This window comes from Psychrobacter coccoides, assembly GCF_017498085.1.
Taxonomy (GTDB): domain Bacteria; phylum Pseudomonadota; class Gammaproteobacteria; order Pseudomonadales; family Moraxellaceae; genus Psychrobacter; species Psychrobacter coccoides.
In genome coordinates, this window is record NZ_JAGBKM010000003.1 from 24,033 (window position 1) to 81,703 (window position 57,671).

Annotated in this window: 41 protein-coding genes; 12 read left to right on the forward strand and 29 right to left on the reverse strand. The window is 46.4% G+C overall.

Annotated features, from left to right (window positions below; genetic code table 11):
- From J3492_RS02600 to J3492_RS02615, 4 genes are all read right to left on the reverse strand, one after another.
- On the reverse strand, positions 1–2,820 hold a 2,820-nt coding region (locus J3492_RS02600), incomplete at its 3' end, for an Ig-like domain-containing protein (RefSeq protein WP_207989538.1).
- A 77-nt stretch (positions 2,821–2,897) separates the two neighbouring features.
- The gene (locus J3492_RS02605) at positions 2,898–3,872 is read right to left on the reverse strand and encodes an OmpA family protein (RefSeq protein WP_207989540.1); all 975 of its coding nucleotides are present in this window, start codon (positions 3,870–3,872) and stop codon (positions 2,898–2,900) included.
- Between the two features lie 433 nt (positions 3,873–4,305).
- Positions 4,306–5,406, reverse strand: a complete 1,101-nt coding sequence (locus tag J3492_RS02610; protein ID WP_207989543.1) for a helix-turn-helix transcriptional regulator — start codon at positions 5,404–5,406, stop codon at positions 4,306–4,308.
- Positions 5,407–5,540: 134 nt separating this feature from the next.
- Complete coding sequence (locus J3492_RS02615) at positions 5,541–6,140, reverse strand: class I SAM-dependent methyltransferase (RefSeq protein ID WP_207989545.1); 600 nt, start codon at positions 6,138–6,140, stop codon at positions 5,541–5,543.
- A gap of 407 nt (positions 6,141–6,547) precedes the next feature.
- Between J3492_RS02615 and J3492_RS02620 the strand changes: the two genes are divergently transcribed.
- The gene (locus tag J3492_RS02620; protein WP_207989547.1) at positions 6,548–6,877 is read left to right on the forward strand and encodes a hypothetical protein; all 330 of its coding nucleotides are present in this window, start codon (positions 6,548–6,550) and stop codon (positions 6,875–6,877) included.
- Positions 6,878–6,909: 32 nt separating this feature from the next.
- On the opposite strand, the gene J3492_RS02625 is transcribed toward J3492_RS02620, so the two are convergent.
- Positions 6,910–7,509, reverse strand: a complete 600-nt coding sequence (locus J3492_RS02625; protein ID WP_207989550.1) for a class I SAM-dependent methyltransferase — start codon at positions 7,507–7,509, stop codon at positions 6,910–6,912.
- A gap of 224 nt (positions 7,510–7,733) precedes the next feature.
- Between J3492_RS02625 and J3492_RS02630 the strand changes: the two genes are divergently transcribed.
- Positions 7,734–9,146, forward strand: coding sequence for an aspartate ammonia-lyase (locus J3492_RS02630; protein ID WP_207989552.1), 1,413 nt, complete (start codon positions 7,734–7,736; stop codon positions 9,144–9,146).
- Positions 9,147–9,247: 101 nt separating this feature from the next.
- Here J3492_RS02630 and J3492_RS02635 read toward each other — a convergent pair whose 3' ends face one another.
- The 5 genes from J3492_RS02635 to J3492_RS02655 all read right to left on the reverse strand — a co-directional run bounded on the left by J3492_RS02635 (position 9,248) and on the right by J3492_RS02655 (position 20,293).
- Complete coding sequence (locus tag J3492_RS02635; RefSeq protein WP_207989554.1) at positions 9,248–9,718, reverse strand: methyltransferase family protein; 471 nt, start codon at positions 9,716–9,718, stop codon at positions 9,248–9,250.
- Between the two features lie 56 nt (positions 9,719–9,774).
- The gene (hrpA, locus tag J3492_RS02640; RefSeq protein ID WP_243453062.1) at positions 9,775–13,995 is read right to left on the reverse strand and encodes an ATP-dependent RNA helicase HrpA; all 4,221 of its coding nucleotides are present in this window, start codon (positions 13,993–13,995) and stop codon (positions 9,775–9,777) included.
- Between the two features lie 246 nt (positions 13,996–14,241).
- Entirely contained in the window at positions 14,242–14,934 is a 693-nt protein-coding gene (locus J3492_RS02645) for a 1-pyrroline-5-carboxylate dehydrogenase (RefSeq protein ID WP_207989556.1), read from the reverse strand.
- 11 nt (positions 14,935–14,945) lie between these two features.
- Positions 14,946–18,203, reverse strand: a complete 3,258-nt coding sequence (gene putA, locus J3492_RS02650) for a bifunctional proline dehydrogenase/L-glutamate gamma-semialdehyde dehydrogenase PutA (RefSeq protein WP_207989558.1) — start codon at positions 18,201–18,203, stop codon at positions 14,946–14,948.
- Between the two features lie 794 nt (positions 18,204–18,997).
- Positions 18,998–20,293 (reverse strand): NCS2 family permease, encoded by a 1,296-nt coding sequence (locus tag J3492_RS02655; RefSeq protein WP_207989560.1) that lies wholly within the window; start codon positions 20,291–20,293, stop codon positions 18,998–19,000.
- A gap of 473 nt (positions 20,294–20,766) precedes the next feature.
- Between J3492_RS02655 and tolQ the strand changes: the two genes are divergently transcribed.
- The 4 genes from tolQ (at position 20,767) to J3492_RS02675 (ending at position 24,479) form a co-directional block, all read left to right on the forward strand.
- Complete coding sequence (tolQ, locus tag J3492_RS02660) at positions 20,767–21,510, forward strand: protein TolQ (RefSeq protein ID WP_243453063.1); 744 nt, start codon at positions 20,767–20,769, stop codon at positions 21,508–21,510.
- Entirely contained in the window at positions 21,507–21,968 is a 462-nt protein-coding gene (tolR, locus tag J3492_RS02665) for a protein TolR (protein ID WP_207989562.1), read from the forward strand. Before tolQ ends, tolR begins: the two co-directional genes overlap by 4 nt.
- Before the next feature lie 11 nt (positions 21,969–21,979).
- Positions 21,980–23,023, forward strand: a complete 1,044-nt coding sequence (tolA, locus tag J3492_RS02670) for a cell envelope integrity protein TolA (protein WP_207989564.1) — start codon at positions 21,980–21,982, stop codon at positions 23,021–23,023.
- Between the two features lie 163 nt (positions 23,024–23,186).
- Positions 23,187–24,479 (forward strand): PD40 domain-containing protein, encoded by a 1,293-nt coding sequence (locus J3492_RS02675; RefSeq protein ID WP_207989566.1) that lies wholly within the window; start codon positions 23,187–23,189, stop codon positions 24,477–24,479.
- A gap of 96 nt (positions 24,480–24,575) precedes the next feature.
- Here J3492_RS02675 and J3492_RS02680 read toward each other — a convergent pair whose 3' ends face one another.
- From J3492_RS02680 to J3492_RS02695, 4 genes are all read right to left on the reverse strand, one after another.
- Positions 24,576–25,634, reverse strand: coding sequence for a CaiB/BaiF CoA transferase family protein (locus tag J3492_RS02680; RefSeq protein ID WP_207989568.1), 1,059 nt, complete (start codon positions 25,632–25,634; stop codon positions 24,576–24,578).
- Complete coding sequence (locus J3492_RS02685; protein WP_207989570.1) at positions 25,627–27,798, reverse strand: 3-hydroxyacyl-CoA dehydrogenase NAD-binding domain-containing protein; 2,172 nt, start codon at positions 27,796–27,798, stop codon at positions 25,627–25,629. Before J3492_RS02685 ends, J3492_RS02680 begins: the two co-directional genes overlap by 8 nt.
- Positions 27,799–27,885: 87 nt before the next feature.
- Positions 27,886–29,094, reverse strand: coding sequence for an acetyl-CoA C-acetyltransferase (locus J3492_RS02690; RefSeq protein ID WP_207989572.1), 1,209 nt, complete (start codon positions 29,092–29,094; stop codon positions 27,886–27,888).
- A gap of 75 nt (positions 29,095–29,169) precedes the next feature.
- The gene (locus J3492_RS02695; RefSeq protein ID WP_207989574.1) at positions 29,170–30,321 is read right to left on the reverse strand and encodes an acyl-CoA dehydrogenase family protein; all 1,152 of its coding nucleotides are present in this window, start codon (positions 30,319–30,321) and stop codon (positions 29,170–29,172) included.
- A 134-nt stretch (positions 30,322–30,455) separates the two neighbouring features.
- Here J3492_RS02695 and J3492_RS02700 point away from each other — a divergent pair, with 134 nt between their 5' ends.
- Positions 30,456–31,121 carry a DUF924 family protein gene (locus J3492_RS02700; RefSeq protein ID WP_207989576.1) on the forward strand — a complete coding sequence of 222 codons (666 nt, stop codon included), beginning with the start codon at positions 30,456–30,458 and terminating at the stop codon, positions 31,119–31,121.
- Between the two features lie 283 nt (positions 31,122–31,404).
- Here the strand turns inward: J3492_RS02700 and J3492_RS02705 are convergent, their stop codons facing one another.
- The 3 genes from J3492_RS02705 to lpxB all read right to left on the reverse strand — a co-directional run bounded on the left by J3492_RS02705 (position 31,405) and on the right by lpxB (position 35,131).
- Entirely contained in the window at positions 31,405–32,616 is a 1,212-nt protein-coding gene (locus J3492_RS02705; protein WP_207989578.1) for a spore germination YkwD domain-containing protein, read from the reverse strand.
- Between the two features lie 265 nt (positions 32,617–32,881).
- Positions 32,882–33,805: a ribonuclease HII gene (locus J3492_RS02710; RefSeq protein ID WP_243453064.1), complete on the reverse strand. Its 924-nt coding sequence runs from the start codon at positions 33,803–33,805 to the stop codon at positions 32,882–32,884.
- A gap of 51 nt (positions 33,806–33,856) precedes the next feature.
- The gene (gene lpxB, locus J3492_RS02715) at positions 33,857–35,131 is read right to left on the reverse strand and encodes a lipid-A-disaccharide synthase (protein WP_207989580.1); all 1,275 of its coding nucleotides are present in this window, start codon (positions 35,129–35,131) and stop codon (positions 33,857–33,859) included.
- Between the two features lie 180 nt (positions 35,132–35,311).
- Between lpxB and J3492_RS02720 the strand changes: the two genes are divergently transcribed.
- Positions 35,312–36,394, forward strand: coding sequence for a 3-deoxy-7-phosphoheptulonate synthase (locus tag J3492_RS02720; protein ID WP_207989582.1), 1,083 nt, complete (start codon positions 35,312–35,314; stop codon positions 36,392–36,394).
- Positions 36,395–36,490: 96 nt separating this feature from the next.
- Here J3492_RS02720 and pepN read toward each other — a convergent pair whose 3' ends face one another.
- The gene (gene pepN, locus J3492_RS02725; protein ID WP_243453074.1) at positions 36,491–39,088 is read right to left on the reverse strand and encodes an aminopeptidase N; all 2,598 of its coding nucleotides are present in this window, start codon (positions 39,086–39,088) and stop codon (positions 36,491–36,493) included.
- Positions 39,089–39,341: 253 nt separating this feature from the next.
- Here pepN and J3492_RS02730 point away from each other — a divergent pair, with 253 nt between their 5' ends.
- The 3 genes from J3492_RS02730 to J3492_RS02740 all read left to right on the forward strand — a co-directional run bounded on the left by J3492_RS02730 (position 39,342) and on the right by J3492_RS02740 (position 41,501).
- Entirely contained in the window at positions 39,342–39,890 is a 549-nt protein-coding gene (locus J3492_RS02730) for a DUF6231 family protein (RefSeq protein WP_207989586.1), read from the forward strand.
- Positions 39,891–40,044: 154 nt separating this feature from the next.
- A complete protein-coding gene (gene pal, locus J3492_RS02735; RefSeq protein WP_207989588.1) occupies positions 40,045–40,599 on the forward strand; it encodes a peptidoglycan-associated lipoprotein Pal in 555 nt (184 codons plus the stop codon).
- Between the two features lie 125 nt (positions 40,600–40,724).
- Positions 40,725–41,501 carry a 4'-phosphopantetheinyl transferase family protein gene (locus J3492_RS02740; RefSeq protein WP_207989591.1) on the forward strand — a complete coding sequence of 259 codons (777 nt, stop codon included), beginning with the start codon at positions 40,725–40,727 and terminating at the stop codon, positions 41,499–41,501.
- 140 nt (positions 41,502–41,641) lie between these two features.
- Here the strand turns inward: J3492_RS02740 and J3492_RS02745 are convergent, their stop codons facing one another.
- Positions 41,642–41,848 carry a hypothetical protein gene (locus J3492_RS02745; protein ID WP_207989593.1) on the reverse strand — a complete coding sequence of 69 codons (207 nt, stop codon included), beginning with the start codon at positions 41,846–41,848 and terminating at the stop codon, positions 41,642–41,644.
- Positions 41,849–42,021: 173 nt separating this feature from the next.
- Positions 42,022–42,879: a hypothetical protein gene (locus J3492_RS02750; RefSeq protein WP_207989595.1), complete on the reverse strand. Its 858-nt coding sequence runs from the start codon at positions 42,877–42,879 to the stop codon at positions 42,022–42,024.
- Positions 42,880–43,519: 640 nt separating this feature from the next.
- On the opposite strand from J3492_RS02750, the gene J3492_RS02755 reads away from it, so the two are divergent.
- The gene (locus tag J3492_RS02755) at positions 43,520–44,278 is read left to right on the forward strand and encodes an IclR family transcriptional regulator (RefSeq protein ID WP_207989597.1); all 759 of its coding nucleotides are present in this window, start codon (positions 43,520–43,522) and stop codon (positions 44,276–44,278) included.
- Between the two features lie 102 nt (positions 44,279–44,380).
- On the opposite strand, the gene mmsB is transcribed toward J3492_RS02755, so the two are convergent.
- The 9 genes from mmsB to J3492_RS02800 all read right to left on the reverse strand — a co-directional run bounded on the left by mmsB (position 44,381) and on the right by J3492_RS02800 (position 57,420).
- Positions 44,381–45,337: a 3-hydroxyisobutyrate dehydrogenase gene (mmsB, locus tag J3492_RS02760; protein WP_207989599.1), complete on the reverse strand. Its 957-nt coding sequence runs from the start codon at positions 45,335–45,337 to the stop codon at positions 44,381–44,383.
- A gap of 86 nt (positions 45,338–45,423) precedes the next feature.
- The gene (locus J3492_RS02765; RefSeq protein ID WP_207989602.1) at positions 45,424–46,680 is read right to left on the reverse strand and encodes an enoyl-CoA hydratase/isomerase family protein; all 1,257 of its coding nucleotides are present in this window, start codon (positions 46,678–46,680) and stop codon (positions 45,424–45,426) included.
- A gap of 61 nt (positions 46,681–46,741) precedes the next feature.
- Complete coding sequence (locus J3492_RS02770) at positions 46,742–47,524, reverse strand: enoyl-CoA hydratase (protein ID WP_207989604.1); 783 nt, start codon at positions 47,522–47,524, stop codon at positions 46,742–46,744.
- A 65-nt stretch (positions 47,525–47,589) separates the two neighbouring features.
- On the reverse strand, positions 47,590–48,750 hold the full coding sequence (locus tag J3492_RS02775; RefSeq protein ID WP_207989606.1) for an acyl-CoA dehydrogenase family protein: 1,161 nt from the start codon (positions 48,748–48,750) through the stop codon (positions 47,590–47,592).
- Between the two features lie 39 nt (positions 48,751–48,789).
- Positions 48,790–50,277 (reverse strand): CoA-acylating methylmalonate-semialdehyde dehydrogenase, encoded by a 1,488-nt coding sequence (locus J3492_RS02780; protein WP_207989608.1) that lies wholly within the window; start codon positions 50,275–50,277, stop codon positions 48,790–48,792.
- 308 nt (positions 50,278–50,585) lie between these two features.
- Complete coding sequence (locus tag J3492_RS02785) at positions 50,586–52,619, reverse strand: propionate--CoA ligase (protein WP_207989615.1); 2,034 nt, start codon at positions 52,617–52,619, stop codon at positions 50,586–50,588.
- A gap of 192 nt (positions 52,620–52,811) precedes the next feature.
- Positions 52,812–54,482, reverse strand: a complete 1,671-nt coding sequence (locus J3492_RS02790) for a fatty acid--CoA ligase (RefSeq protein ID WP_207989618.1) — start codon at positions 54,480–54,482, stop codon at positions 52,812–52,814.
- Between the two features lie 174 nt (positions 54,483–54,656).
- The gene (locus J3492_RS02795) at positions 54,657–55,856 is read right to left on the reverse strand and encodes an MFS transporter (protein WP_207989620.1); all 1,200 of its coding nucleotides are present in this window, start codon (positions 55,854–55,856) and stop codon (positions 54,657–54,659) included.
- Positions 55,857–55,998: 142 nt separating this feature from the next.
- Positions 55,999–57,420, reverse strand: a complete 1,422-nt coding sequence (locus tag J3492_RS02800) for an SLC13 family permease (RefSeq protein WP_207989622.1) — start codon at positions 57,418–57,420, stop codon at positions 55,999–56,001.
- Positions 57,421–57,671: the final 251 nt, after the last annotated feature.

Below are 57,671 nucleotides of genomic sequence, written 5' to 3' on the forward strand. Positions count from 1 at the left end.
AAAGCTCAGCTGCTCGCTGTCCTCATAGATGTCATCATCTTTGACGATAACCGTAATTTTAGGCGCAGCTGTGCTACCTGCAGGTACTTTGACTTGCAAGGTGGTGGTGCCATTTAGTAACGCTTGGATGGCGGCGCTGTCGGTAATGGTCACAGGACTGCCTGTGGCATCAATGTAGCCAATAGAAGCAATGTCCGCCGCTTCAACCTCGCTGCTGCCCGTCGCCACTTTAACAGTGACTGTGGTGGCAAGGTTGCTCTCGTTATCCTGCTCAACGGTGTACTCTAAGGTGTTGTCCACCCCTTCTATGGCGGTGGCTTTGCTCGCAGTAATGCCAACGGTCGGACGGTCGCCTTCTTGTGGGGTGCCATCTTGTGCCGCTTCATCCTCAATCACCCCGCTATCAGTAGCGGTGGTAATGGTGACGCCATTAGGGTTAACAGCATTGGAGATGATCAGACCTAAGTCTTCAGTTTGCTCATAAACGCTGTCATCAGCAACGCTGATAGTGATGAGGCTCTCTTTACTGCCCGCAGCGATTAAGACGTCGTCGCCAGTGGCTAAGAAGGCGCTGATCTCACCCTGATCAGTAGTATCAACCACGCTGCCATCGGCTTTGGTGTACTGCAAACGCGCAATGTCACCGGCGGTAATATCAGGACTGTTTGCTGCATCTAGGCGCACGTTAACAACGGTATCTTGGTCACTGGCCACATTTTGGCGGAGGGTGAACTCAAGAGTGTCATCACTTGTGCCTTCAGTGGCTGTGCCTATTGTGGCTTCAATCTCAATGGTAACTGGCCCTGGAAGAACGGTGAGGTCTAAGACAGAATCGTCAAGGACGTTGCCACTACCATCAACCACGTCATAGCCAATCACAGGGACATCACCGGTAAAGTCAGCATCTGGGGTAAAGGTGTAGTCACCATTAGCATTAACGGTGATGCTGCCAATCGGGTCGCCATTGACATCGGTGACGGCGGTTGGGGTGCCATCTGTTGGGATGGTGTCTAGTACGCCATCACCATCGGTATCCACTTGCACGTTCGAGACACTCAGGCTGATGCTCGGATCGGTCTCTGAGGTGTTATCCAGTAAGTTGCCACTCACAGGCGTGCCTTGATCGGTGCTCTGCGCTTCATCACCATCATTAAAGTCGCCTAAGCGATCTTCACTACCAGCTACTCGGTCTTCATCATAAATGGTGCCAGTGGCACTGTCTGTGCCTATAGTGGCGTTCTGTGCATTGCTGATATCCAGCACTAAGTCTTCTGATTGTTCATAAACATCATCATCCGCCACCGTAATGGTGATGACTGGGGCTTTGGTACTACCCGCTGCAATCTTGACGCTTGCGCCATTGGTGAGGAAGTCTTGGATCTCAGCTTGGGTGCCTAATGTCACTACAATGCCGTCTGAATTAGTGTAACTTATAGAAGCAACGTCCGCCGCTTCGATAGTGCTATTTACTGTATTCAGCTTAACGTCAACAATAGTGTCAAAGTTACTCAGATTATCTTGCGAGACATCAAAGATAAGCAAGTTATCGACACCTTCAGTGGCAGTATCTTTAGTGGCAGTAATAGATACTACTGGCGTATCATCGCCTACTGATGGATCTGCAGGATCAACAGGTGTTTCACCATCTGTGGTGCCATCATCATAGATGGTGGTGTTGACGCTGTCATCAGGGCCAATCGTTGCCGTACCTGAAGTGATATCAGTAACGGTAACGGTAAAGTCCTCGGGTCCTTCAAATAGGTTGTCATCTACAATCGGTACGCTGATGTCAACCGTAGTTTGACCTGCTGGAATGGTGACTTCTTGGGTGACAGGTGCGGTATAGTCAGCGGAACCTTCGGTGCTGCCATCACTAATGGTGACTTCAATCACCGTATCTTCCGTACTTGGGTTGCTAATACTTACGGTATAAGTCGCTTCATTGGCACTGCCATCAGCAGCGGTTTCATTCAAGCTGGTCGTGCCTGTGATGCTTACTACGCCTGGATAATCAACGGTAATGGTCGCTTGATTGGACTTTAATCCAGCATTGTCAGAAACAACATATTCAATAGGTGTCGGATCATTGCTAAAACCTGACTCTGGTGTAAAAGTGACTTTGCCAGTCGTAGGATCAACTACCCACTCACCTTCATCAGGCACAGTGATGCTAGTGACTTCATCGCCTGTAACAGGATCGATCAGCTTGACACTGGTAGGGTCTAAGTCGTTTTCAGGATCAATATCATTTGCCACTACGTCGATAGTGACAGGCTGACCTGTTTCACCTTTTACGACATCGTCTTCAGCAACAGGCGCCTGATTAACAGGAGGAGTGACACCACCACTATCGTTTGAGCTGCTACTACTAGCAGCGACTATACCAACCAATCCAACGCCAGCAGCCGCTGGTATCCACCAAGGTACAACTGCAACATACTCCGTGCCGCCGAGCGCCTGACCCTCGACATCACCGACTTCCAGTTGAGTCACATAATCATAGGTCTCACCAGTATCTGGAATATAATAATAGTATTCTCCATCTTCAGCGATACCAAGTAGCGCACTGTCTGGGTTATCGTAAAAACCTTCTATAATAAGGTCGCTTTCTTCACCTTCTTCTTCAAATGAAACATGTAAGTCGTTTTTTAGACGTTTAGTGATGATATGGTTAGGCGCACGACCGATAGCAGTATCATGAAACTCATAATTCACCTTATCCATAGCTTTAATAATGGTAGGCTTACCGTCCTTGGTCACGACTTGTACTTGATCTATGGTTTGAGTCGCATCATTTGTCTTCACAATAATCGTATTCATTTTCATCTCTTATTTCTTCAATCAAAATTTTAGAACTTTACAGTCTTATGTATTAGGATGTCTAAATCGCTAAAAACTCATGGCTTGGCTAGGTTTTCTTCGACAACAGCAACCACTCGGCGATTGAGCTGTCTACCCTCTACTGTATCGTTACTTGCTCTTGGCTGCGACTCGCCATAACCTATGGCAGTTAAACGATCTTCTGCGACTCCAAACTGCGAGATCAACACTTCTTTTACCGCATTTACACGACGTTGGGATAAAGCTTGGTTATAACTATCCTTTCCACGGCTATCAGTATGTCCTTCTATGATGGCGGCAGTATTTGGATACTGGGTCATAAATTCAGCCAGCTCAGCTACTTTGGCATAATACTCTGGACGTACGACCGCCTTATCTGTCTCAAATAACACCTCAAGATCAATCGTCACTTTTTCAGTTAGCACGGGTGTTTCTTTTTCTGCTGTCAAAGGTGGTGTCACAGCGGGCATAGCAGCGACAGGTGCTGGACAATTCGGTACGACACGACTGATTTGATGAGACTGATAAGATTTATTTGCTAATAGCGGTGATGCACTGTCAGGCGTTATCTGCGTCAGTGTGCTCTCGCCTGTTCCGTCCATTTCGACATAAAAAAAGTACGTTTGACCACCTTGTAACTGATAATCTTGCTTATCTGCCAATAAGTTATTATTTTTAAAACCAGTCGCCTGAACACTCAACTGATTAGTCCCAGCACACGACTCTACCATCGTGTAGTTGTTCGCATGCAAGCTGACCTGAAACCGATCATTGACAGAGATGTTGGCACTGGTTTGAATAGAGTGATCGTCGTTTTTTCGAATAAATACCAAGCGCACCTTGTCAGCGGCCACCTCTTGGTTGAGCACTTCTTCAAAGTCGATGTTTGTTTTATTATTCCATGTGACACCATCGACACGCCGTGTATTGCCTTCATTGTCAATCCCACCCGTGATCGCACAAGAAGACACACTAAGTAAGGCCATTGGCAACATGATAGTAATGATATTTTTCTTAAGTGCTTTATACATAGCGACATCCTGACGTTCAGTACTGTTTATTTTTGGTTAATCGATTATTGTTTGTTGAGGCCTATATAAGCCAACTCATTAATAACATTGGTTCGTTTTATACATTTATATATAGTGAGGTTTTTAACGGATTTATTACACTTAACAGTATATGACATATATACCATTTTATAATAGACTCTTAATCTGTCTGTTTTTTCTACCGCTTATCAGAATTTAACTGTATTGTCAGTTAATTAGGCATTATTTGTTATTGTGGCAAAGCTTAATACACTTATTTTAGTTAGTATAGAATGCGTATGAACACCTGTAACCTACTGAAACATTAATTGGTTCATAACAGAACAATAAGACACCATATTGACCCGAATTACGACAACTTCGTAAATATTCACCCTACTTTCAATTAAAAACCATCTACCAACGATTCAGGTTAATGATGCTCATTTTTTATAGGTTCTGTTTCTATAGACTCTATCAAGCTCACTTGATAAGCTTTCGGTGTCATACCAAACCAAGCTTTAAACGCTTTAAAAAACTGACTGTGTGATTTGTAGCCTAATAAATGTGCGATGTCAGTTGTCGATAACTTTTTTTCAATTAAGTACAGTTTGGCCATTTGCTTTCTGGTCGCTTCTAATACCTCATGAAACGAAGTTCCCTCTTCTTTGAGCCGTCTTTGTAGAGTGCTGACGCTGATATTCATTGAGTCAGCAACATGACGACGTGTTGGTACGCTCACCCCCATAACGGTATTAAGAATGATCTCACAACGCTGTTGGTAACTAAGGTCAGCAAACTGAATGGATAACATGTTCAATAAAGGATTTATCAGAAACTTTCTACCCAGTCTCTGCTCAGAGCTTGTTAATAAGTAAGTGGCATTTTTATAGTGGTTGCTGCACTTTAAGTCATATACCAAACTTGTTGTAGCAGCAAGCTTGGCAGGCACACCAAATATAGATTGATAGTACTCTAACTCGTAGGAAGTATACCGGTGTGCAACACACACGCCTTTTAACCTACCAGGACAAAAAGCTTCTAATAGTCTATAAACCAACACCATAGCGCCATCAATTTGGTTTTTATTCATAACCTCTGAAGCGTTTGAAGCAAAGTCGAATCGGAGTTGTTCTTTCTTTAAAGTAAGCTTAAGATCAATAGACTGTGTCATAAGAAAGAAAAAATGGAATACAAGCCGGCCGACTAACAAAAAAGGCAATTCACTATTTACATTAGAAAAGGGTTTGATACATTCACTAATGGCTTTGTAGAAAGGTAACGACTCTATATCGACCAGTAAATTTAAATGCAGACCTAGATAGTTATCCTGTAGCACATTAGATATGGCATGAACCTCCTTAACGACCTCTGTTATAGGCACTCTTTCTCCTTCATAATTCTCCAGAGACAAGAAGACTTCTGCAATTTTAGGGATGTCTTTTTCACGGCTTCTATTAAATAGATATAAAGCCGCCGCTTCTCTGATAGCAATCATTATACTTTTATGAGTACTGTGCCCAGTTTCTATCATTTTTTTCCACTTAATAACAATCGACTTTTTTTATACTTCACCTAACCAGGTCGAAGAAGGGCTATTCTAAATGAACAGCCCTTATCCTTGTCTTTATTTTTATCCTATAGTTACACCATGCAATCTGGCTTCACTCATTGCTTACGACCTATATATTGCACGACAGCACTAGGTCCATGGTGTAGCTCACCTTCTGACATCTCTCTTTGCAGCTCAACCCCCACCACTTCTTCAAGCTCACCAAGCTCTGCTCGCAAAGTTTCTAACGACATAAACTTATCCTTTTGTGACGCAGGTGGCCCACCAACTCCTTGCATCTCAAGTTGTTGCTCGGTATAAGCCTCCAAAATCATAACTCCGCCTGGTCTCAAAGCAGGTGCGACCTGAGCATGAATACGTTGACGTACCGCTGGTGGCATATGTGCTGATATAGAGACGATGCCGTCCCACTGCGCCTCACCCAATGAGTAATCCGCCAAGTCTGATACATGAGTAATAATCGCAACGCCTTTATCACAGGCCAGCTTTAGTGCTTTATTTAAGCCAACCTCTGAGAGGTCGATGGCCGTTACTTTATAGCCTTGTTCCGCTAAAAACACTGCATTTCTACCCTCTCCTTCTGCCAGACAAAGCACCTGCCCGCCTGCCGGTATTTGCTCAAACTGTGCTTTTAAAAAATCATTAGGTGCTGTGCCGTAGACATAATGATCACTACTATAACGCTGGTCCCACATTTTATTTTCCTTGTATAGTCGATACTAAATAAAATAGATACACTGCATTAACACGCTAGACTGGTACAAATTTTTCTTGCGTGCTGTGCCTGCGCAGACAGAGGCTGCAAAACCAACATTAAAGAACTAAGCATCTCAGTCTCGCTGTATTCTTTTTATACTGACCTGACTATATTAATAAATCACGGCCTACTGACTTAGTAAGCCTCATATATAGGTTACGAGGTTACCTATCTATTTTTTTATATTCTAATTAGTCATATCACTCATATACTCAAGCGCTAAAATGATAAATCAATTGACGCGCCTGTATATATTCGTTATTATGAATAAATATTAATTAGTCAACACTAGTGCATAAATCTGTTATCAAGAATATTTATCCATTTACATTTCAGGGGGTCATTATGCTACGTTTAAATTACACTCTCAAATGTTGGTCACTGGGTATCATTTTTTTCACCTTATTTTACTTTGGTATCCTAGCAAACGACCCAAGCTTGAATAAATATCTCTACTCATTAGCGATAAGCACGGTATTATTTCCTATTGCTAAGCAAGCTGTAGATGTCGTCGGTGAATATATAAATCCTGATATAGACATGTTTAATGGGCTATTATCTGCCCTACTGATTAATATTCTAATATGGATATTTACCCCTTTTATCGCCGCATTTGCGCTCTTATCGTTTTTATTTTATAGTATTTATACCTTTAAAGACTCTCTCAGTAATTAGTCACTGCAAATATGCTCAGCTTTTTAGCAAGGTCATCTCTTACGACCGACAAACTGCACTACAGCGCTAAGTCCTTGATGGCGCTTACCTTCTGATATCAGGCGCTGTTTTTCAATACCAATAACTTCTTCTAGCTCAGCCAACTCTATCTGCAGATTTTCTAATGAGCCAAAGCGCTCTTTTTCTGATGCTGGCGGTCCTCCTACAGCTTCCATCGTGAGCTGTTGCTCAGTATAAGCTTCTGCGATAAACACACCGTTTGGTTTTAAGGCAGGCGCAATCTGAGCGTGGACATGCTGGCGAACCGCTTCAGGCATATGCGCCCAAATGGAGATAATGCCATCCCATTGCTCTTCTCCAAATTGATAGTCAGCCAAGTCAGCCACTTGCGTGGTGATTGCGACGCCCCTGTCACTGGCTAGCTTTAAGGCCTTATTTAAGCCCACATCGGACAGATCCATCGCTGTCACCTCATAACCTTGCTCAGCCAAAAACACCGCATTTCTGCCCTCACCTTCTGCCAAGCACAGCACCCGCCCACCTGTCGGAATATGGACAAATGTTTCTTTTAAAAAGTCGTTAGGATGGGTGCCAAAGACATACTCTGTCTCACTATAACGCTCATTCCACATTGTACTTTCCTTTTATAGTTATTAACGATTAACATTTATCTGAATTTAATTATGTATCATGCAATAATTATTTATTATTAATACCCTATCAAAGCGCTTATACTATAATGTTGACTTGGCTGACGCATTGGGCATGTCATCAGTCAAGACTTATCAACTGCCATTTTTATAAGAACTATAAAACATGTGCGTTTTAACTAGGGCTTTTTATTGAAGGAAGTTTAATGACTACTGCTACTCGCCAAGAACACGATCTACTCGGCTACCGAGACGTCCCTGCTGATGCTTACTATGGTATCCAGACTTTACGTGCCTCTGAAAACTTTACCGTCAGCGGTGTACGATTAAGTCGATTTCCAATCTTTATTCGAGCGTTTGCTACGGTAAAAAAAGCTGCTGCGATTGCCAATAATCAAGTTGGTGTCCTAAATGACACTATAAAAGATGCGATTGTTGGCGCTTGTGACGATATTATCGCAGGAAAATATCATGATCAGTTTATCATTGATATGTTCCAAGGTGGCGCAGGCACCTCCACGAATATGAACGTGAATGAAGTCATCGCCAACCGAGCGCTTGAAATTTTAGGTTATGAAAAGGGGGACTATCAGCACGTCCACCCCAATAATCACGTTAACCTGTCACAATCAACCAATGACGCTTATCCGACTGCGATGAATGTCGCCTTAGATGACTACTGTACTTACCTGCTGGACAAAATGAAAGTACTGTACCAAAGCTTTATCAATAAAAGTCATGAGTTGGCTGATTATCTCAAAATGGGGCGCACGCATTTACAAGATGCCGTACCTATGACCGCAGGACAAGAGTTCAATGCTTTTGCCACCATGATAAAAAAAGAGATGGTTCGCATTGAGTCTACCCGCCCTTTATTTCACGAGATAAATATGGGTGGCACGGCCATTGGGACAGGTCTAAACGCCCCTGCAGGCTACTCTGAAACAGTGGCCGAGGTACTGTCTGAGCTTACAGGACGTCCTTACTATATCGCCGAAGATTTAATCGAAGCCACGCAGGACACCAGCTCTTATGTGGACTTATCAGGTAACGTGCGCCTACTGGCAGCACGCCTATCTAAAATCGCTCACGATTTACGCTTAGAGTCTTCAGGGCCACGTGCTGGCTTGGCTCAATATCGCTTGCCTGAAATGCAGCCGGGCAGCTCAATCATGCCAGGCAAAGTCAATCCAGTCATTCCGGAAGTGGTAAATCAGACGTGCTTTCATGTCATGGGTATCGACCATACCATTATCATTGCCTCTGAAAACGGTCAGCTCCAGCTCAACGTGTTTGAACCTGTGATTGCCTTTAATCTCTTTACGGGTATGCGCATGTTGGCCAATGTCTGTGAGATATTTGCTACCCGCTGTATCGATGGCATCAAGATGAATGACGACTATTGCAACTCCCAAGTGTTTAATAATATCGGTCTAGTGACAGCACTAAACCCACACTTAGGTTATGAGTCAGCGTCCTATGTAGCAAGGAAGGCGCAAGAAACTGGGGGTAGCGTCTACGATATTATTTTAGAAGAAAACCTAATGGATAAAGCAAAACTGGATGAGATTTTATTGCCTGCAAATATGGTATATCCAAAGGTCAGACCAGCGCTTTAATACGTTTGGTTCCCGCATAAAAAGGCTGGATTAGCGATTGCTAATCCAGCCTTTTTTATCATCACTCCCTTAGATTTTCACTAAGAAAAATCAGAGACCTACTATATCCAGCGTCTTACTTTTGCTTTATATGCCTGATATGCTTCCCCGAACTTTTTGGCCAATACACGTTCTTCTGGTTTGATTTGTAGCTGATTCATGACAACGACAAACAGCGGCAATAGTAATAATGTCAATAAGTTAGATAAGTAAAGCCCCCATGCGATAAGTACAGTCAATAGCCCAAAATACATGGGGTTACGGCTATACTGGTATACGCCCTCAGTGACCAGCGCTGATGCTTTATCTGGCGTATGCGGGTTTGGGGTGGTTTGCGCTTTTCTAAACTCAATAACGCCTTTTACCCCCAATGTGACCCCTGCGATAGCAAGTGCGCTTACCAACCCTTTTGAGCCTGTCAGTGAATAATCAAACGTTGGCAATTGCTTAGCGACGAAGTACATAGCGCCACCGGTCACGGCAAAGTGCACAACAGGTGGGACTTTAAGTTCTAATGAACTGAGCTTTAGCATAAAGACTCCGTTGCTTTTTGAGTATGATATTTATAGTGTAATTCATTTAGAACTCTTTAACCCACTTTATCCCACATCTTACTCAGCCGCTTCGGTGAAACTGCCATGCGAGTTTTCATCGGTTGCGCAAACAGCTGTATTCGATACTCCTCCACCATCCAGCGATACTCACTGATGGCCTCATCGTTGGCACGATTGGCCAGCCGCTCCATATGCACATCCAGCGCATAGACTCCGTCTAGGTCGGCATCAAGGTTGTGCTCCAAGCGTTCGATACGTACTTCCAGTGCCTCAAGATAGCGTGGATACTGCCGCCAATGACTATAATCCATATGATAGATAAAGTTTGACAGCTGCAAATCTTGCAGCTGGTCTTCGATATCATCGATAGACTCGCCAAATACCTCTCGATCAAGCATAAGTAAACTTTGGCGAATACGTTGCCAACGAGTATAAACCTCTTTGAGGGTTTTAATGATATGCTGGCCGGTTAATAGAAAGTTTTTGTTGACTGTATCGAAGGTTTGTTGATACTCATCAGCGTTAAAAGGCAACTCCTCGCTCAGTCCAACGGCCACACTGTCAGCGCTCTCAGGTAAGTCACTACTGTGATCAAATAACACATAATGCTCTTCTAAAGTTGCGTCCAAAGTGGCATCGATGACGATGGTTTTAAGCTTTTCCATATCGCCAAGGGGCGCAAAGGCCAATTTAAATATCTTGTCGATTTGGCTGGTGAGCTGTTTTTTCTTGGCACCCAGTTTGGTTTTTATTAAAGTTAAAATACCCGTGCGATGTGCTTTGAGGGCAGCATTGACATCAGTATATTGATGAATGGAGACAGCATCCCCTGCCTCATCAGCGACCAGTGCAGAGAACTGCTTCATGACCACGCCAGCGCTATGACGGTTTTTACTAAAGGCAAAGTGCTCGGGAAATTCGGTATGCACGCCTTGTTGCTCATTAACCGCTTGACTGGTCTCGCTAGCATGACGAATCTGCAGGGTCTCCAGATCACGGCCTTTTTCAATGATGCGGTTTTTGTCATCGACCACACAGATTTGTGGCTGCAAGTAGCGATCAATGCTTGATGGGTCAAAATCATCAGGGGTCACCGACATAATGCCACGGCGATTCAGCGCCTGACAAAGCTGCTTAAGCAATCCTTGCTCGCCCTCCATCTGTAGCTCATCAAATAGACTATCGGCAGTGTCCGGTATCGGCACGATTTGGCGACGAATGTCTTTGGGCAAGGATTTAAGCAATTGCAGCACCAACTCAAAACGCCAACCAGGCACACCCCACAACAGCTCGATGGCGTCGAGCTGTGGTAAGGCAGCCAGCGGCACACGGATGGTCACGCCATCGTCATCGCTGGCAGGATCAAAGACATAGCGCAGCGGCAAGCGCAAATCCCCCAACTGCCAGATTTCAGGAAAATCGCCGGTAGTTGGCGCCTGACTGGTCAGAACGTCATCATCAGTAAAGAACAGATGTTTTTTATCACTCTTTTCTACTTCAGCCCGCCAGTCTTCAAAGGCCTTTCGGCTGGCGACATGCTCGGGTATTTTTTTATCATAGAACTGGTATAGCGCTTCTTCATCGACCAGTAAATCACGGCGACGCAGCTTGTCCTCGATACGCTCGACTTGAGCAATCTTATCCATATTATGCTGCAAAAACGGCGCTTGCCGCCCTAGATTACCGGTTACCAGTCCATCACGGATAAATATCTCCCGTGACTCGGCCAGATTCACTTGCTCATAATTGGTCAGCTGCTTACTGACAATGATGAGACCAAACAGACTGATCTGGGCGTAGGCTTTGACCCGTCCGGTCTTCTTTGACCAGTGTGGCTCAAAGTAATGATACTTTAGCAAATCGCCTGCGGCTGATATCACCCACTCAGGTTCGATCTTAGCCACATTACGCATAAAGACTTGCGAGGTCTCCACCATCTGAAACGCCATAACCCAAGGCGGGTTTTGTTTAAACAGCGTACTGGAGGGGAAGATTTTGGCTTTTTGTTGACGTGCGGCTAAATATTCACCACGGTTTTCCGTCTTATGAGCGATGGTAGACAACAGCCCTGTCATCAAAGCACGATGCAGATGTGCGTAGCGTACTGCCTTGACTTCCTCATCATCACTACTGGTAGGGTCGCCACCAAGTGTTTCTTTACCATTGTTTTTATCCGTGGTCAGTTTTAGCTCAGTGACCATCTGCGACAGTTGCCGATGAGTTTGATGCCACTCTCGTACTCGTGGAAAACTTAGGTAATGCTTTTTGGCAAACTGGCGGCGCTGATTATTAGACAGCTTATTACCATCTTCGTCTTTATCAAACAAAGCTTTCCAGAGGCTTAAATAAAACAGAAAGTCAGAGTCGTCTTGCCGAAACAAGGCATGCTTTTGGTCGGCTTGTTGGCGCTTGTTTGCAGGGCGCTCACGTGGATCTTGCACAGCCAAGGCGGCCACCACGATGAGCATCTCACGCATACAGTCAAAGTCGCTACCACCAACCAGCATCCGTGCCAACCGAGGATCAATGGGCATACGTGCCATTTGCTGACCGGTACGGGTCAGACGCAGCTGCTCACCGCCTTTGCGTTTGTTCGGCTTAGCGGCCTTGTTGTTTTTAGAGGGAATAGCGCCCAGCTCGTCGAGCAGCTTATGACCATCAGTGACCAAGCGGCTATCAGGCGGCTCAATAAAATCAAAGCTATCAACACTGCCCAAACGCAGATTCGCCATCTGTAAGATGACTGAGGCCAAGTTGGTACGCAAGATCTCTGGCTCGGTAAACTCAGGACGACTGGTAAAGTCCTCCTCACTATACAGGCGAATACAGACACCGGGTGCCACACGGCCACAGCGACCTTTACGCTGATTGGCTGCCGCTTGCGAGATGGCTTCAATCGGCAAGCGCTGCACACGTGAGCGATAAGAGTAGCGTGATATCCGTGCAAACCCCAAATCAATCACATAACGAATACCAGGTACCGTCAGCGCAGTCTCGGCCACGTTGGTAGCGATAACGATACGTCGACCCCGACCTGATGGCTGAAAGATACGCTGCTGTTCATCATAGGTTTGTCGGGCAAATAAGGGCAGCACTTCAGTATGCTTGGGGCCATACTGTATCAGCACCTCTTGTAGCTCACGAATCTCCGCTTCGGTAGCGGCAAATATCAAGATATCGGCTTGATCAGCATGACCTTTATTTTGCGCATCGCTAAAGCACTCCTCGACCGCTGCAACCACAGCACGAGGTAGGTTTTCTTCAAAATCATCATAACTGTCCTCATCAGAGCTGTTGACTGGCTCATCGGTAAGTGGACGATAACGCACCTCAACCGGAAAGCTGCGCCCTTCGACATTAAAGATAGGCGCAGGGACTTGGCGTTTCAGCTTTTTATCATAATGACTAAAGTATTCACTAAAGCGTTTGGTATCGAGGGTCGCTGAAGTGATAATCACCTTCAGGTCTGGCCGTTTGGGCAACAGTTTTTTGAGATAACCCATAATAAAGTCGATATTTAGGCTACGCTCGTGCGCCTCATCGATAATGATGGTGTCGTATTTATTTAAAAATCTATCATGGCCCAGTTCAGCGAGCAAAATACCATCAGTCATCAGCTTAACAACGGACTGCGCAGTACCTTGTTCATTAAAACGAATCTTAAAGCTGATGGTGTTACCCAGTGACTCACCCAACTCTTCAGCGATACGATTGGCGACACTTCTCGCTGCCAGTCTACGCGGCTGGGTATGGCCAATTTGCCCGGTGATACCACGTCCTGCCAGCATAGCAAGCTTTGGCAGTTGAGTGGTTTTACCAGAGCCCGTCTCCCCTGCCACGATAATGACTTGATTATCAATAATGGCTTGCACGATATCATCGGCACGCTGACTGACAGGCAAGTCTGGATTTAGTGTGCTCGCCAGATCTTTTGGAATACTGTCGATACGAGCTTGTACTGCCAGCTGCGAGCGGGTTTTGACTTTATCGTACTGCGCCCGTTTTTTTGCCAGTTCATGAGCAACCTTACTTTGCTCATCGGTCGCTGCATCGGGGTTTTGGTTATTATCTTGACCTTTATCAAACCCTTTGTTTTTGGACGCTTGGTTTTTAGAGACAGCAGCACGGGCCAATTCTCGCTCAAGACGGCTCAGATAATGCTGGTCTTTGACAAGAACTGGCAGCTCATTATTTTGCTGATCAAAACGATGTAGAGCAGTGGTGATATTGGGCGTTGTTGTTGAATTATCAGACATATATGCTTAGGCTATTTATTATTAATCAGTGTTTAGAGTATGGGGGTAATTGGGCGGTGATTCAAGCGGGGTTTGGTGTATACGGATGTGATATTCAAGCTAGGTTTAAATTTAGAAGCCATGGTTAAATGATCCTAGTGGATTCAACAAAAAAAGAGGCCCATCGCTGACAGACCTCTTTTTATTGGTTCCATTAAAAACAGTACTTATGCTTATAGATTATAAACCCATGCTACTGTAACTGCATTAATCCGCACCCAGCTCAAGTAAACTGGCATTACCACCGATCGCCGTCGTATTAATGGTGATCACACGTTCAGTGACAAAGCGATACAGATAGTCTGGAGTGAGCATTTCACAAAATCCTTCCATATCTGTCACAGCGATCACTTGCGTTAAGATGCCATCAGTATTTGCTAGGGTTTGACTGATTTCTTGAATCTCAGCAAGACTGCCTGCCACTGCCACCTGCGCCAGACGATCGATATACAGCAAGGTCACAGTCTGCGAATCATTAGCGACACTTAATACGTTGTCACTGATACCCGTGGCATAAAGCGCTTTGGCAGCGGCCTCACACATGTCTTCTTGGCTTGGGCAATGCAGTATCACCTCATTGCCCGTTAATAACGCAGCGATCAGCTGCCCAAGTACAGCCATGGCTTTGGCTGACTCGCCACCGATGACCATGGTTTTTCCACGTGCCGTCACATATAAGTCATTAGACTCACCAGTAGCACCAGTCATGCGCTGCACGTCATCTAGACGAGGCGCTTGCTCTAATAAATGACTGAATAATCGCCGTGCCTTATTGGCATTGCCTGTCAGTAGTGCCAGTTTAGGAATAGCAGCTTGTAAATAAGCAGCACGCTCTACTGCGCTCAGTAACCGCCACGCTTCACAAGCTTGGGCATGATCTTTTTTAAACTCAGTCGCCATATTGCTACTCCTTATACGTTTTCTGCTTGGATAGATGAGACGGCACTGCTTGCAGCGCTCGCTTTGTTTTCAGCACTTAATGGCTCATTCGTCAGACGCATCAGACGGGCGACATAATGCGGGCCACCTGCTTTTGGACCTGTCCCAGACAAACCGCAGCCACCAAAAGGCTGGACGTTGACGATAGCACCGATCTGGTTCCGATTGATGTAGGTGTTACCCACTACTGTACGGCGTTCGATGTGCTCAGCCACACTTTCAATACGGCTATGAATACCTAAAGTCAGGCCGTATCCAGTCGCATTAATCGCATCGATGAGTTTATCCAAGTCACGAGCCTGATAGCGCAAGACATGAAGTATCGGGCCAAAGTGCTCACCACCAATAACATCAATGCTTTGGACCTCAATAGCAGTTGGCAATACAAAAGTAGATCGCTCTTCGCTGACCACTGAATGAGCGCTCATCGGCGCTTGCGCTAAGATATTGGTGGTTGGCTCAGACTGCATACGTTCGATGTGAGCATCCAAAGCCTTTTTAGCTGTCGCATCAATCACGGGGCCGACGTCGGTTGCGACGTATGTTGGGTTACCCACCACCAGCTCTGCCATATTGCCTTGCAGCAGCTCAATCAGGTTATCAGCGATATCCTCTTGGATACACAAAATACGACACGCTGAGCAGCGCTGTCCCGCTGAGCCAAATGCTGAGAGCACAGCATCTTGTACCACTTGTTCAGGCAGTGCAGTTGAGTCGATAATCATGGCGTTTTGACCACCCGTCTCAGCTATCAATACAGGCAGCTCTCCACTGGCTTGGGCATGATCATTTAAGCTTTGATTGATGCGTTGAGCGGTCTGTGTTGAGCCTGTAAACACCACACCCGCCAAGTTATCTGCTGCTGTCAAGGCGGCGCCCACTTCACCAGCACCCGTGACGAACTGTAACGCACTGGCTGGTACGCCGGCTTGGTACATCAACTGAACAGCGAAATGCGCAATCAAGCTGGTTTGTTCGGCAGGTTTGGCCACAACCGTATTTCCTGCTGCCAAAGCCGCCACAATCTGACCGCTATAAATCGCAAATGGGAAGTTCCAAGGACTGATACAGACAAAGGTGCCACGGGCTTTATAAACCTGACGTACCTGCTTGCCTGACAAGTCAGTAAACTCATGAGCTTGTGATGCGAGGCGCTCTGCTTCATCTGCATAAAAGCGACAAAAATCTACCGCTTCTTTAATCTCATCAATACTGTCTTGTGTGGTTTTTCCCGCTTCGATTTGACATAGCGCCATCACTTCAGCGTAGTTCTCTTCATACAAATCAGCAATTTTACGCAATATCTCAGCACGCTTAGCAGCAGGTACCTCTTGCCACGCTTGTTGGCCTGCAACTGCAGCATCGATGGCTTGTTGGGCAATGTCAGCATTAGCATACTGCACATCCCCTGCTATCACATCATGATTCCATGGCGCACGTACCGTATGACTTTCAAGCGCTTGCTTTTGGTCATCAGCGCTATACTCGTTGATCGCTTGCCCATTGATAATAGGGGTCGCTGACCATGTTTTGTCCATATGGCGGTCGATAGCATCTTTAAACGGCTGCCACTGCGACTCGATAAATATGTTAGGACCAAAGCTGGCACGACGTTTGCCATAGATATCCAATGGCTGTGGTATCGCTGAGTTGTGCAATGTCTCATTCGCCAGCAACTTATCATACGGATGCACCGTGAGCTGCTCAATCGGATAAGATTTGTCTAGTAGCTGATGTACAAACGAGCTGTTGGCCCCATTTTCTAACAAACGACGTACCAGATACGGCAGCAAGTCTTTATGTGCACCGACAGGCGCGTAGATACGTACAGGAATACTATAGGCCTGCAAAATGTGATCGTAGAGCGCATCACCCATACCATGTAAGCGCTGGAATTCAAAATCCTTATGGCTACTCATGGTCATGACAGAGGCCAAAGTATGGGCGTTGTGTGTGGCAAACTGAGGCCAAATCAGGCCACGTAAATGCTCAGACAATAAGTAACGGGCACAGGCCAGATAAGCCACGTCGGTGCCTTCTTTACGAGTCCATACCGGATAGCCTGACAAGCCTTTTTCTTGCGCCAGTTTGATTTCAAAGTCCCAGTAGGCGCCCTTAACCAACCGCAGTGGAATGCGATCTCCGACTTCTTTTGCCAAGCGTGCAAGCCAAGCAAATATAGCGATAGCCCGCTTTGAGTAGCCTTGAACAACCAGACCCAATCCATCCCAGCCAGCCGTTAGAGCGTCACGGTACAAAGACTCAAACAGCTTTAAAGAAATCTCTAAACGATCTGCTTCTTCTGCATCGATACTCAGATCAACATTGACCTCACGAGCCGCTTCAATGAGCAGCATACAGCGCTGGCGCAGCAGCCCCATCACTTGCGCTTCTTGTGTCGCTTCATAACGTGGATGCAGAGCAGACAGCTTGATCGACACTGACGGCTTGGGCATACCTTCTTTGACCTTGACATTAGCAGTCGATTTGATCGCATGCAGATAGTCATTAAAGTATTTTTCTGCATCTTTATTGGTGACCGCTGCTTCACCTAGCATATCAAACGAATAGGTATAGCCTTTATTACGGTAAGGCTGACTGTTTTTATTCGCCTCTTCGATGGTCTCACCCAGCACAAACTGGTGACCCATGATGCGCATGGCTTTTTGCATCGCCGCCCGAATCATCGGCTCACCCATGCGTTTGGTCATACGATCCAAAAACCCAGAAGCAGTGGTGCTGCTATCAATACTGACCACACGGCCCGTCATCATCATGCCCCAAGTCGAGGCATTAACGATAAAATTATTATCGTCTTTTAAGTGTTTTTTCCAGTCAGCCACGCTCATTTTGTCACGGATAAGCGCATCAGCAGTATAGCTGTCCGGCACACGTATCAAAGCTTCAGCCAAGCTCATTAGCAAGATGCCCTCTTGGGTATCCAGACTGTACTCTAGTAGCAGCGAATCGACCATCTTCACGGCTTTGCCATCACTACGAACATGCTCGACTAATTTGCGAGTCTGCTCGCTTGCATCATCACGCTCTTTGTCAGTAGGCTGTGCCAGAGGAAGCAGCTCGGTCAACCAGCGATCTTCATCCACACTATATAGCGGTGAAATACGCGCATACAGCTCCTCGCTTGAGTGCGTGATATATTCAGGCGTCAGCAAGTCAGTAGGCTTAAATAAGATGGGCTCTTTCGGGGTAAACTGATCTATTGGGTTCATACCAACTCCACAACTATCGTTTAAAAAACCATAATAAATGGTGCGTCGGAGTATTTTTATACCTGTATAAAACAACAATCAATAATAAAACGGTCACAATCCTGCCTAATAACAGACAAATTTGCGCTCACGCTAATGATTTAATCAAATTGGCGCTAAAACCATCGTATTAACGATACGTTAATGATTAATAGAGATTAAAAATACCAAACGGCGCCATCACAAAACGAACAAATCCAGCATCAGCTGGAGACGGTTAAGTATGTCGTCGAACGTTAAACATGCTACGTTAACAATGCAAAGGCAACAACGAACAGTTAAGCGGCATTAGTGCCTTCTTCTTGTCTGTAGTGAAAGGAGTGTGACTGCTCGATAGTACAGTAGCAAAAATCCTGCAGGCAATGTGAACCACCTGATAATAATGCTTAGATGAATATCTACGTTTGCAGTCTTGTATGACGCTAATTCACTGTAAGAAAAACCTCTACGGCGTTGATTGAGGTGATGCGCTTAACCTGTTTATATTATCATGAATACAGCAATCAAACTAACGATATCATCTCTATATCATAATAAATATACCATTTAAAAACAAACAGTTGGCTTATCTACAGAAATGCGAGGGCTTTTTTGTGTCTTTTCATTTATCACCATGCATACTTTAGCTCGACAAATCTATCGATAATGGCAAAAACCAACTTATCTAAATGTGCTTTTAATAGTAAAAAACCCTCCCTATGTATAAACAATAGGAAGGGTTTGTCATAATAAGACGCAAAAAACAGTACTGAAGTTTATAGCAATACAATCTTTGCCAATAACACAATGGTTAGCACCCAGACAGCAATCGTAATGTCAGAAAACTTACCTGTCATCAGCTTCACCGCAGTATAAGTAATGAAGCCAAGAGCGATACCATCAGCGATTGAGTACGTCAGCGGCGTGAGCAGCAATACAACCGCTACAGGCGCAGACTCAGTGAGATCTTCCCAATTGATGTCTTTTAGCGTAAACAACATCAAGACTGACACATAAAAAATAGCGCCCGCAGTCGCATACGCAGGAATCATACCTGCCAGCGGTGCAAAGAAAATACTGAGCACAAACAGCACACCAACGGTCACGGCCATCAGACCCGTACGGCCACCTGAGGCCACGCCTGAGGCACTTTCGATATAGCTGGTCGTAGATGACGTGCCCAGCACTGCCCCTGCCACGGTCGCTGTTGAATCGGCCAACAACGCTTTATCCATATTTGGAATATTGCCATTTTTATCCACCAAACCGGCTTTGCTGGCGATACCTACCAAGCTTCCTGTGGTATCGAATAAATCCACAAACAAGAAAGCAAAAATCACACTGATCATTGCTACATCAAAAGCCCCTGCAATATCCAGCTGCATGAGCGTCGGTGCAACCGATGGCGGCGCTGACATGATGCCTGCAAACTCAGTATGACCTGTCAGTAAGCTGATAATAGTAATCAGTAAGATGCCAATCGTCACAGCACCAGGTACTTTTTTATACACCAGACCTATGATCACAAAGAAGCCTAAGGCCGCCATCATGGGTGAAAAGGATTTCATATCTCCAAGCGTCACAAGTGTCGCCTCTTGGCTGACGATGACGCCTGAGCTTTGCAAAGCAATAAATGCCAAAAACGCCCCGATACCCGCGACGATACCCTGCTTAAGGCTGGTCGGAATGGCGTTGATGATCCATTCACGAATCTTAAATAAGCTTAAAAGAATAAAGATAATACCTGATAAAAATACAGCACCTAATGCCGTTTGCCACGTATAGCCCATCCCCAAAACCACACCATAGGTGAAAAAGGCATTGAGACCCATACCTGGTGCCAAGGCTACTGGCAGGCGGGCATAAATACCCATGATAAAACAACCTATCGCAGCAGCAAGACAAGTAGCAACGAATACTGCTCCCCTGTCCATACCCGCCTCTGCCAATATACTGGGGTTGACAAAGATGATATAAGCCATCGTCAAGAAGGTGGTAATACCGGCTAGGATTTCCGTTTTGATCGTGGTATTGTCACCATCGATCCCAAAATAGCGTTCAATTGCATTCATAATTGTCGTACCCAGCTAGCTAGTGACTAGTAAAAAGAACCGATTGATAAGCGCCTAAAATAATTAGGGCGTGTTGAACATTCAACACGCCCTAAGAGGTCAGCAAGGATGTGATGACCTCTTTATAAAAAAGGCAGCGGTAACAAAGCGCAACATTTTAGAGAAATTAGGACACAAATTCAATCATTACCCGTGCCCAACTGGTCCAAAAAGATATTGCATGACCTTTGACCCAATTAGAAGTAAACTACAAAGGTCGGATTAGGACAATGGTTTTTATCATAAATATTGAGTTATATTGTGTTATGGCTCTATCATTATCAAACTCATTATTACACGGTAAACAAGTACAGATACGACCTATAGTAGACTACACGAGTTTGACAGCGCTCATCATTTTTTGCCTTTGGTATTACTTTGGTTGTAGTGTGATTGCTTGACCAGTTACCCCTTATCATTAGCGAGTTCGTTACATGCCTGAATCATTGAATATTATAGACCTGATTACCCAAGCCAGCTTATTGGTACAGATTGTGATGGCACTGCTGTTATTGGCATCTGTACTCAGTTGGGTGATGATATTTCGTCTCAGTGCACGTCTAGGCACCGCCAAAAACTTTGATGAGCAGTTTGAGTCTTGGTTTTGGTCAGGTGAGGATCTGGCCAAACTCTACCAAGGGGTACAAAGCTCGCCTGAACGCCAAGGACTTGAGCAGATATTTTATGTTGGGTTTTCTGAATATTTAAGAATGCACAAAAAACGCCAGCCCAAAGACGACATCATTGATGGTGTAGAGCGCAAGCTACGAGTAGGACTCGGGCGTCAGCAGCAGCTGCTTGAATCAGGCACACCTATCCTTGCCAGTATCGGCTCAGTGGCACCTTATGTCGGCTTGTTTGGTACCGTCTGGGGTATTATGAATGCCTTTTTGGGTCTATCACAAACAGAGCAAGCGACTCTCGCTGCTGTGGCGCCTGGTATCGCTGAGGCTTTGATCGCAACCGCCATGGGACTGTTTGCTGCGATTCCTGCTGTACTGGCTTACAATCATTTTACTGCCAAGGCGCAGCGTCTCTATGAGTCCCGTGCTTTATTTTGCGACGAGATGACGGGTATGCTACAGCGTGAGACCAATACTCAACATTCATTTGAGACAGAAAGAGAGACTGTCATTGCTGAAAATAGCGCCGCAGTGGCTAGGGCTAAAGGACTATGAGACAAAGTCCATATCGCCGTGAAAACAAGCCCCTAAATGCTGAAATAAACGTCGTCCCTTATATCGACGTCATGCTCGTGCTGTTGGTGATATTTATGGTAACTGCACCCATGCTGACCACAGGTGTCGATGTTGACTTGCCTAAAGAGCAAACCAACACCATGAGCCAACAACAGTTGCCTATTATCATCTCATTAACCGGTAGCGGCGAGATCTTTATCAGCTATGAAAACAACATCGATATGCCAATCAGTGAGCCGGAACTGATCAATACCCTATCGAACTTACAGATGCAAAACAACAACACTGGTGCGCCGCCCATTCAGGTCATGATCAATGCCGATCAAAACAACCAATACGGCGCTGTCATGGCACTCATGGCAAACCTGCAGCAAGCCGGCATCGAAAAGGTAGGGCTATTAACCGGCTCTCCTCTCCCGCCGCCCAAGTTACAATAAGGGGGATCACTATGAATAAGGCGCCTGTGGTCTATGTGCCAACCCCACCCGAAGGTGATGGCATCACGCTGCCGACGCTACTTAGCATACTGGCGCATGGCGTCGTACTTGGGATAGTCATTTATACCTATCAAACTCCTGTGATAGAAACTGCTGGCAGTATTGAAACCACCATGGTCTCACCTGAGGAGTTGGCCGAGATGCAAGCGCAAATCATCGCTAACCGAACAGCGATGCAAGCCGCCAGTAGTGATGAGCGTACGACCAGCAGAACCACTGATGGGGGCAGCACTGCATCTGCTCCACAAATGAGTGCAAACAACAATAGCAATAGTGCCACTCAAGATAGCACTGGGCAACGCTCGCAGCCCAACCCAAAACAAACACCTGTGTTTACGCCTGCAAATGATCCTACTGACAAACCCATACTGATGTCACAAGAGCATCGCCAACGCCTGCTTGAGCGAAATCGAGAATACGAGCGTAACATAGCTGAAATGGCCGCACAGTTAGACGAGTCGACACGGCAAGAGTTACAGCGTGCCGAAGAGATAAAAAGGCAGCAACGAGAAGCAGAACGTGAAGCACTTGAAGCGCTTCGTTATAAAGAGAACAATCCTCCTAAGATTAACCCTCCAACCAGCAGTGATCGTAATATAAAAATCGACACTGGCAGCTCGGATGGTTCAAACAAAAGCATCAGCTTATCGGATGGTCAGCCTACAGTATCTAGTAACCCTAATACTGCGAGCACGGAAAAAGGACGTAGTCGCTCTGCCTCAAGTGGCAACCGAGGTGCTAATAACAGTGAAATTATCAATTTAATTAAGCGCAATTATAACCCACCAGTCGCATCTAAAGGATCCACTCAACGGGCAACCTTGACCATTACTGTCAATAACAATGGTGATGTGGTCGATGTGTCTGTATCAGGATCAGACAGCGCCGTAAACGAGGCGGCCAAGCAAGCAGTGCTTGATACTCGTAACTTCCCCATTGATGTGGATGACCCCAAGTATCCTACTTTTACCGTACAATTTAACGGCAGCAACTGAGTGAGCGTCACCTTTTCAGATTATCGCCACTATCCTCTTCCACCACTCATTTAAGTAAATTGCTTAAGCAACTTGCACTGAGTGCCTTATTGTCTTAACGTAATAATCGCCTTAAAATATCATCACAACTACCTATTCACTTCTTTAGGAGCCTGACTTGGCTATGCGTACTCACAAAAAACTATTAATAACATTACTTGCCAGCGCTGCGAGCCTACTAATTGCTCCTAGTGTATCCGCCAACCCTGTTGTCTTACAATTAGACTATGAGATCCCCGTACAGCAGAACCAAGTGGCGCTCGTGCCTTTTGCCGGTGACCGCCTCCTCTCCTCTGTTATTTTAAATGACTTAAGTCGCACGGAGCTGAATGTCACCAATAACGACTTGCCCCAGCAGCCACACAGCAGTAGCGAGTTGGCTGGCAGCCTACCTGTCTGGCAAAGCTTAGGCATTCCTTACTTAGTGGTTGGCAGCACCCGTAGCAACCGCGGAAAAGTCATCACAGACTATGAAGTCATAGAGGTAAAGTCTGGCAACGTACTCGAGGGAAAACAAAGCCTCACCTCGGATAACGACCCGCAAAGCTTACGTTACGCCGGTCATGTGATCGCTGATAAGATCTATGAGTTGGTCACAGGTACCCCGGGAGACTTCTCAGGACGTATTGCTTATATCGAAGAGACGGGACTCGGCAAAGACAAGATCTCTCGCCTAAAAGTCATGGACGCCGATGGTGAAAACGCCAGAACCATTACTGAGGTAAAAGGCTCTATCTTCTCCCCTGCATGGTCGCCTGATGCTTCTCACATCGCTTATACCGTTCAGCGTGACCAGTCATATCCAACCATTTATGTGCAAAATATCAATGGTGGCGGGGCTCGTGTCTTAACCCCCTTTCCCGGTAGCAACTTAAGCCCTTCTTTCTCCCCTGATGGTAGAAAAATCCTGTTTTCTAGCAGCTATCAAGGCAACGCTGATATCTATGAGATCAGTACCAGTGGTGGCCAACCTAGAAGACTGATCAGCTGGCCTAGCAATGAAGTACAGCCAAGCTATGCCCCTGATGGGAAGTCTTTTGTTTTTGTTTCGGATCGAACAGGCTTTAATAAGCCAAGAATCTATCGCTACGAGTTTGGGAGTGGACGTACTACACAGATATCTAATAGCGGTTATGCCACCAGCCCGCAGTTTAGTAGTGACGGCACTCAAATCGCTTTTTTAAACGGTCGCTCAGCTGCCATTATGAATACCAAGGGCGCAGTCACCGCCAATCTGGGCAACACTGGCATCGATGAAGCGCCCAGCTTTTCACCGAATGGCAAACGTGTGGTCTATGCCTCCACCCAAGGCGGTAAAGGCGTCTTGACCATCAAGTCTTTAGAAAGTGGCAAAGCATTTGGTAAGTCAGGACAAGGTATCATCCGCTCACCAGTATGGTCCGCCAGTCCAAAATAATATTTAAGGGGTTTTTGGCATATATTTATCGCTACATACAGTCAGTTGTAAACAAAGCTGTCATAAGCCCCAAAGCGCGACTGCAACTATACTGCTTTACTGCCAGCCTAGGGTTGCATAGTGCTCATCTTGATGGGCAAATAAAGGATGAGCCGTGGCCTCCTGCAAGGTTAATACTGGGGTCACGCAGACATCAGTGGATTCAAAAACCTGCTGCCAGTGTGCAAGATCTTGACTGGCAAAGGCATCAGCTACTATTTGTGCTGCCTCTTGGCTGGCTTTGCTATTGGGCAGCACATTCATCTGCCAATGCTTGGTCTTAAGCTCAGGCAGCTTTAGTATATCGCACAAGCCTTGCCAAAATTTCAGCTCTAGCGAACCAACTGCCATATAACGGTCATCTGCGGTTTTGTAGAGACGATAGCAAGGCAGTAGCCCTCCTAAAAAATCCTGTTGTGGCTTAGGGACTTCACCAGAGAAGCTCGCCACCAGCTTACCAGTGGCTTTTGGCATGACCATATGCTGATACAAACTATGGGTCATACTAACGGCAACATGACGACCTTGTCCGGTGCGCTGTGCTGCAAACACAGCAGCCAAAAGAGCGATCACTGCCGTGTCACTGCCACCTGCCAAATCAGCAAACTGAATATTGGGCATGGCTTGTTCACCATCAGCTGTTTTGAGCTGATCAAGCACGCCGCTCATCGCCATAAAGTTGATATCATGGCCCGCTTTATTCGCCCAGTTATGACTGACAGTGCTACCATCAACCACACCATAACCTGTGATGGATACCATGACCAACCTGGGATTAATAGCGTGTAAGGTTTCAGAGTCAAGTCCCATACCCTTGAGCACGCTAGGCCGGAAGCTATCAAGCATGACGTCGGCATCCTTTAGGTGCGCTTTGATTGCATCGATACCCAGCTTATCTCGAAAGTCAACTTTTTGCGTCTCTTTACCATGATTTAGGGCAGTAAACAGCTCACCAAAAGCGCGGGCGGGATCACCGTTTTTTGGCTCGATTTTGATAATTTGAGCCCCCAAGTCAGCGAGCAATCTGGTCGCAAACGGGCCTGGAAGGTTGCGTGTCAAGTCCACGACACGTAAACCTGTTAGACAATCTTGCATCGCCTCAGCTGGATTAATCATCGACAAACTCCTCACCTTTTTCAGCCATATCCACTAATATTTGCGCCGGTATGAAGCGCTCACCATATGTCTTTGCCAGCTCACGACTACGCTTGACAAATCTATCGACACCCATGGAGTTGATAAACTGCAGCGTACCGCCTTGGTTGGGCGCAAAACCCCAGCCAAAGATCGAGCCGACGTTGGCATCAGCGACGGTGCGGACGACGTTTTCTTCGTAGCATTTGGCCGCCTCGTTGGCTTGTACATAAAGCAGACGGTCTACCAGCTCTGTCTGCGAAGGCTGCTCATCGCTGGTTGGATAAAGCTCAGTCAGCCCAGGCCATAGGCGCTTTTCGCTTTTTTCAGGATAGTCATAAAAGCCTTTAGCAACTTTTTTACCCTCACGACCAAGCTCGTTGACCATCTTTTGTATTATTGCCATAGCAGGATGCGGAGTAAAGGCTTTGCCTTGCGCTTCTATTGCCTGTTTGGTTTGCTGCATGACGTGCAGGGATAGGCTTAGCGACACCTCATCTTGTAGAGCAAGTGGCGGCATCGGCATACCTGACTTGATACCAGCCACTTCGATACTGCGTGGGTGGACGCCTTCGCCTAGCATCGCAATACCTTCTGAAACATAAGTAGCAAACACACGAGAGGTATAAAAACCACGGCTGTCATTAACCACGATTGGCGTCTTTGCAATTTGACCCACATAATCAATACCTTTGGCTACAGTCGCAGCATCGGTCTTTTCACCGACAATAATTTCTACTAAGGGCATCTTGTCGACTGGCGAGAAGAAATGCAGACCGATAAACTGCTGTGGCCGTTTACTGGCTTTAGCAAGCTCAGTGATTGGTAGTGTCGAGGTGTTTGATGCGTAAACAGCAGTCTCTGGCATCACAGCTTCAGACTTGCGTGTGCACTCCGCTTTGATACCCATGTCTTCAAAGACTGCTTCAATCACCAAATCACAGCCTGCTAAATCAGCATAAGAAACTGTGGTCTCAATCTTATCAAGTAGCGCCTGCTTTTTTTCTTCTGTTGCATGGCCACGGCTGATCGCCTTGTCTAACAGCTGAACCGAGTGGCTTTTGCCTCTGTCAGCGCCTTCGATAGTGGTATCTAACAACACCACGTCTATGCCGGCCTTAGCTGACACATAGGCAATACCTGCACCCATCATGCCAGCGCCTAAGACGCCTACCTTGCTGACTGTTGAGCGCTCAAAACCGTCAGGGCGTGACTGGCCTTTTTTGATACTGTTTAGTTGCGTCCAAAGGGTATTCATCATGTTTTTGGATTCAGACGAGAGCAGGCAAGCGACAAAGTACCGTGACTCTATCTGTAAACCATTATCAATATCCGTTAGACAGCCTTCAAACACACTAGACAAAATGTGTGTAATAGCAGGATAATTACCGTGTGACTTTTGGTTGGCCATCGCTGGGGCGATAGAGAGCATTTGCACCACTTTTGGATGTGTACTGTCCCCACCTGGAATTTTAAAGCCTTTGCTGTCCCATGGCTGCTGCGCTTTGGGGTTGTCATTGATCCACGCTTTTGCTTTGGCAATAAGTTCGTTATTGTCGCTAGCAACGTCATCGATAATTCCAATGTCTAGCGCTTGTGTTGGCCGCAGTGCTTTGCCTTGTGTCATCAGCTCAACGGCTCTTTGAATCCCAATCAGACGTGGCAGACGCTGCGTGCCACCGCCACCAGGCAGCAAACCAAGCTTTACTTCAGGCAAACCAAGCGTGACCTTAGGTGAGTCGATGGCAATACGATAATGACACGCTAAGGCAAGCTCAAGGCCACCACCTAATGCGGTACCCGTTATCGCAGCGACGACTGGTTTAGCAGCAGTCTCAAGCTTACGTAAGCTCGTCTTTAGCCCTTCAACCAAATCAAACGCTTGCTCAGCAGTCGTAATCGTTGCTAATTGATCAAGATCAGCACCAACCATAAAGGTTGATTTGGCTGAGGTTAGAATTAAACCTTTTGCTTCTTTGTCACTTATAAAAACCTCCGTCATTGCAGCAAAGGCGTCATTGAAACCCTCACCGATGACGTTCATCTTGCGATCGCTTTGGTCGATAGTGACCGTGAGAATGCCATTATCAGATTCAGCAAAAAAGTGGTTTAGTGCATTGATGGCATCTACGCTATTGGTGCTCATATTAGGTCCTTCTTAAGTTATTGTCCTATACGATGAATCATTCAAAGCCGTGTCGCATCCTGCTTTATGAGTGTTTTTATAATCGTTTTATACACGTTCAATGATCGTTGCAATACCCATACCCCCACCGACACAAAGGGTGATCATCGCCGTATTCAGATCACGGCGCTCAAGCTCATCAAGCACAGTCGTCATCAGTATTGCGCCTGTTGCGCCAAGGGGGTGACCCATCGCAATCGCACCACCGTTGACGTTTACTTTATCCAATGACACACCAAGATCATCAGCAGTATTCATGGGTATGGCTGCAAAGGCTTCATTGATTTCCCAAAGATCGATATCATCAGCCGTCATGCGGGCTTTATTCAGTACTTTTTGGCACGCAGGTGTTGGGCCGGTCAGCATGATGGCCGGCTCAGAGCCAATGACCGCTGCCATGGTCACTTTAGCACGTGGTTTAAGACCCGCTCGCTCCCCCGCTGTAGCACTACCAACGAGGCAGATGGCAGCACCATCCACGATACCGGATGAATTACCAGCATGATGCACGTGGTTGATGTTTTCAATCGTGGTGTATTTGTCTAAGATCACACTGTCAAAGCCCATTTGACCCAGCGTCATAAATGAGGGCTTGAGGCCCGCTAAGGTTTTCACCTCTGTATTGGGGCGAATGGTCTCATCTTTATCAAGTAGCAGCATGCCATTAATATCTGTAACGGGTATGACGGATTTATCATAGTAGCCTTGCTCCCATGCATGGGCAGCTCGGCGATGGGATTCGGCTGCAAACGCATCAACATCAGTACGGCTAAAGCCTTTTAGGGTGGCGATCGTGTCAGCGCCTACGCCTTGAGGCACATAGTTGGTGGCATCATTGACCCGAGGATCCATATACCATGCGCCGCCATCAGAGCCCATAGGCACACGGCTCATTGATTCAATACCGCCAGCCACGACCATATCTTCCATACCAGACATGACTTTGGCTGCAGCAAGATTGATGGATTCAAGGCCTGAAGCACAGTAGCGTGATAATGTCACACCTGCGACACTTTGAACCCAGCCTGCATCAAGCGCAGCGATACGGGCAATATCAGAGCCCTGCTCACCGACTGGCGTTACACAGCCAAGCACGATATCATCTACCAAGCGGGTATCTAAACCGTGGCGCTGCTGTAAGGCGATAAGTAAAGTACGTGCCAGCCAAATCGGTGATGCTTGATGAAGAGCGCCATCTTTTTTTCCTTTGCCACGTGGGGTACGGATGGCATCATAGATATAAGCAGTCTGGGGCATGATAAATCCTTTTAATTGAAGCGGTGATACATAATGACCTCTTGAGAAGGATGCGCCCTCCTCAACCATAAGCCACTACATAGAACGTGAGGCCAATTCCTTCATAATCTCGTTGGTGCCGCCATATATTTTTTGTACACGAGCATCAGCATACATACGAGCGATGGGGTATTCCGTCATATAACCATAACCCCCAAACAGCTGTAAACACTCATCCATGGCCTTACACTGTTTTTCGGTGACCCAGTATTTAACCAATGACGCTTGTGCGGCCGTCAAGCGCCCCTCAATCAAAGCCTCAATAGCAGAGTCACACAACGCTTTGACTGCGAGATAGTCTGCTTGCACTTCAGCCATCTTAAAGCGGGTATTTTGAAATGTCCAAATTGACTTACCAAAGGCGGTGCGGTCCTTTACGTATGCCAGCGTAAGCTCTAGCCCCAACTTGATAGCGCCGCAACCACTTACTGCGATAATTAAGCGCTCTTGTGGCAGCTCTTGCATCATCTGAATAAAACCCAGACCTTCAACCCCGCCCAGTACGTTTTTTTGTGGCACACGTACATTGCTAAAGAACAGCTCTGAGGTATCTTGTGCAGACATACCTGTTTTTTTAAGGTTACGGCCACGCTCAAACCCTGCTAAGCCGTCCGTCTCCACAACGAGTAGTGAAACCCCCTGCGCACCTTGATTGCGATCTGTCTTACAGGCCAAAAGAATAAGATTGGCATGTTGACCATTGGTGATAAATGTCTTTGAACCATTGATAATATAATCATCACCATCTTTCACTGCATAGGTTTTGATGGCCTGTAAATCAGAGCCCGTCGAAGGCTCGGTCATGGCAATAGCACCAACATACTCGCCCGTTGCCATTTTAGGCAGCCATGCTTTCTTTTGTGCTTCAGTACCGTGCTTTAAGATATATGGTGCCACGATGCCTGAGTGTACCATACCGCCAAACCCTGATTGGTTGGCCTGCGCTTGTGCTAAAAGGATAGCGGCTTCGTGACCAAAATCACCACCACTACCCCCGTACTCCTCTGGCATAGAGGCACACAAAAACCCCATCTTACCTGCTTCGTACCAGGCTTCACGGTCTATCATGCCGTTTTCACGCCACTGCTCATCTTTGTCTGCCCAACTGTTGAACATTTTTAGCGCACTGTCATATACCATGCCATGCTCTTCGGTCATCCATTTGGAAGTAAAGGCTTCGATAGCCATATTGCTCATCCTTGATTTGATTGAGATTTAATTAGGGCGTACGCTCAGTTTCAAGCCCTCACTGCTGCTGGTAGCATGACAGATATAAATATTTGAGATATAGTAGATTAAATTCATCATAAAAAGAAGACCTTATGTCATTATCAACGGATTACTCTACCGCTACCAACCAAAGCCAATCAGCGCAAATTGATCTCACCAGCATTAACTTAGAGCATCTTAATTCTGATGCGCGAGCCGTGTTGAGTTTTTGGTTTGATAAAAACAACGAACAATATTGGTTTGCACAAAACGACGAGTTTGATAAACAGATAAAAGAGAAGTTTGGCAAGATTTGGGAAGCGGCTAAACAAGGAGAATGTGTCACTTGGCGAACTGTGGACGCACCAACCGACAGCAACAGCTCAATCACTGCTTTGGCAGGACGTCTGGCAGAAATTATTGTGTTAGATCAGTTTTCACGTAATCTGTGCCGTAAGCAAGCGGATGCTTTTGCACAAGATGGTATGGCACTGGTATTGGCACAGGAGGCCATCGCACAGCCTCAGTTTGACAACCTACCAACACAGTGGCGAAAATTTATGATTATGCCATTTATGCATTCTGAATCAGCGATGATACATGAACGCTATTTGCCGCTGTTTGAGCAGCTAAATGATGAAAATACGCTAGATTTTGAGCACCGTCATAAAGAAATCATTGATCGATTTGGCCGCTATCCGCATCGTAACGACGTATTGGATCGTGAGTCGACTGAAGAAGAGGAAGCCTTCTTAAAGCAGCCGAACTCATCATTTTAAGACAGCAGTTTGCAGAGGTTTACACGTTTCGTAGCTGAAAACACTTTCCAAACAGTCTAAACAATAAGGGCTGAACCAGTTATCTGCTTCAGCCCTTCTTGCTCTATGCTATCTAGGTCACTTATAGTCAGTCTAATATGAAAAATATACAGCGGAACTGGGATGCTTAGTTTTTTAATGTTGGTTTTATAGCCTCTGTCGGCGTAGGCACAGCAAGCTAGAAGACTTATACCAATTTCGCATTATTAAATAACCTATCCATTTTATTTAGTATCGACTATAGCTAATAAGTCACCTCACCGGTGGTAAAAGTAAACGATTGTTTATTTAAGGTTTTATTATCGATTAACACATCAAAGCTGACACGATACTCACTATTACTATACAGCCCGCATTGCTGACTTTGATTTGGGGCACGTTGCATGTCACAGCTCTGTAGATCATCGGTGAGCGGCATAATAAATGCTTCGTTTACTGGTAGCTGATAGTTAGTATGGCCTTTGTATGGGTCATTATCAGCATCAAGCAATTGAACGGGCACATTTATATTACGTTTGACGTCATGGAACTTTACATTACTGACTTTAATGCTGGCGGCCAATGGTACATGAATATAGACAGGCTGACCGATAGGATTCATATATAAGTCACGACCAGTGTCTTTGACTGGGTTAGGGTTTTCATTATAAAGAGCCGTTACCGTACCTTTGACGTCCTGACAAGGGTAAGTAAAAACACCTTTAAAAGTTGCATTATTAATGGCTGAAGTTGCAGCTGCATTGTGATTTAAAACATAGCCTTTGTTATAAGCTGCTTTTTTGCCATAAGGTGTATAAGTAACCATGCTCGTCCCTGCCAAACGTAAACTCGGCATCATCAAAGAGCGCAAATGATAAGGCGCTGCCAGCAAAGATTTGGCCATTGACTCAGCGGCATTTTCAGGCGTTGCAATATCACCTGCAGAGCTAAAGTACCTTGTATGACCGATATTCTCAGTGACGCCATACATGGCATTCGGATATGCGGCTTTTGTTATACGGTCCTCAAATATATTACCCGTAAAAAACGGGTTGTTCCTACCTGTCCATGCTTTAATGTCTTTAATTTCACCTTCATAGTGCGCATTAAATGCTGTCGGCGTGCTGTTGGCAAATACGTGCTTGATATAGTTAGCGTGTTTGGTAGCAACCTCTTCAAGCGCTGGATCATCTGACAAACCACTAAGACCACAGCCTTTTCGCGCAAGACTGATGGTATTACTTGCAACCAGTGCGGCGGTAGCATCATTGCTAGCGATTGCTTTGTCATTTTCAGGCGGCGCATTAGGCTGTATAGGCTCAGACGGTTTTACTGGAGTAGAAGATTTGGAATCATCATCACTGTTACTCGAGCTATCACCCCCATCTCCACCTCCGCCACCTCCGCCACAGGCGGTCAAAAACAGTGCGGCAAAAAGGCCAATGGCAAGACTTTTCTTTGTGGTTTTCAAAGTCATTATTTATCCTAAAGTAACTGTATGAGCATGTGAATGCGGGGTGAACATGATTAAAACCAGCAATAATGATGCCAATTTAGGAGGAAAGCACCGCTTATAACTACAAAAAAACCATCTGTAGCAAATGGCTTGACATTATATCATTTGAATTGGTGTTTTTTTAAACTAGGTAATAGACATGGACTGATATTGGGATAGTTGATTTAGAATTAAATGCTTAGGCTATTTTAATAGTAAGATACAGTTGACTGGTTAAAACTTCCGTTTATATGTTTTCAAGTGCTCGTCTCACAGGTGCAAAGCTGCGTCTGTGCTCAGGCAATGCGCCATACTGCTCAAGAGCGGCCATATGAGCTTGAGTCGGATAGCCTTTATGCTTGGCAATACCATACTGTGGATGGCGAGCATCCAAATCATACATGGTCTGATCACGACTGACTTTAGCCAACACACTGGCCGCTGCGATACTGGTGTGACGGGCATCGCCTTTTACCCATGCTTGGCAATCGATAGATGATGGCGTTAGTTTTGAGGCGGCCAGTTCTTTATAATCAAGCTCAGGGCAGCGATTGCCATCGAATAATACTTGCGCTGATATCAAAGAAGCAGTATCTGCTGAATAGGCACTCTGCTTTGCGATGCTAATTAACAACTCCTCTGCACACAATCGCATACCGAGCATGGTGGCTTGCAGGATATTGATCTGATCAATCACTGCCGCTGGTATCTCTGCTATGACATAGCCAACAGCATGTTTCTGCACCAGTGGATATAGTAGATCACGCTTTTTTTCGCTAAGCTGCTTTGAGTCGGTCAGTATTGATAGTGGCGTGTCTTGCAATGGCTGCCTCTCTATCAGTCCTGACCATGTCGTTGGCAATATAGCAGCAGCCACATGGACACTGCCCAGTAAAGGCCCGCGACCTGCTTCATCGACGCCTATTTGTAATGGTTGGCGCTCTAGGTCTAAGCTTGATTGAGATAAGTCCTGTATCCATTCATCGGTCATACGCAGATGGCCTGTTAGATGAATCGGAGCCACCAAACTCATATATTGGCCTTTAACATCGATATGATTTATATGACGATCAATAGTTATCATGCCCTTAACCCCAACACTTTTATGACGCTCAACATCAGCATCGTTACGACTTTCGATATTGTTTTTTAACCAGCACTCATGACTCATAGCATTCGGCTTGTTATACACCATTTGTAAACATACTATCCTAGACGGTCGTTATGAGTTTTTTTGAGCAAACCATTCTGCAACCACACTATTTGCAGGATCATGATTGCTTTGTTGCTGCAACTCTAGTTTGGTAGTCACAAGATTTTGCATTTGCTCAGCATAAGCACGAGGCTGCAACAAACGCATTACTGTGCGACAGATATTGTCACCACTGGCCTGATCTTGGATCAGCTCAGGCACAATCGCACTACCAGCTAAAATATTCGGCAATGCCACGTAGGGGACTTTGACTAAACGCTTAGCGACTTGATAAGTCAACTGGTTGAGTTGGTAAATCACCACCATAGGACGCTCAAGCAGCATCGCCTCAAAGGTTGCGGTGCCTGATGCCAGCATCACGATATCAGCAGACGCCATCGCTTGCTGACTAAAGTTAGGCTGACGGTCATCATAAACCACAACAATGGCGCTGCGCAGCTGCTCTGAGCGCTTATCGATGACATCTTGCACGATATACTGATGGTTTTGATCGACGGTTGGAATGATGAAGCACAGCTTGGGATCAAGTAACAGCAGTCTTTGGATACCATCTAGCATCAACGGTAAGATAGCGTTAATCTCCCCACGGCGAGAGCCTGGCATGACACAAATCAGCTGGCTGACATCATCAAAGCGCTCGATAAAAAACTGCTGCAAACCATCATTGTGCCAAACCAGCTCACTGCGCAGCTGATTGGTCGGCGTATCCACAAGCGCTTGATTGACCGTACGCAATAGCGGATGGCCAACACAAATGGCAGGATGATTGTGCCGCTCATACACTGTCAGCTCAAATGGAAACAAGCATAGGACCAAATTGGTCGCCGCCTTAATGCCATGGATACGAGACTCACGCCATGCCCATATCGAAGGACTGACATACTGCACACAAAATACCCCTTGCGGCTTGAGCTTTTTGGCCACACGTAAATTAAAATCAGGCGCATCGATACCGATAAACCAATCGATATTGGCCGCCGCAAAAGCCTCTAGCAGCTCACGACGGGCCTTGAGTAGATCAGGGAGTTGGGCCATCACCTCTACCAAGCCCATGACTGCCAAACGGGCTAATGGAAAGATACTTTGCAACCCTTGCGCTTGCATCTTACTGCCACCTACGCCGACCCAAACGATGTCATCACGCAAGTTGTTCATCTGCTGCATAAAGTCTGCACCCAAGCTGTCGCCGGACACCTCACCTGCCACGATGCCAATCACCAGTGGCGGCGTTTTTGAAAGGTCATAAGCGGCTACCGTGTCAGAAGATACAGCAGAAGTTGTCATAATAAGTTCTCGGTATTGATCATATGCGGTGAGTTAATTGGCCCTAAATAGGCAAGTATAACAAAGTTTTGGTTTTGACATTCCAGTTATCAGTCAATAATCTTACCGACCGCCCTTGTCAACTCGCTGTTTTCACAGCATAATGAATATCCCTATAAATTAGCTAGACGACGTATAATTATGACAACACCAGTTACTCACAACGCAGATATTGATGACGTGAATATTGAACAGTTCATTCCTTTGATCACTCCAGCTGAGCTAAAAACTGAGCTCCCTCTGACAGACAAAGCCTATCATACGGTTCTAAAAGGTCGTCAGACCATCCAAAACATCTTAGATGGTAAAGACAAGCGCTTATTTGTGGTCATCGGTCCTTGTTCTATACACGATATCGAAGCGGCACACGAATATGCCGATCGCTTGGCAACATTAGCAAAAGAAGTCGAAGACAGTATTTTTGTCGTCATGCGGGTTTATTTTGAAAAGCCCCGTACCACCGTTGGCTGGAAGGGTATGATTAACGACCCTGATATGAATGACAGCTTTGATATCGAAAAAGGACTGCGTACTGCACGCAAGCTTTTGATTGACCTCAACGAAAAAGGGCTCCCCTGTGCCACCGAAGCGCTTGACCCAAATACCCCGCAGTACATGCAGGATCTTATCAGCTGGTCAGCGATTGGCGCACGTACCACTGAGAGCCAAACCCACCGTGAGATGAGTTCAGGATTATCTTGTCCTGTCGGATTTAAAAACGGTACTGATGGCGGCATGACAGTGGCGGTAAATGCCATGCAGGCGGTCAAAGCCGGTCATAGCTTCTTGGGTCTATCGGCAGATGGACAAGTCTCTATCATCAAATCTAAAGGCAACCCTTACGCCCATGTGGTACTGCGTGGTGGTAACGGCAAACCTAACTATGATGAAACTGCAGTCGCTCAGGTCGAAAACGAGCTGGCCAAAGGCAAAGTCAGCTCCAAGATTATGATTGACTCAAGCCATGCCAACTCTGGTAAAGACCCTTACTTACAGCCCATGGTCATTCAAAACGTGGCGGAGCAAATCCAAAACGGCAATAAGTCCATCATCGGCATGATGATTGAAAGTCATCTAAAAGGTGGCAATCAAAAGCTCACCGCTGATTTGAGCCAGCTTGAATACGGCAAATCCATCACTGATGGGTGCCTCGACTGGGACAGCACAGTGACGGCGCTACATGACCTACGTGATATGATAAAAGACGTATTGCCCAATCGTTAATGTTATAACGTATTGCCCACAGCCTATTTTTATAAAGGAAGCCCATCTATCGCTAGATGGGCTTCTTTTCTGCGGTACGGAGCAATGAAGCTACAACTAGGTACTCTGCGTCTGCGCAGCGGCAAGCACGCTATCTAAGCTCTCAAGCACATGCTTGGATGACGCCTGCTTTTGCAAAGCAGACAGCTTATCATGGGCCATTTGACGCTGTGGCTCAACCAGCGTATACCAACGTGCCAGCACTTGCAGTAACCGTGAAGCGAGTACTGGGTTGGCTTCATCAAGTCGCTGAATCGCACCCGTATAAATATCTAAGCCCTCAGATGTCCACAACACAGTCGGCTGCGAAGTCAGCGCACTGATAACGGAACGTACACGATTGGGCGTGTTCCAATCAAAGTCAGCATGCTCAAGTAGTGCTGTGATGTCATCAGTACTGACCTGTTCGGCAGAGGCTTGTACACTAAACCACAGATCGATCACTAACTCATCGGCCTTAAAACGCTCATAAAAATCAGCCAAATAGTCATTTACACCTGCAACCTGATGATCGACCAAGGCTTTTAGAGCACCAAAACGCTCGGTCATACAGCTGGCATTATCATACTGCTGCTGCGCCCACTTATCAGCACCCTCAACCTGTGCGGTCAAAGCCATATCAAGCACCACATTACGCAAGGCACGTGCGCCGCGTGCTTTCGGGCTGTCCTCATATCCCTGTATCGGCAGCTGCTGATAGAGTGCTGTCCACTGCTCGGCCAACGAGTCTGCCACTTGTTGATACAGTCCCTCTCTTTGCTGCTTGATTGAGCTTGGATCATAGTCTTTATGAATGGCTGAGGCCAGCTCACGAGCAGAAGGAATGTCGAGCAAACGTGCAGCCAACATGGGGTCATCTACTGCCAGTTGCGGCAAGGTATCAGCCACAGCCTGTAAATAAATGCTAGGATGATGACCTTTTAGTAAGATACGGTTGACCAGCAGCTGTGTGACTTGCCAGCGGTTAAAACCATTGGTCTCATATTTGAGTAAAAAAGCCAAATCCTCATCATGATAGTCATAATTGAGCTGCACAGGTGCGCTAAAGTCACGCAGCAGTGAGACGATAGGCTCACTGGTCACATTTTCAAAAGTAAAAACCTGCTCGTCCTCTTCGAGCAGTAGCATGCGTTCGGCAACGATAGCGCCCGTATCTTTAGCAAACAAAGCCGTTGCTACTGGAATCGGTAGCGGTTTTGGTGCGTCAAACCCAGCCACATGACGGGTCTGCTGGCTTAGAGTAATGGTAAGCGTTTGCGCCTGACTGTCATAGTGTTGATGACCAGATACCACTGGCGTACCCGGCTGACGATACCAATCAATAAAGCGCTCGATCTTACTATCAGCGACACTCAATGCAGATAAAAAATCCTCCACGGTCACCGCTTGCCCATCATAACGACGAAAGTACTCGTCTGTCCCTTGGCGAAATTTCTCAGGGCCTAAAGTATTGGCCAACATACGCACGATTTCTGCGCCTTTTTCATAGATGGTGGTGGTATAAAAGTTATTGATTTCTACAAAGCTCTCTGGGCGCACCGGATGAGCAAGTGGTCCTGCGTCCTCACTAAACTGATGCGCACGTAGCATAGATACATCATCAATGCGCTGCACGGCACTAGATTGATGATCCGCCGAAAAAGACTGATCACGATAGACGGTCAAGCCTTCTTTTAGACACAGCTGAAACCAGTCGCGGCAAGTAATACGGTTGCCCGTCCAGTTATGAAAGTATTCATGAGCGATAACCGCTTTGACATTAAAGCTGCGTATATCTGTCGTGGTCTCAGGGCTTGAGAGCACACAAGCCGTATTAAAGATATTAAGCCCTTTGTTTTCCATCGCCCCCATATTGAACTGACTGACCGCCACAATCATATAACGATCCAAATCGTAGGCACGGCCATAGTTGACCTCATCCCACACCATGGCGTCTTTTAGTGCCTGCATACCGACATGACATTTATCAATGTCTTCCGCCTTTGCATAAAGCTCAAGCGTCACCTCACGCCCCTCACTGGTCGTGTAGTAATCTGTCAACACATCCAAATCCGCCACCACACAGGCAAACAGATAGCTTGGTTTATGGGTTGGGTCATGCCAGATGGCATAATGGCGGTCTGGCGCATCGGCAACCACACCCTGCTCAATTAGATTGCCATTGGCGAGTAAGGTAGGGTAGCGTTTAGAAGCTTCAAGGCGGGTGGTAAACACAGCCAGCACATCAGGACGGTCTGGATAAAAAGTAATCTTGCGAAAACCTTCGGGCTCACATTGACTGACAAACATGGTATCGCTACCTGTTCCTGCCATGTATAGGCCTTCAAGGGCGGTATTGGTTTGTGGGCAAATTCGTACTTGCAGCTGCAACGTTAACTGATCAGGCGTGTCGCTAATCGTTAGCTTGCCATCGCTTTGGCTATAGCCCTCTGAGCTGAGAGCTTCACCATTGATACTTATTTCTAACAGCTCAACGTCCTCGCCATATAATACTAAGTCGCCCTCTGCTTGACGATGCATGACGAGCGTACTATCTACCAGCGCATGATCGTCAAACACCTTGATATCCAAATCGACCGTTTCGACATCATAGCTTGGTTTTTTATAGTCTTTTAGATAGATTTTCTTGGGTACATGTGGCGGCACATCGGGCATATTGGGATCGATGATTGCGGTGGCAGTTTGAGCGGTTGACATATTTCTTCCTATTATGAGTATAATTCGCTATATTAAAGCGACGGACTTTGCATGTGAAATGTGGTTAGGGTCTGTTAATCAGCTTGATGAGCAGCTTAATGATCAACTTAATAGCTACATTGGCGTTTATCTATTGATTTCAAGAGTGATACTGACCGTCCGCGTCAATAATCAATGATTTTTTACTACTGTATAAGTTAGAGCAACGCCTATGTCACCACTGACAACCACGCCATCTACAGCCAGACTATCCTCACTGATTGTCTATACTGAAGCACTTTGGTCTTCATTGAGCCATCACGATGACGATAGCGGCATGCTATGGGTGGTCACAGACACACAGGCCCAGTCTGCTCTCCATCAACTATTGATAACACAAGACAGCCGTGCCGCAGCGACTGCTGCTGTCTCTACGATCTCAGATCTGCATCACTCTACTATACAGCACCGCTATGCGCTGGTTTGTTTTTGGCTGCCTCAGCTCTCCGCTGACACCCTACAGCTGCATATTCCTACACTTATGCGCTACCGTGACCTCTATGCTGCGCATATGCTCGTCGCCCTCGATAGCCAGCTTAGCCTGCAGGCTTATGGCTTTACCCCTTTAGACTTTTTAGAAAAACCTCAATCACAAGCGATAGCGCCAAGACCCTTGATCACACTATGGCAGTTTAACTTATATGATTATAAAAAACGTCCCAATTGGCTAAATAGCGACTATTGGGCCAATCCTGAACACTGGGACAAACATCGTTGGTAATGCGGGACGGTATTTATCATCATTTACAGTAATGCTATTTACACAACGTAACGAAGATTTTATGATGAGTAGTAATTGCCTAGGTTTTACCATAAGCAGTTATGATAAGTGGTCTCAAAAATAACAAATTGGATTAAACATTTAGGAGCTAAATATGTCAACCACTCACCTCTCGTCTCGTACGATCGCCAGCAGCAGTCGTTTTGCTAAAGTCGCTGCTCTTGCAGTGCTATCAAGTGCTGTAGCGCTCACAACAGGCTGTGCCACCAAGCGCTCTACCTCTGAGGTTGTCGTCGCACCACTCGGTGTTCCCAGTGGCCAAGTAGCCTATACCGGTGCTGTCGTCGTCGATAACCCAACTGCTGTGGTCACCACCGCTGACAATCTACAGACTGTGGTTTATTTTGATTTTGATAGAAGTGATATTAGAGCTGACGCTGCCAATGTGTTGAACCAGCACGCCAGTCTATTGAGCTCAAACCCTGCAGCCGGTGTGCTGATTGCAGGTCACACTGATGAGCGTGGTAGCCGTGAGTACAACATGGCACTAGGCGAGCGCCGTGCCGCATCGGTACGCAGCTATCTAGCAGCGCAAGGCGTACCTGTCAATAATATCCGCATCATCAGCTACGGTGAAGAGCGTCTGGCCACTACAGGTACGACTGAAGAAGCCCATGCACTCAACCGCCGTGCTGAGCTGTCTTACTAAGCGGCCTTGCTACTCTCACGCCCTTAGTGAGGTTTATCCGATATAGTAAAAGCCTAGCAACAGAGATATTGCTAGGCTTTTTGATTTTGATCACCATAAAGCTTACTGATAAGTAGGTACCAATTATGCAAAACCTGACGCTCAGTCGGATTCAATATACTCAGCTTGATGCAGCGACCTGGTGTGCGACGGCCGATGTCAGCTCAGCGCTACCTGCTGCCAACCACTCCTTATCACCGCCCTTTACCATACCCTCGTCACTGAATATAGACGGCAGTACAGACAATCGTACTCAAATGAATCACCAAGCTGAGGCATGCTTTGCTGACCTTTCTTGGCAGTATGTCGTCAAGCGACACACCTCGGCACAAAAAAAAGCCCAGCATAAGCGCCAACAACAACGTGACGGCGTACGTTTGCTGTTACAGCAGTTGCTGGCGACACTTGATATTGATGATACGCTAAATGAGTCACAGTTCCCCTATCAGCTGTCAGAGCATCGATACTATGTGTGCTTTAGCCACTCAGGTGGTGGCCGTCATAGCAAGGTCGCAGTCGCCATCAGCTATCGGCGAGCAGTAGGTATCGATATCGAGACTCATGATGTAGAGTGGCACGTGGCGCAGCGCTTTTATCATTCTGAAGAGATCGCTGTGCTCACTAGGTTGCCAAAGAAGGACCGCCCGTTGGCAGCCAAGGTGCTATGGCAAGTCAAAGAAAGCTTTATTAAAATTCATCAATACACGCTGGCTCAAGGCCTAGGTATAAACTATGCGCCTATCATCAGCGATCTAAATATAGCATCGAGTAAGGCGACAGCCTCTCTGCCCTTACTCAGCTCTAAAGCCTCTGATTATCAAGTGGTCTTCTCAGCTCAGCAGCAAGTGATCATTGTGTTTTAATCATACTAGGGTTATTGGGCTAGGGTTATTAGTTATCAAACATAAGTCCATGTGCTGCGTAGCAAAGCTCATCTCCTATCTATCTATCAGGACATTCTATCAGCACCTTAGCAACACTCAGCATGGGGCTAAACCACCACTTAGTAGTGCTTTTGTCCGCAGAGGGTGCATGTCCATGGCTCAGAAAACGACAAATGATGAATGATAAAAAAAGCCCATAAACCACCGGTGATGACCAGCTGCAGCAGCATAAGTAACCAGTTATTTTTGACACGCTTACGAATATAGAGTACTTCTCTTCCTACAATCTCACAATACCCGTGTCTTTTTTCGATGGCATCAGACATAGTTTTTTAAGGATATACTTTTGTTTGTTTAAAATTTATTATATCCATAAACCAGAATATAGTCTACTCCTATTATTTATTAAAACTTTTTTAGCGGCATAAAAAAACGACCCTTAAACTTAAGGGTCGTTTTTTATTTTATAATCCACGACAGCTTTTAGGCTGTATTTGGCTTAGAAGCGGTAAGTCGCACCAACTTTAACGATTGGCATCCACTCTAACCAGTTTTTGTCTTCTAGCTCTTTTTGAGCACGTTCAGCGACGACACTAGCGTCTACATCCGGGCCACCTGTAACACTCACATTACCTGTTCCACTTGCAGTCACTGTAGCGTCTGTTTTACCTAGGTAAGCCGCACCGACTTCACCAAACACACCCCAGTTGTCAGAGATATTTGGACGGAAACCAACGGTCAAGTAAGGTGCTAGTTTGTTACGATGCTCTACCGTACCTGATAGCGAACCTACATCATCAGAAGCATAGTCAATATTGTTGATTCTATAGTTTGGACCTGTGGCATTAGCGGTTACTTCAATATCATTATCTGGTACGATGATACCACCACCGACAGTGAACCAGTTGGCTGCTGGACGTACCTGTACACCTAGGTACGGGTTGCTAAAGTCTGCATCATCGATCTTATATTCGATATCATTAACATCGAAGTTATCTTTGATGTCAGAAACATCACCACCTGCCCAACCGGCTTGTAGTTCAACTCTATCATTTAGCGCCCAAGCGATGTTGGCACCATAACCTAGCGTACCGATCTCAGCACTGACAGCTGCTGGGTTTAGAGCAGTATTAAAGAATGTCTTGGTACCACCAACGACAGCGCCTGTGGTGTTACGTACCACACCAGCATCAGCGTTGTATTGAGCAGCTGGCTGAGCTTCATAAGCGACTGCTACTGGCTCCGCTTGATATACAGCAGCTTCATCGCCATCAACGACGACGACTGGCTCTGCTGCTAGTGCAGCTGTTGATGCCAAAACAGCGGCAGAGATAGCAGTTAATTTAACAAGTTTCATTTATATTCTCCTAAAGTGTGAAATAACTGGCCCACAAAAAAAGATTGTCTTGTTATCATTACAAACAATCATTTTGTTGAGGCGATTAAAACAATTCTGGCTGAAAAAGTCATCCCTAGATAAGCGCTTTTTATTTACCGTTATGTAAAGATTGCATAGGTATTGTAATCATTACTGCTCAAGCCTGATAAACAACGATTTTTGGTTACACGATACTCTCAAAGTAAACACACTGTACAAGGCTAAGCACTCGCATTGTTGCTTGATTGTTGTTGCTCTCTGGGACAGATATATTGTTAATGAGTTCATTATACTATGATAAGCCGTGGGACTCAGTGGCAGTTGCTTAACTGAACATGCGCAATTGTTATACAATGTGAGATGCTGTATCTAGGACGGCTAAAACGCTATATTTATCACTGATGCCTAAGCGCAGGCCTTATCAGCATAGCAATCACTAAAATTTGTTAAGTGATTTAATTTATATCGTTTTAATTGGGTCTTAAATTCGTTATTATATAAGCCATATTGAATACTCTATATCCTTTAGCAGCGCCTAAGTTACTGTATTTCAGTCACTGTGTTTCAGTCACTGTGTTTGCGTTGCCTACCATTTATTATCTTAACTTAGAGCTGTCTTATGCCTAAAGTGTCATCGATTACCCGTGTGCTAGAAATCATAGAAGCTGTGTCGTATGCGCCCAAGCCGATTACTCCACTTGACCTGTCACAAGAGCTTGATATTCCCAAACCGACGATCCATCGCCTACTACAAAACTTGGTCGAAGAAGGCTTTGTCGCTGTCGATATCGGTGGTGGGATTATCCCTGGCAAGCGGGTACGCAATCTGAGCGTCGAGCTGTGGCAACAACGGCAGTTTTTTAATGAGCGGCAAGTGGTCTTGCAAAAGCTAGTAGAAGACATTGAAGAGACCTGTGGTATCGGTATTCCTTATCATATGGATATGGTCTACAGCAATCGTGTGGCGACCACGCTACCGCTACAAATCTACTTACCTGTTGGTGCCAAGTCGCCTATGTGGTGCACTGCGACTGGCAAGCTCTACCTAAGCCAACTCTCTGATGCCAGCCGCCGCAAGATGTTACGTAACCTGCCCATCACTAAGTTTACCAAAAACACCATCACTGATATCGATACGTTAAATGCTGAGCTCGACCATATTGCCTCGACGGGCATCGGTATCGATAATGAAGAGTTTATCTCTGAGATGGTGGCCATATCGGTGCCCGTATTGGATAAAAAGTCGCGTTATCTGGCCTCACTATACGTGCATGCGCCTACCATCCGAGTCTCACTCGATGAGCTGATGGTGCACGTGCCTCGCCTGCAAGCGGCGGCTCACGACATTCAAACGCTCGTTTATGAGCTGCAAGACTAGTAAATAGTGCTTAATAAAAAACAGTCTGCGCTATCAATGATAACGCAGACTGTTTTTTTAAGCCTAAAAAATCTGAGTCACAGTAAACGATATAGCGCTAGGCTATAGGACTGAGCTATCATGCAGAGCCATGATACTAGAAAAATCCTTATCGCCATGCTCAGTGACATGAGCGCTATATAGCTCGGTGGCTTTGGCCCCCATTGGGGCTTTGGCACCTGTGTCTTTTGCGGTATCCATCGCCAGATTGAGGTCTTTTTGCATCAGATTGGCCATAAAACCACCTTTGTAGCCGTTACTTGAGGGTACGTTTTCCATAACCTGTGGGTAAGGGTTGTATACTTCTAGCGCCCAGTTGCGACCTGAGCTTTGTAGCATGATATCTGATAGCACCTTGGCATCCAGACCGTTTTTGACCCCCAAGTTGATGGCCTCTGCGGTACCTGCCATCAAGATACCAAGCATCATGTTGTTGCATATCTTGGCCACTTGTCCTGCGCCATGATCGCCAGCATGAAAGATGTTTTTTCCCATCATACTTAGTATAGGCTTGGCTTTGGCGAAGGCTTCAGCACTGCCGCCAACGATAAAGGTCAACGTCCCTGCGATAGCACCGCCGGTACCCCCAGAGACTGGCGCATCTAAAAACTCAATACCAAGCTTGCCCGCTTCGTCGGCGACCTTGCGTGCATCAGCGGCGGCGATCGTGCTGCTATCGATGACCAGTGTGCCCTTTGGTAGTTTTGCTAATAAGCCAGTACTGCCACTTTGTTCTGCGCTCATATCACCTAAGTAAACCGAATGCACATGTTTACCAGCAGGCAACATGCTGATGACGACTTGCGCACCTGCTGCCGCACCTTCAGGACTATCGGCAACATTGGCACCTGCTTGCTGTAAGCGCTGGGTAGCGTCGGCAGATAAGTCATATACTGTTAGCGCATAGCCTGCTTTTAGCAGGTTTTCTGCCATTGGTGCCCCCATATTGCCCAGACCGATAAAACCGATCTTAGGTTTGTCAGTATGGCCGTCATTTGCGCTGGTATCTCTTGCTGTCATAGCATCACTCCTTGATGACTGTACAATTATTATCAATTTATCTTTAATTATGCCTATTATATTAGGGTCTGTTACACATTCAAATATCAGCGGACGCTTTGGCTACCGAGTGCCTCACTGTCTAGCCAGCCCTCTAAAGGATGTTCGCCTTTTGTATAGGGGTCGCTAAAGTGCTGATGAATGTATGCTTGCCCGTCAGTGCTGAGGCAGTCTGCCAGTGATCGTGACCACTGTGGGGTTTTGTCCTTATCAATCAACAGCGCACGCACGCCCTCTTTAAAGTCAGGGTTGGCGGCGCAGTGCACTGCTACATTGGCCTCTAGGTATAGCACCTGCTCAAGTGAGAGCTCAGCGACTTTATGATAAAGTGCATAAGTCAGAGCGACTGTGACTGGACAGCCTTGACGATAAGTAGCGACTGCACGCTGGGTCCAACTGTCATTGGCAAAGTCTGCATCCAGCTCGGCCAATGCTTCATCACTTTGCAGCAGCGCATCAATATCACCCAGTCCGCCGCTATTCATCAATCGCCAGATGGGCTGCCAATAAGTGGCCAGTTTGCTCGCTGGCAATTCAGCGGCAGGCTGTGCCGCTAATGCCCGACTAACGACACTATGAGCACTATCACGATGTAGGTGACGACAGTGGTCTGTGGCAGACGCTGCCGCTCGCCAGTCACTTTGCTTGAGACGCTTGATAATGGCATCGTAGTCACTACTTGCTACCGCATACTCTGCAAGGTTGGCCAGCATCGCATCACTGCCATTACACATCGCCCCTGTCAGTCCCAAAAACAAGCCTGTCTTGGCGGGCATGCGCTGCAAAAACCAGCTGCCAGAAGCATCAGGAAACAGGCCTATAGTGACCTCAGGCATAGCAAAGCGAGTACGCTCAGTGACCAGACGATGACTGCAGCCTGCCATCAACCCCATACCACCGCCCATGATGATGCCATCACCCCAAAGGATCAAAGGTTTGGAATAAAAGTGCATCTGCCGATATAGACGATACTCATGACCGAAAAACTCGGTAGCATAAGGATTGGGCATGGGCGCCGTCTCTGACATACTGTCATATAGCTTGCGAATATCTCCGCCTGCACAAAACGCCTTATCGCCTGCACCTTTTAGCACCAGTGCCACTACCTTATTGTCATTTTGCCACTCATCCAGCTGCTGAGACAGCAGTTGGCACATCTCCACACTGAGTGCATTAAGAGACTTTGGGGTGTTAAGTGTCATGATGCCAAGCAGATGCCCACAGTCAGTCGCCTCCGTCTGAAACAATACTGGTGCTTCTTGCTCTGTGGTGTTTTGATTATTGTTATTTGTGGGGGTTGTCATAAAAAGACCTACAAAAATTAAAATGAATATTAGGGCACTTTATCAAAACTGCCGCAAGCGCTTATTTATTTTGCCAGCTGGGCTTGCGCTTTTCTAAGAATGCTTGTACGCCTTCCTGCTGATCTTGGGTATCAAAGAGTTTAACAAAAGCTTCACGCTCATGGATGAGGTTCTGGGCAGGTGGATTGTCTCTCGCCGCTTGAATCAGTGCTTTAGAGGCGCTGACAGCGACAGGAGACTGCTTGGCAACTTTTTGTGCTAAGGCTTGCGCTGCCTGTAGGCCTTCGCCTTTTGCCGTCACTTCTTCTACTAAGCCAATACGCAATGCTGTATCGGCATCGACACGCTCACCACATAATATCATACGTTTCGCCCAACCCTCACCGACCAGCATAGGCAGGTTTTGTGTCCCGCCAGCACATGGCAATAACCCCACGCCAGTCTCTGGCAGTGCCATCTGAGCATGCGCCTCGCTAATACGAATATCACAGGCCAAGGCACACTCAAGCCCGCCGCCCATCGCATAGCCATTGATGACAGCGATACTCACACCACGATAACTCGACAACGCCTCAAACGCTTCGCCAAAGGCTATCGCCATACTGACGGCTCGACCTTTGTCACCGTCTGCAAAATTGTTTAGATCGGCCCCTGCAGAAAAAAACTTCTCACCATCGCCATGAATGATGAGCGCATACACCTCATCATTGGCATTGAGATCTGTGACCAGCTGCTTTAAGGCTGGCAGGCTCTCCATCGTCCAAGTATGGGCTGGAGGGTTGTTCAAAGTGACGATCGCAGTATGACCATCAATCGATAGCTTAAGGTTGGTATAATCCGTCATAAATAACCCTTTATATTATTTAAATGTACTATGATTTTTTGATAGCGATAAAATAAGCATAGTATCTAGCGCAATTGGCTGAGCGCTTCATCTTGCATCAGCTGACGTGAGACAATCACTCGCATAATCTCATTGGTGCCTTCTAAGATTTGATGGACACGCAAGTCTCGCACATGGCGCTCAAGCGGATATTCGTTTAGATAGCCATAGCCGCCGTGCAGCTGCAAGGCTTCATTGGCAACATCAAAACAAAGATCAGTTGAGAGACGCTTGGCCATCGCACAGTAGGTAGAGGCTTGAGCATCATTATTGTCGATTTTATTGGCCGCTAGATAGAGCATTTGGCGAGCCGTTACCGTTTGGGTAAGCATGTCAGCAAGCTTAAACTGCACCGACTGCAAACTGGCAATCGGACTACCGAACTGGCTGCGCTCTTGAACATAGTTGGTGGCAGTCTCTAGCGCTGATTGCGCCGTACCCACGGCACAGATACCGATATTGATACGACCGCCATCAAGCCCTTTCATAGCGATACGAAAACCTTGTCCTTCCTCACCGATTAAGTTTTCTGCTGGTACTTTGACATCTTTAAAGCTAATGGTGCGGGTCGGCTGTGCTTTCCAGCCCATCTTATGCTCGTTTTTGCCATATTCAATACCAGCGCTGTCAGCGTCTACTACAAATGCTGAGACCCCCTTTGGCCCTGCGCCGCCTGTACGTGCCATCACCACCAGTACGTCAGTAGACCCTGCACCGGAGATAAAGGTTTTTTCGCCATTGAGCACATAAGAGTCGCCTTGCTTGACGGCCTTGGTGCGTAGTGAGGCCGCATCTGAGCCAGCATTGGGCTCCGTCAGACAGTAGCTGCCCAGCCACTCACCGCTGACCATTTGTGGCAGATACTTTTTGCACAGCGCATCGCTGCCATACTCGCCGATCATCCAGCCGGCCATATTATGAATACTCATATAGGCTGCCACAGCGGTATCACCCCATGCCAGCTCCTCAAACACCATCGCAGAGTCCAAACGGGGCAACCCTAGTCCATCATAGTCTGGGTTGGTATACAGTCCTAAAAAACCAAGCTCACCTGTTTTTTTGATGACATCAACTGGGAAGTGTGAGGTGCGATCCCATTCAGCAGCATTCGGCCTAAGCTCCTTTTGGGCGAACTGTCGGGCTGTCTGTCGAAAAGCGATTTGGTCGTCGGTTAATGAAAAGTCCATAAGGTCATCCTTGTCTCTTTTGGCAAATAAGGCAGGTAGTTACATCGAAATCGTGGTGTTTACTTTACCACGGCTTGCCTCGTCATCAAACCAGCGGGCAGTGACGGTCTTTGTTTGGGTATAAAACTGTACCGCTTGCTTACCATAAGGCCCCAGATCACCAAGCTTACTGGCACGTGAGCCTGAGAATGAGAACATGGGTAAGGGCACAGGAATCGGCAGATTAATACCGATTTGACCGACTTGCACATCTTGTTGGAATCTATGCGCCGCCGCTCCTGATTGGGTAAATATCGCCGTGCCATTACCGTTTGGATTGTCATTGAGCAGCGCTATCGCCTCATCTAAGCTATCAGCACGCATGATGCAGAGCACAGGTCCAAATATTTCTTGTTGATAAATCTGCATCTCGCTGGTGACATTGTCAAATATAGTCGGGCCGACGAAGTTGCCCTTTTCAAACCCTTCAACCGTGATACCACGACCATCCAGAATTAGACTTGCCCCTTCTTCGACGCCTGTACCTATCAGACGCTCGACACGGTCTTTGGCGGCAGGGGAAATCAGAGGGCCAAGATCTTTATCGTTTTTGCCCGCTGATACCACTAGCCCTTCTGCTTTGGCTTTAATCTCGTCAATCCAGTCACCCGCTGCACCAACCAATACCACCACTGATAGCGCCATGCAGCGCTGACCCGCTGCACCAAAGGCGGCGCCTGCCAGCTGATTGAGCGTTTGTTCTTTATTGGCATCAGGCAAGATAACGGCATGGTTCTTAGCACCCATCATGCACTGAGCACGCTTACCTGATTGACTGGCACGCTCATAGACATGCTTGCCCACAGCAGTCGAACCGACAAAGGAGACCGCCTTAATATCGGGATGATCACAAATCGCATCGACCGTTGGTTTGCCGCCGTGCACCACGTTAAGTACGCCTTCAGGTACACCAGCCTCCACAGCCAACTCTACCAGACGCATCGTGACCATCGGGTCTTGCTCAGATGGCTTTAGTATAAAGGTGTTGCCGGTAGCGATCGCCATCGGAAACATCCAAAGCGGAATCATCGCTGGGAAGTTAAAGGGTGTGATACCCGCACAGACACCAAGAGGCTGCCAAATGCTGTAAGTATCGACATTGGAAGCCACGTTTTCGACGAAGTCGCCCATTTGTAGGTTAGCAATACCGGCGGCATGCTCGACCACCTCTAAACCACGAAACACATCGCCTCGAGCATCAGCGATCGTCTTGCCTTGCTCAGCAGTCAATATCTCTGCCAGCTCATCCATATGCTCACGGATAAGCGCCTGATACTTTAAAAAGATGCGTGCACGAGTGGTGATAGGCGTTTTGCGCCACGTTTGAAAGGCGGCTTGAGCGGCTGCCACAGCTTGATTGATTTCGTCGTCAGTGGTCTGTGGGACTTTGGCAATGACTTCTTGGGTTGCAGGATCAGTGATATCGATCCATTCACTGGTATTAGAATCAACGAACTGACCATTGATGAGCTGCTGAACATGATGCATAAGATATCCTTATCTTGGGTGCGAGACTGCCATGAGATAGCGTCTTAATATGAATAAAAAGGTATAAACAACCAAACGACTTACTGCTAACTGTTTATTTAAAATGATTTATTTCGTATCGTTATTGACTATAACAACAAATTGATTTTAGGGTCAAGTGCTTTATGATATTTAATCTGTTTTTGAGCCGATGTACACGAGCAAGCCTTTGATAAAAAAGCCCATGATGACTCATGAGCTTACAGCGTCGTTATGAGATGGCTTGCTAGTAACCACTCACTCTCGAGGTTTATTGATAACGTAAACCATCAGTAATCTTTCATAGATTGCTTGACGGCGTCAATAGCAGGTGGATTGTCAAGGGTTGACATGTCTCCTGTGGGCTTGTTTTCTGCTAAAGCACGAATAGAGCGGCGCAGGATTTTACCTGAGCGCGTCTTTGGTAGTGCTTGCGGAAAATAGACTGCTGCAGGACGAGCGATACCGCCAAGCGACTTGACTACGGCACCGACGATTTGCTGCTCGAGGCGAAAGCGATTTTCGGTGCTTTTGACTTGCTCATGATCTCTGAGTACGCAAAACGCAATGGGCAGCTCGCCTTTTAGCTCATCGGCAATACCTACCACCGCACACTCTATAATCTCAGGATGGGTGCTAATTGCCTCTTCAATCTCTTGTGTGCCAATTCGATGTCCTGCGACGTTGATGACGTCATCAGTGCGACCCAAGATATGAAAATAGCCACCTTCATCGACGACCGCATAGTCTGAAGTGGAGTATTGTTTGCCATCAAATAAATTAAAGTAACTGCTAATAAAGCGTTTATCGTTGCGCCAGACTGTGGTCAAGCATCCAGGCGGCAACGGCGCAGCAATCGCCAATAAGCCTTTTTCGCCAGCAGCGCAAGGTTCGCCCGTCTCTTCGTTAATGACATGGGCATCATAGCCATACATTGGGTAACCAGGAGAGCCTTGCTTGTGCGGCTTATGATTAAACTTGGGCGCATGACTTAAGATAGGCCAGCCTGACTCTGTTTGCCAATAGTGATCTAAAATAGGCACTCCTAAATGCTCGGTTAGCCAGCTGGCAGTTGACTCATCGAGCGGCTCGCCGGCCAAAAAGAAGGACTTAAGGCTTGAGACGTCATAACGGGTCATCCATGTCTCGTCTTGTTTTTTGAGCATACGAACACCCGTCGGTGCAGTAAACAAAATATTGACTTTATTGGCCTCAACGATACGCCACCATATGCCTGGATTCGGGCGATGTGGTAGTCCTTCATACATAACACTGGTCATGCCAGCCAGTAATGGGGCATAAATGGTATAAGAATGCCCTGCCGCCCAACCGACATCAGATATCGTCCAAAACGTCTCACCTGCTTTGCCGTTATAGACGTAATCTATAGACGTGGTGAGGGCAACAGCATGACCCCCTGTATCACGCTGCACCCCTTTTGGTGTACCTGTGGTGCCAGAGGTGTATAGCAGATAAGAGGGCTCATTGGACTCCAGCCAGACAGGATCGACCGTCGCATTGGCATCACAGCTGATACGGCGCTCTGTGGCATAGTCCACATCTATCGGCTGCGCTTTAAAAGGCAAAATCCCTCGATTGACGACCAAGACATGTTCAGGCTTATGATTGGCCTGCTCCACCCCTTGATTGATTAAGTTTTTATAGTTAATGATCTTACCGCCACGCAAACCTGCATCGACAGTGATGAGCATCTTGGCTTCAGCATCATCCATACGAATGGCCAAGTTGTGCGCCGCAAAACCGCCAAAAACCACTGAGTGTATCGCCCCTATCCGAGTACAGGCCAGCATGGCATAAGCGGCTTCCAATATCATCGGCATATAAATAATCACCCGATCGCCCTTGCCGACACCATGGCGCTGCAGTACATCTGCAAAGTAATTCACTTCTTTATAAAGGTCATTGTACGTCAGACGACGCTTGGTATAGTCGGTATAAAACTCAACACTATTGCCCAAGTCACTAAATGCATCAGCGACCGCCGGAAAGGTGTCGATCAGTTCCTGATTAATCTCAGAGGACAGCCAGATAAAGGCATCTTGCTCAGCGCGGTCAGGCAGATGACGGTCGACACAGTTATAGCATAAGTTGGTCTCGCCGCCGACGAACCATTTGGCAAAAGGTAAATTGCTGTCGTCTAGGATTTTATCTGGTTGTTTGTGCCAATAAATGCGCTTAGCTTGCTGCGCCCAAAACGATTCACGATTATGAATAGAAGAATGATAAATATCAGCAAAAGAAGAAGGTTGCTGAGTGCTTGGCAGGGATGATTCAGAGACGTTGTTGGCGATCTGTTCGCTCATAGTGGCTATCCTTAGCGTAAACGAAATATAACAAAGTATAGGCAACTCCATGCCTATTACCAATAGCTAAAAGCAAAAAACCGATACGCAATGTATCGATTTAATGCGTATCGGTTTAAAATGTAACAGAGCTACTGATAAAGGTCAACTCTTAAGCGCATAAACTGCAAGATGCGACAAGGGGTTGTCTGCTTAGCTTTTTGCCGCACTGGCATACCTATCACGCATGACTTTTTTATCGTGTTTGCCAACCGACGTCTTGGGCAGCTCATCAACGAACTTAAAATCATTGGGCACACCGTATTTAGGGATAATGCCACGAGTCACGGCCTGCTCAGCGATCGCTCGGATATCCTCGCTACTGGTATCTTGACAGTCAGCTTTGAGCACCACCAGTGCCAATGGACGCTCGCCCCATACCTTATCAGGTATACCGATGACCGACACATCATCTACCGCCGGATGCAAGGACAATATCGTCTCTATCTCTAGCGATGAGATCCACTCGCCGCCAGATTTGATCACATCTTTGAGACGATCAGTGATTTTTATATAGCCATCAGGTCGCATATAAGCGATGTCTTGAGTGTGCATATAGCCACCTTCCCACAGCTCAGTGCCCGCATCGTCATTTTTGAAGTAACTTTGGGTGAGCCAAGGCGCCCGCAACACCAGCTCACCTGTGTTGTCTTTACCCACACCGACTGGAGTGTTGTCTGAGCCCCAAACTTGGGCATCGACCATCAACACAGGCTTGCCGGTCATACAGCGGCGGCTGATGTCTTCTTCTTCAGATCTCTCAGGCTCGCCGATACTGAAGTCTGTCAAGCTAATTAAAGGCGCTGTCTCAGACATGCCGTAACCGGTATAGACCTCAATGCCTTGATCCAGTGCCGCCTTTGCCAACCCTTCAGTCAACCTAGAACCACCAATGATCATCTTTAAACCATTAAAGCTGGCGTCTCGATCTTGCGCTTCTTTAAGCACCATTTGCAATATCGTAGGCACACAATGGGTGATACTGACCTTTTCGTTTAAAATTAAGTCAAACAGCGTATCAGGGGCATAGCGTCCAGGATAAACTTGCTTTAATCCCGTCATGGTGGCGGTAAACGGAAAGCCCCACGCATGCACATGAAACATCGGCGTCATCGGCATATAGACATCGCCATAGCTGACGCCTTGCTTATTGGGTAACATCCCTAGTGATGCCGCTTCTGTGAGGGTATGTAATACCAATTGCCGATGACTAAAATACACCCCTTTTGGATCGCCTGTCGTACCTGACGTGTAGAAGGTCGTGGCGATGGTGTTTTCATCAAAATCTGGAAAATCAAACTCACTATCAGCCGCATCGAGCAGGGCTTCATATTCACCGATGACACGGCCTTGATTGTCACCAAACACCCCTTCAACCGTCACGTCATTATCATCGAGCCAAATAATATGCTCGATACTGGAGTTTTCAAACTGATAGTCTTTGACTAAAGGCGCAAACTCAGAGTTGAGCAACAGTACTTTAGGCTTGGCATGGTTGATGGTATAAAGCACCTTCTCAGGTGACAGACGGATATTGACCGTCTGTAAGACATACTGTGACATCGGCACGGCAAAGTAAGACTCAAGATAGCGATGACTGTCCCAGTCCATGACAGCGACCACATCACCGGCCGCCAAGTTTAAGTCTGCCAACACATTCGCTAGGCGGTTGATACGGGCAAACAAGTCTTTATAAGTAAAGCGCTTTTTATCGGCGTATATAATCTCTTGATCTAAAGACACTGTTTTGGCACGGTTTAATAATTGTTTGATGAGTAGCGGAAACTCATAAGCAGACGGCGCACTGTTATAGATATCGGACATTTTTTACTTCCTTGTGGGTCATTAAAAAGAACACAGGTTTAACATTAGCATTTGCTATCATTTAATATGGCAATCAATATTGTCATGCAAATACACAATCCATAGTGTTTATTGATAGTAGAAAAAAACCAACGCCATGTAAAGCAGATACTCGTAAGCAAACCAAGACGTATATTAGCCGGCTACCACCTTTCTTTTTACCATGCCAAAGCTTGCAACCAGTAGCGCCAATACCTGTACAAACAATAACAACCAAACCGTGAGCGGCCACTCACCCTTGGCATAAGCAATCCCGCAAACCCATGCTCCCATAGTACCGCCTGCATAATAAGCCATATAATATAGCCCAGACGCCAGTGAGCGTCCTTTTTTGACATTGACCGCAATATAGCTGATGGTCGCCGACTGAGTAATAAACACCCCCGATGACATGATAATAAGACCGGCAATCACTCCCCAAAGTGGTGTCACCAATGTCAAAAGAACCCCTAGCGTCGAGACCACAACCGCCACTCGTACGATTCGTGCCGCCCCAAACTTGCGCAGTAGCGATGTCGTCAAAGGCGTAATAAGCACCCCAATGAGATACACTGCGAAGATATTCGCCAACTGTCCGGTACTCAGCTCGTATGGCGTTTCAGCAAGATGCAAATTAATAAACGTAAAGCAGCCTACTAATGAAAACAGCACACAGCCGCCAAGCAGGCAAGCGGTCACCACATAACGATTGGTCAGATGCTCACCAAGCGTCTGTATCGCTGAGCGAAAGTTTGGATTGGCCTCAAAGCAGCGTGAGGACGGTAGCATCTTACTCACCCACAGTGCGCCTATCAGCGTCATGGTCGCCATCACGTAGTAACCATTGCGCCAGCCGATAAACTCATGCAAATGACCAAGCAAAAACCGACCCATAAAACCGCCAAACACTGAGCCTGAAACATAAAACGACATCAGCTCTGCTACAGCCCGTCCCTCAAACTCCTCACCTATATAAGCAATAGTTACCACTGTAATACCAGGCACAGACAGCCCCTGCATAAAACGCCACAACCCAAGCCAACCTATACTAGGGCTTTGGGCGATAAGCGCTGTAGGCACAGCTAAAAACAATAACGCACCAACGATAAAGGACTTGCGACCGATCGCATCAGAGAGCATGCCTAAAAAAGGCGACATGATTGCTATCGCCATTACCGTTGCGCCGACGACCATACCCGCTTGTACTTCGGTTGCAGAAAAATCCACCATTAATACAGGCAATAACGCCTGAATGGCATAAACCTGCAAAAACGCAAACATACCTATCAAGCCGATGGTCAGCTTTAGTATCCAAGAGGGCGATTGACTTTGAGGAATCGATAAAGGTAAAGACATGACTGACGCACCCTTTGGTTAAGCACTAGTGAAGCACTAGTGAAGCACTGTCTAAAAATACAGCAAGATAAAAGACAATAGCATAAAAAAAACCGATATCCGGCTCTGGCACAGATATCAGTTTTTTGTGACACAAGGTCTATTAAATTAAGAAAAAATAAGCCCAAAGGCCAATGATAACCGTAGCGATAAGGTTCAACACCACGCCAGTACGCACCATCTCTGCTTGCTTAATCAAACCAGTACCAAACACAATGGCGTTTGGCGGTGTGGCGACAGGCAACATAAAGGCACAAGAGGCACCAATACCGATAACGAGTACCAACACCTCATGAGGCAGCCCCATTTGCTCTGCAATGGCGGCAAAAACCGGCACCAACAGAGCTGCCGATGCTGTGTTGGAAGCAAACTCAGTCAAAAAGATAATAAAAGCAGATATCGCAATCATCACCACGATAAGCGGTGCAGCAGACAACGCATTGGCGACCGTCTCACCCAATATCAAAGAGGCCCCTGAGACTTTAAGTACCGTCGATAGCGCAATGCCGCCCCCAAACAACATGAGGACACCCCAGTCCGTGTTATCGGACACTTGTTTCCATGATACCAGCCCAAAGCTGACCACTGCCACCGCTGCTGACAATGCGATGACCGAGTCGGTACTAACAATACCAAAAGCGGCACCGATTTTTTTGGAGAATATCCAGCTAAAGGCGGTGACTAAAAACACAATAATCGTGATGATACGTGGCTTATTCCAAGGAATAGGCGCCTCATCTGAAACCGTCACTTGCCGGTTTAGATTTGGTTTTAACACCACATACATCGCACCCAATAACACTGGCAAGAGCACCAACATCATGGGTACACCAAACTTCATCCAGTCAACAAAAGCAATATCAAGCGCCTTTGCAGCGATGGCATTAGGCGGCGACCCAACGATAGTCCCTAGACCGCCTAGACTTGCTGAGTACGCAATACCTAATAGTACAAACACAAAGGTACCACGGTCTTTTTCACGATCGACTTGCGTCAAAATACCAAGCGCTAATGGCAGCATCATGGCTGCGGTGGCAGTATTGGATATCCACATGGACAAAAACGCCGTCACACCAAATATTAAAAACACTGCCGTGCCAAGCTTACCACCTGACATTGAGATAATCTTTAAAGCGATTTTTCGATCAAGCTGCTGCACATGCAAAGCGGCAGCTAGCGCAAAGCCACCAAAGAACAGATAAATAATAGGACTGGCGAAGCTTTGTAGCCCAATCTTAGTATCAAAATCAGGAATGCCTATCAGTGCACCGATAACCACTACCAAAATTGCGGTAATAGTCACGTGCAAAGCTTCTGTAAGCCATAGTACACCAATAAAAAACAGCATGGCTAAGCCTTTATTGGCATTGATATCAAACGGTAGCACATTGTAGATGATCATACTCATCACGGCTGCAATCGCTACGATGATCAAACCTTTACCGGTACCCTTTGGAAAGGTATCAGTAAATAAATACTCGTTGCCATCATCGGGTATGTGGCTATCTAACTTTTGCCTTGGCATAGTTTTTCCTTATTTAAGCACCTTAAATAGGCATTGAACGATGAGAACAATGCAGTTGTTGCATGACAATCTCTAACTTTGCATCAAGTTACTGTGATTGATACTTATTGATACTTTGATAAACGCTTTGATGACTACTTTTTAAACCTGTTATTTACACACAGTCACTAAACTCGCTCAGTCTTACCCTGTACAAGTCACATTTGATATCACATACTTAGGTTTTATTAAAATACCGTGTTGGGTATAGT

Excerpts from the sequence above, each read along its gene's own strand:
- J3492_RS02625 (WP_207989550.1), bottom strand. The coding sequence starts at position 7,509 with ATGTGGAATGAGCGTTATAGTGAGACAGAGTATGTCTTTGGCACCCAT.
- J3492_RS02695 (WP_207989574.1), bottom strand. The coding sequence starts at position 30,321 with ATGGCTATCGAAGCCTTTACTTCCAAATGGATGACCGAAGAGCATGGC.
- J3492_RS02730 (WP_207989586.1), top strand. The coding sequence starts at position 39,342 with ATGTCACCACTGACAACCACGCCATCTACAGCCAGACTATCCTCACTG.
- J3492_RS02700 (WP_207989576.1), top strand. The coding sequence starts at position 30,456 with ATGTCATTATCAACGGATTACTCTACCGCTACCAACCAAAGCCAATCA.
- tolA (WP_207989564.1), top strand. The coding sequence starts at position 21,980 with ATGAATAAGGCGCCTGTGGTCTATGTGCCAACCCCACCCGAAGGTGAT.
- J3492_RS02630 (WP_207989552.1), top strand. The coding sequence starts at position 7,734 with ATGACTACTGCTACTCGCCAAGAACACGATCTACTCGGCTACCGAGAC.
- J3492_RS02720 (WP_207989582.1), top strand. The coding sequence starts at position 35,312 with ATGACAACACCAGTTACTCACAACGCAGATATTGATGACGTGAATATT.
- J3492_RS02795 (WP_207989620.1), bottom strand. The coding sequence starts at position 55,856 with ATGTCTTTACCTTTATCGATTCCTCAAAGTCAATCGCCCTCTTGGATA.
- J3492_RS02680 (WP_207989568.1), bottom strand. The coding sequence starts at position 25,634 with ATGATTAATCCAGCTGAGGCGATGCAAGATTGTCTAACAGGTTTACGT.
- J3492_RS02610 (WP_207989543.1), bottom strand. The coding sequence starts at position 5,406 with ATGATAGAAACTGGGCACAGTACTCATAAAAGTATAATGATTGCTATC.
- J3492_RS02690 (WP_207989572.1), bottom strand. The coding sequence starts at position 29,094 with ATGCCCCAGACTGCTTATATCTATGATGCCATCCGTACCCCACGTGGC.
- J3492_RS02645 (WP_207989556.1), bottom strand. The coding sequence starts at position 14,934 with ATGGCGACTGAGTTTAAAAAAGATCATGCCCAAGCTTGTGAAGCGTGG.
- lpxB (WP_207989580.1), bottom strand. The coding sequence starts at position 35,131 with ATGACAACTTCTGCTGTATCTTCTGACACGGTAGCCGCTTATGACCTT.
- J3492_RS02750 (WP_207989595.1), bottom strand. The coding sequence starts at position 42,879 with ATGAAACTTGTTAAATTAACTGCTATCTCTGCCGCTGTTTTGGCATCA.
- J3492_RS02620 (WP_207989547.1), top strand. The coding sequence starts at position 6,548 with ATGCTACGTTTAAATTACACTCTCAAATGTTGGTCACTGGGTATCATT.
- J3492_RS02635 (WP_207989554.1), bottom strand. The coding sequence starts at position 9,718 with ATGCTAAAGCTCAGTTCATTAGAACTTAAAGTCCCACCTGTTGTGCAC.
- J3492_RS02710 (WP_243453064.1), bottom strand. The coding sequence starts at position 33,805 with ATGAGTCATGAGTGCTGGTTAAAAAACAATATCGAAAGTCGTAACGAT.
- pepN (WP_243453074.1), bottom strand. The coding sequence starts at position 39,088 with ATGCCCGATGTGCCGCCACATGTACCCAAGAAAATCTATCTAAAAGAC.
- J3492_RS02785 (WP_207989615.1), bottom strand. The coding sequence starts at position 52,619 with ATGAGCGAACAGATCGCCAACAACGTCTCTGAATCATCCCTGCCAAGC.
- tolR (WP_207989562.1), top strand. The coding sequence starts at position 21,507 with ATGAGACAAAGTCCATATCGCCGTGAAAACAAGCCCCTAAATGCTGAA.
- J3492_RS02800 (WP_207989622.1), bottom strand. The coding sequence starts at position 57,420 with ATGCCAAGGCAAAAGTTAGATAGCCACATACCCGATGATGGCAACGAG.
- J3492_RS02780 (WP_207989608.1), bottom strand. The coding sequence starts at position 50,277 with ATGCATCATGTTCAGCAGCTCATCAATGGTCAGTTCGTTGATTCTAAT.
- putA (WP_207989558.1), bottom strand. The coding sequence starts at position 18,203 with ATGAACCCAATAGATCAGTTTACCCCGAAAGAGCCCATCTTATTTAAG.
- J3492_RS02685 (WP_207989570.1), bottom strand. The coding sequence starts at position 27,798 with ATGAGCACCAATAGCGTAGATGCCATCAATGCACTAAACCACTTTTTT.
- mmsB (WP_207989599.1), bottom strand. The coding sequence starts at position 45,337 with ATGACAGCAAGAGATACCAGCGCAAATGACGGCCATACTGACAAACCT.
- J3492_RS02615 (WP_207989545.1), bottom strand. The coding sequence starts at position 6,140 with ATGTGGGACCAGCGTTATAGTAGTGATCATTATGTCTACGGCACAGCA.
- J3492_RS02745 (WP_207989593.1), bottom strand. The coding sequence starts at position 41,848 with ATGTCTGATGCCATCGAAAAAAGACACGGGTATTGTGAGATTGTAGGA.
- J3492_RS02755 (WP_207989597.1), top strand. The coding sequence starts at position 43,520 with ATGCCTAAAGTGTCATCGATTACCCGTGTGCTAGAAATCATAGAAGCT.
- J3492_RS02740 (WP_207989591.1), top strand. The coding sequence starts at position 40,725 with ATGCAAAACCTGACGCTCAGTCGGATTCAATATACTCAGCTTGATGCA.
- J3492_RS02765 (WP_207989602.1), bottom strand. The coding sequence starts at position 46,680 with ATGACAACCCCCACAAATAACAATAATCAAAACACCACAGAGCAAGAA.
- hrpA (WP_243453062.1), bottom strand. The coding sequence starts at position 13,995 with ATGTCTGATAATTCAACAACAACGCCCAATATCACCACTGCTCTACAT.
- tolQ (WP_243453063.1), top strand. The coding sequence starts at position 20,767 with ATGCCTGAATCATTGAATATTATAGACCTGATTACCCAAGCCAGCTTA.
- J3492_RS02770 (WP_207989604.1), bottom strand. The coding sequence starts at position 47,524 with ATGACGGATTATACCAACCTTAAGCTATCGATTGATGGTCATACTGCG.
- J3492_RS02775 (WP_207989606.1), bottom strand. The coding sequence starts at position 48,750 with ATGGACTTTTCATTAACCGACGACCAAATCGCTTTTCGACAGACAGCC.
- J3492_RS02705 (WP_207989578.1), bottom strand. The coding sequence starts at position 32,616 with ATGACTTTGAAAACCACAAAGAAAAGTCTTGCCATTGGCCTTTTTGCC.
- J3492_RS02790 (WP_207989618.1), bottom strand. The coding sequence starts at position 54,482 with ATGTCCGATATCTATAACAGTGCGCCGTCTGCTTATGAGTTTCCGCTA.
- J3492_RS02675 (WP_207989566.1), top strand. The coding sequence starts at position 23,187 with ATGCGTACTCACAAAAAACTATTAATAACATTACTTGCCAGCGCTGCG.
- J3492_RS02605 (WP_207989540.1), bottom strand. The coding sequence starts at position 3,872 with ATGTATAAAGCACTTAAGAAAAATATCATTACTATCATGTTGCCAATG.
- J3492_RS02655 (WP_207989560.1), bottom strand. The coding sequence starts at position 20,293 with ATGAATGCAATTGAACGCTATTTTGGGATCGATGGTGACAATACCACG.
- pal (WP_207989588.1), top strand. The coding sequence starts at position 40,045 with ATGTCAACCACTCACCTCTCGTCTCGTACGATCGCCAGCAGCAGTCGT.